The following is a 44,428-nucleotide window of genomic DNA, read 5'->3' as shown; positions in this document are numbered from 1 at the left end:
GGAGGAGAGCCTGGAAATACCGCGCGGTGATCTGCCCGGTGAAGAAACAGCTGAAGTTCGCACTCGCTTCGGTGACCGCTCGGTAGCCCCCGATCTTTCCCATCCATCTTCTGTGCACGGCTGATGCGCGGGACCATGTCTATGGCGCTTATATTCGCGCCCGAATGCAGAGCCCGCTCTAGCAACTCGTTGTTGGCTACGGGATAGATGAAAGAGATCAGCGTCTTTTCAGGCGACAGCAGGGCGACCTCATTAGTCGGGGCGCACCTTAACGATCACGTCGGCGGCCGCGGCGAGGGCCTGTGGACTTGGAACGACCACGACTTCCGCATTTCGGTAGGCTTCGTTCGAGATTTCCGCCGTTAGGCCGGCACCAGTTTCCACTGCCGATCAGCAAAATATCGCCGGGGGCCAGCGCATGGAGCGTGCCGAGACCGTGGGATGCGGCTCGACCGGCGACAGCACGCGGACATCAATTTGACTTGTTTCACCCGGTATCAGTCATTCTTGCTCGTTTCCTTGTGCCACGTCTCTTCGAACAGACGGGACCGCGGCTCGACCAATGTCAGAACGAGATGTTAGGCGGGTTCGAAAGTGCTGACTTTCACAGCGGACAAAGATCGGGCTGAGTCTGGCCTGAGACGTCATCATTGATTTGGGACAAGGAAGCCGGCGCGGCCGGAGGTCATAAAGCATCCTGTTTTGAGAAGGGATGCGAAAATGTCCGATGATCTGATCGCCAAATACGGCGATGCGCGGGTTCCGCGTTATACGAGCTACCCGACGGCGGCGGCTTTTTCAGCTGCCGTGGGGCCGGATGAATATGTCGGCAACCTCGCCCATATCGCCGCGGCTGGCCCGGTTTCGGTTTATCTCCACGTCCCGTTCTGCCGTTCGATATGCTGGTACTGCGGCTGCCACACAACCGTCACTCGGCAAGACGCTCCGGTCGCCGACTATCTCGACGTGATGAAGGAGGAGATCGAGCTTGTCTCCTTTGCGGCCGGAAACGACGTGCCCGTCAAGTACGTGCATTTCGGCGGCGGCACGCCGTCGGTCATGAAGCCGCAGGAATTTTCGGCTCTAATGGCAAAGCTCAGGAGCGCCTTCACATTCGAAGCGAAAGCCGGCGTCGCAGTCGAGATCGACCCTCGCACATTGGTCGCCCCCATGATCGACGCGCTCGGCGAAAACGGTGTCGACCGCGCAAGCCTCGGCGTCCAGAGCTTCGATCCGATCGTGCAGGCCGGTATCAAGCGGCTGCAATCCTTTGAGCAGACGGAAAGGGCGGTCGCCGGGTTGCGCTCAGCAGGCGTCAGCAGCATCAACTTCGACCTGATTTATGGCCTTCCGAAACAGACCGTCCAATCTTGCATCGAAACGGTCCGGCTGGCTGCAGAACTGCGTCCCGAACGTTTCGCCGTTTTCGGTTACGCTCACATACCCGCTTTCAAGAAACATCAGCGCCTGATCGACGAAGCATCGCTGCCGGACGCAAAACAGCGGAACGAGCAGGCGGAAGTGATCGCCGAGGAGCTGCAGAACGCCGGATATCAGCGCATTGGGCTCGATCATTTTGCACTGCCGGACGATCAGTTGGCACTCGCCGCGCGCAACAGAGCGCTGAGGAGAAACTTCCAGGGCTATACCACGGATGATTGCGATAGCCTGATCGGCCTCGGCGCATCTGCGATCGGGCGGCTGCCGGCCGGCTATATGCAGAACCACGTGCCTCTCGGCCTCTATGCCGAGCGGATTGCCTTCGGGGTGCTGCCGACCGCCAAGGGATATCTTCTCAGCGAGGAGGACAAGCTTCGGGCGAGGGTCATCGAGAGGCTGATGTGCGATTTCGAAGCCGATCTCGGCCAGTTGAGCAGCGGGTCGGGTTTCGACACCGGCTTCCTTGTCGAGCGCAACGACCGTCTCGGCGAGCTCATGGCCGACGGCGTCGTGACGATCAGCGGTGAACGGATTGTCGTATGCGAGGAGGCGCGCTTTATGGTCCGTGCAGTCGCGGCGGCATTCGACGCCTATTTTGGCTCGCACGGGCACACGCACAGCAAGGCAGCCTAATGCATGTCGCCGGAAGTTTGCATCGGTTCCGGCGACACGAAACGCATCAAAGGCCGCGCGAGAAGACATCGAGTTCCCGTTTCTCGATCGAGGACCCTGCGGTTATCTTCCCAGGAGTCCCGTCGACAACCGCACGTCGACGAGGATCGACGTCGCAAGTTCGTGTGAAGCAGGGCGGGCGCACTCACAAATACGGTCATCGGGCGCCCTGTCGCAAGCAGATGGGCGCGCGCCCGTATCACCGCCTGGACGTCGAGGTCGTTACCGTCGAGCTTTTCGGCTCATTGAAATACAGCTCGATCTCGGCAGGCCGCGGTCTAGGATATCGTTGGCGACTGACGTCGAACCTTTCAGGTGGCGTCGGCAAGCGCCGGTCCGCAGAAAAGTGCCCATCGCGATTATGGCGGCCGCGCAGGTGCCTGAAGGAGCCTTGTCGCGAGGTGAGCTACCGAGCGCCACATGGTCGACGGCTCTCGCCCGCTCACGAAAGCGGTTGTTCGAGCACGTCGAAGGACGAGGGCAGGGGTCTCGTAATTGTAGCACGACTTGCCTGCCGCGGGATTTCGATCAAACGTTCGACGGCGCCTTCCGTGCAATTCCTAGACGACCGGAACGAAGCCGCGGGTTTCGGCTGGCATCTCCTTCGCGACTGCCCGCAAAAAACGACCTCGTTATATTCGTCGTCAGCGAGATTGCCGCCGGGCCAGTGATCTCGCCCACGCGTTTCTTCGCAGGTCTGCCGTGCAGATCATAGCTCTTTTCACAGGCCGCATTGACGTTCTCGACGATCCAGCCAAGTTTCGGCATTGGCTTTGCCGACAACCGTGTCCGACGCTAACCACTGCCTGGACGCCTTGCCTGACGCGCCTGGCTCTGCTCGATGCTCACGGGAGCATCAGTTGCTCCTGAGAGGCAGAACGCCCCCGCGAACGCCATCGTCATGGGCTGCGCGGCCATCCACCTGCCGTTTATCACTGGGTGATGTGTGTGAGGTCGGCATCGAGCCGCTTACGCACCATGTTCGGCACCTTTGCAGTCTTGATCGCTTCGAGATTGGCCGGGCTGTCGCCCACCTGGATCAGCGCAACCATGCCCATGCCGGAATGTGGGGTGCATTTCAGGACATAGACGCCTGGAACATCGAACTTCGCCCGATATTGCTCGTTCGGCTTTGACTTATATTCCGCAACGCCATCCGGAATGAGGCCTTTGAAGGTTTCGACGTTGTGGCCCTTGTCGGTGGGGATGAAGGTGACGGTGTCGCCGGGGGCGATCTTCAGGAAGCCGGGCTCGAACACCATCGCGCCTTCCGTGCCTTTGTTGAGCATCCGAACCTGATGGTCGGCCGCCATCAACGGCGCTGCCGAGACAATCAAGGCTGCTGCTGCAGCGATCGGACTGAATTTTAACCGCATTTGCAAGCTCCTGTTCTGCGAGACCCAATCAGCCTCATGAATGTTTTTAGCAGATGCCGGATTTGGGTTCTTTGATGCCCGTCAAATTCGGGAATAAAAGGCAGAAGATCCCAATTTTTGCCTGCTTGCCCAGCGCCCTTGCGAGGGACATGGCAGCCTGCAAGCGATGTAGGAATCACCGGAGGACAAGCACGCTCGGCGAACGTCGGAGCTGCTGAACCAGCTTGGGATTGCCGCGACTGAGCTCATATCGCGTCGAGAGTTCGCGAGGGCATTAATGTCGATCCCCCGGTGTCGCGTGTGTGGAAGTTGACCCTTTGACAGGAATCCTCCGAAAAATCATCAGTGTCGCCCGACAACTGTACCAGCGGGCAAGATTGACGTTCCGCAGGTCGTGCCTGCCCTCGGGAATAACGATGTTGCGCGACGCAAGTTTCGTAGCGGTGGTGGCCAGGGTCTCGATGGTCAGGCCGAGATGATCCACAATGTCTTAACGATTCATGGAAACGCTCAACGGACCTTGGCGGGCACTTGTTGCGCCGAGGTGCAAGCTTCACGATGAAGCTGCAGGGGCGCTCCTCGGCGTTCTTCTTCGGCAGCAGCACCATTTGTTCATGCGCAGCGACCGCCTCGCTGGCAGAGCAACGAGAGCCAGGTCGAGCTAGCGCATTAGACCGAGCGACTTCCCCGTGGAAACTCATGTGCGATATCCGGCGGACCTTGCATCTCGTGACGGCCTCAACCGTGAAAAGGAAATCGTTTTGCAGCGACGCGCCGTTGAGATCGTCGGCGAAGTGAAGAGCGATTATCACGCGATGATCTTCGCCGATGAAACGAAGCAGGCGCACGACACCTTCTTCCACCTGGACGAGAGGTTGGCTTATCACCCTCCCACCAAATCGGCTTACCGGCCGCGACGGCTTCCGCCTCCGAGCCTACGAAAAGCGACGAGAGGGATTGGCCGGCATGAAGAGCTTTTAACGTCTTCTCGACGAACGCGTGGTTGTTCTGCACAGCAGCTTCATAGCCCCTTGTGGCAGTGGGTGCGGTAGAAAGCAGCTGCGTCACATGGGAATAGCGGGCGGTGCCAAAAGGGGGAAGTTTGTAACAGAGTGTAACAACGTCCGTTCGTCCACCACTTCCAGTCCGCTTGTTGATGTAGATCAAGGAGCCGTTCCCGTCTTCGTGACAGACCTGCCTCGAAATCCGAGAAAGCCGGCCGCGAGGCGGTCGTCTGCGCACTGGGGACGACATCATGAATTACACGACAGAAACGATGGTGGTCGCGGTCGCAGCGTTTCTGGCGCTACTCGCAGCGGCATTCGCGCACGATCATCTCTTTGCAGTCCATATGGGTATACTTTGCCTCTGCCTGGTTGTGGGAACGCTGCTGCTTGTTAAAAACGCAGAGTTTTCGCCGACGGGCCAACAGCGCAAAACAGACCTTACGGGCTATTGCGACGAGGTAATCCGCTACGGCCTGATCGCCACGGTGTTCTGGGGCGTCGTCGGCTTCCTCGTCGGCGTGATCATCGCGCTGCAGCTCGCCTTTCCCGACCTCAACATCGCGCCCTATTTGAATTTCGGAAGATTGCGACCGGTTCACACATCGGCGGTGATCTTCGCCTTCGGCGGCAACGCGCTGATCATGACATCCTTCTATGTGGTGCAACGCACCTGTCGCGCGCGTCTCTTCGGAGGAACACTCGCCTGGTTCGTCTTCTGGGGCTACCAGCTGTTCATCGTGATGGCCGCGACCGGCTACGTGATCGGCATCAATCAGGCGCGCGAATATGCCGAGCCTGAATGGTACGTCGACCTGTGGCTTACCATCGTCTGGGTCGCCTATCTGGCCGTCTATCTCGGAACGATCCTGAAGCGCAGAGAGCCGCATATTTACGTGGCAAACTGGTTCTATCTCAGCTTCATAGTCACCATTGCGATGCTGCATGTGGTCAACAACCTCGCTGTTCCTGCTTCGTTCCTCGGCTCCAAGAGTTATTCTCTCTTCTCCGGCGTCCAGGATGCACTCACCCAATGGTGGTACGGCCACAACGCCGTCGGCTTCTTCCTCACCGCCGGCTTCCTGGGCATGATGTACTATTTCGTGCCGAAGCAGGCCAACCGCCCGGTTTATTCCTACCGGCTGTCGATCATCCACTTCTGGGCCCTGATCTTCATGTATATCTGGGCCGGCCCGCATCATCTGCATTACACGGCGCTGCCTGACTGGGCGCAGACGCTCGGAATGGTCTTCTCCGTCATGCTCTGGATGCCCTCCTGGGGCGGCATGATCAACGGTTTGATGACCCTTTCGGGCGCCTGGGACAAAATTCGCACCGACCCGATCATCCGGATGATGATCGTCGCCATCGCATTTTATGGGATGTCGACCTTCGAAGGCCCGATGATGTCGATCAAGGCGGTCAATTCGCTCAGCCACTATACCGAATGGACGATCGGTCACGTGCATTCCGGAGCACTTGGCTGGGTGGGTATGATCACCTTCGGGGCGATATACTACCTGACGCCGAAACTGTGGGGGCGCGAGCGCCTCTACAGCCTGCGGATGGTCAACTGGCACTTCTGGCTTGCGACGCTTGGGATTGTGATCTACGCCGCGGTGCTCTGGGTCGCGGGCATCCAGCAGGGGCTGATGTGGCGAGAATACAATTCCCAGGGCTTCCTCGTCTATTCCTTCGCTGAAACGGTCGCGGCGATGATCCCCTATTACGTGCTGCGTGCCGTCGGCGGAGCACTCTACCTGGCCGGTGGCCTCGTTATGGCCTGGAACGTGTTCATGACGCTCCGAGGCCACCTGCGCGACGAAGCCCCAATGCCGACCAGTTTGGTGCCCCAGGCACAGCCTGCCGAGTGAGGTGAGACATGGCATCGTTACTTGATAAACATAAGACCCTCGAGAAGAACGCGACGCTTCTTCTGGTCGGCTCGCTGCTGGTCGTCAGCATTGGCGGCATCGTTGAAATCGCCCCGCTGTTCTACCTGCAGAACACGATCGAAAAAGTGGCAGGGATGCGGCCCTACACGCCGCTAGAGCTCGCCGGACGGAACATCTACATCCGTGAAGGCTGCTATCTCTGCCACAGCCAGATGATCCGGCCGTTCCGTGATGAGGTCGAGCGTTACGGCCATTATTCGCTCGCAGCGGAATCGATGTACGACCACCCGTTTCAATGGGGATCCAAGCGGACAGGGCCAGATCTGGCCCGCGTCGGGGGGCGTTACTCGAACGAATGGCACGTCCAGCATCTCGCAAATCCGCGGGCCGTGGTGCCGGAATCAATCATGCCCAGCTACGCCTTCCTAGAAGAGAAGGAGGTGACGGTCAGGAGTGTCGGAGAGGACCTCAAGGCCAATGAGGACGTGGGCGTGCCTTACAGCGACGACATGCTGGCGAATGCCGAGGCCGACATGAGAGCCCAGGCCGATCCGAACGCGGACGCGGCGGCCCTACTCAAGCGCTACCCAAATGCGAATGTCGGCGATCTCGACGGCGATCCAACCCGGCTGACCGAGATGGACGCGCTAGTGTCCTACCTGCAGATGCTCGGAACGCTGGTTGATTTCTCGACCTATGACGACGCGACCGGCTACCGGTGAGGTGATCCATGGAAACTTACACTGCAATGAGACACTTCTCCGACAGCTGGGGCCTCCTGGCAATGGCGGCATTCTTCGTCGGCGCGGTCATGCTCACCCTTCGCCCAGGTAGCAAGCAGACGGCGAAAGATGCCGCCGATATTCCCTTGAAGGACGATTGAGATGTCGGAAAAGCATATCGATGAACTGAGCGGCGTCGAAACGACGGGTCATGAATGGGACGGCATCCAAGAGCTCAACAATCCCATGCCGCGCTGGTGGATCTGGACCTTCTACGTGACGATCCTCTGGGCGATCGGCTACGCCATCGCTTACCCGGCCATCCCGATGATCACTTCCGCCACTAACGGCTATCTCGGTTATTCAACGCGCGCCGAGCTGCAGCAGGACCTCAATCTCGCTAAATCATCGCAGACGAAGTTCCATAATCTGATAGCTGCCAAGACAGTGGAGGAGATCGACGCGGATCCTGCTCTTCGTGAATTCGCGATCGCTGGCGGCGCATCCGCTTTCAAGGTGAACTGCGCGCCCTGCCATGGATCGGGAGCGAGCGGCGGTCCGGGGTTTCCGAATCTCAACGACGACGACTGGCTGTGGGGCGGCGATCTGAATGCTATCCAGACCACGATCGCTCATGGCATCCGCTTCGACGGCGATACGGATAGCCATTCCTCCGAAATGCCGCCCTTTGCCGGTGTTCTGGAGCCCAACCAGATGAAGCAGGTCGCCGCCTATGTCTGGGGGCTGACCAATACGCCCTCGGATGTCGGTCTGGCGGCGGCCGGAAAACAGGTTTTCTTCGACAATTGCGCCCCATGTCACGGCGAGGACGCCAAAGGAAAGGCGGAAATGGGTGCGCCGGATCTCGCCGACGCAATCTGGCTGAAGTCGCGGGGTGAAGACGCCATTCTTCGTCAGGTTGTCTCTCCCAAACATGGCGTCATGCCTGCCTGGGCAGCGCGCCTGGGGGACACAACGGTCAACGAGCTTACCATTTTCGTTCATGCGCTCGGGGGCGGCACGTAAGGAGAAAAGACATGACAGCCCACGACCGCAATCCGATCCTCCGTCTCTACGGCACGCCGCGTGCTGTTATCCGATCGCGTGTCTCAGCGCGCGCCGAAAAGATGCCTGCGTCTTCGGAGCAGGACGACCCGGCAAAGATCGGCAATTCGATGGTGAGTTTGATCTGCCTCAAAGACCACATGCAGACGAGCCGATAGTTTCAGCTCCTGTGGAGGACGTCCCAGCGGTTTCTCCGCCGCTGTCCTCCGGCCACGCCCTTACTCTGGGGCGTGGCCTTTTCGCTTCTGCACGGTCGTTCTTGATCTGCATCAAGGAACGGATGCGCCACGGCTGGGAAAAGAGTGGTGAAAATCGGACAGGTCCCATGAATCTCTATACCCGCTCCAATCTAAATGACATTGACCGCGTTTGCGTCGAACCCGTCAACGCCCGGCGCAACCGCCAGCCTCTCTATGCGCCGCGCAAGAAGATCTTTCCGAAACGCGCCGAAGGGCCATTTCGCCGGTTCAAATGGGTCTTGATGCTGCTCACGCTTGGCACCTATTACCTCGCGCCGTGGATTCGCTGGGATCGCGGTCCCTATGCGCCCAATCAGGCAATCCTCGTCGACCTCGCCTCCCGGCGCTTCTTCTTTTTCTTCATCGAGATCTGGCCGCAGGAATTCTACTATGTGGCGGGCCTGCTCGTCATGGCGGGCATCGGCCTCTTTCTCCTCACCGCCGCTGTCGGCCGCGCCTGGTGTGGCTATGCCTGTCCGCAGACCGTCTGGGTCGATCTCTTTCTCGTCGTCGAACGCGCTGTCGAAGGCGACCGAAACGCTCGGATGAAGCTCGATGCCGACCCCTTCACTTTCGACAAGCTCAGGAAGCGGGTGATCAAGCACGCGATCTGGCTGCTGATCGCCGTCGCCACGGGCGGAGCGTGGATCTTCTATTTTGCCGACGCGCCGAGCCTGGCGGCTTCACTGTTTGACGGCAGCGCTCCTGCCGCTGCGTATGCCACGATCGCCACCCTGACCGCGACGACCTATGTGCTCGGCGGCCTCACGCGCGAACAGACATGCACCTATATGTGTCCGTGGCCGCGCATTCAAGGCGCGATGCTGGATGAGAATTCGCTTGTTGTCACCTACAACGACTGGCGGGGCGAGCAGCGGTCGCGCCATGCCAAGAAGGCTCAGGGGCTGCCCGTGGGCGATTGCGTGGACTGCAATGCCTGCGTCGCCGTCTGCCCGATGGGGATCGACATTCGCGACGGCCAGCAGATGGAATGCATCACATGCGCCCTCTGCATCGACGCCTGTGGCGGCGTCATGGACAAGCTCGGAAAGCCACACGGCCTGATCGCCTATGCGACGCTCAAGGAATATTCGAGCAATATGTCGCTTGCTACTGACGGAGGACGGACAGCCATCCAGCCCTCCAATGTCCGAAACGACGACGGAAGCTTCATTCCGGCTGTCCGGAATTTCGAATGGCGCATCATCTTCCGCCGAAGAATCGTCTTCTACGGTGTCGTCTGGGCATTGATCGGCATCGCCATGGTCGTCCATCTCGCCTTCCGCGCTCGGCTCGGGCTCAACGTCGTCCACGACCGGAACCCTCAATATGTTCTGGAAAGCGACGGCTCCATCCGAAACGGCTACACGCTGCGTGTCCTCAACATGGTGCCGAAGCCGCGGGACGTGACCATCACCCTCGTCGGGCTGGAGGGGGGCACAATGCGCATTCCCGAGTTCGGCAGGCAGGATGTCCGCAGCTTCACCGCTCACGTCGTACCCGACGCGGCCACGACGCTCAAGGTCTTCGTCACGCGCGCCCCCGACGGGGCAGAGATCAACGGATTCCTCTTCGTCATCGAAGATATAGGCCAAGACGCCGGTCAAGCGGACCGGGCGACCTATCGCGCGGCCTTCAACGCGCCGGGAGACGTGAAATGAAGACTTCTACTCGAGGCTTTACCGGCTTGCACGTGCTGCTTGCCACCTCGGCATTCTTCGCCGTGGTGATCGCCGTCAACGCCACCATGGCCTTCTATGCTGCATCCAGCTGGAGTGGCATCGTCGTGGAAAACACCTATGTGGCCAGCCAGGAATTCAACGCCAGGGCGGCAGCGATGAAGGCAATGGCCGCCTCCGGCGTCGAGGGCGCGCTCGTCGTTAAGGGCAGCCAAATCCGTTACGACATCCACGACAAGGCCGGCACGCCTGCGATGATCGATGATGTCACGCTGAACTTCAAACGGCCCGTCGGCGATCATGAGGATTTCCGCTTGACGCTCCGGAAGACGGGCGAAGGGCGGTTCGAAGCCGACCACCAGGTTGTCGCCGGCGACTGGATCGTCGAGGCCATATCGAGAATGAACGGGGCGGTCGTCATGCATGAGGCCAAACGCTTCGACACCGCGGAGTTCCGCCAATGACTTGCTGCTCGATGGATGCGGAAAGCGTTCTCGCCCTCAGCGCGACATCTGCCAGCGCCGGGGAGGTACGCCTTGCCAGCCACCCGCTCGGGGCTGGATTGCGCCAGGTCGACCTCAGCGTGCCCGACGTCCACTGTGGCGGCTGCATATTGACCATCGAAAAAGCACTGTCGGCGCTTGCGTTCGTCAGGAAAGCCCGGGTCAATCTCACCGCCAGACGTGTCAGCTGCGTCTATCAGGAGGAGATCGAGGCGAAAGCGACCGATCCCTCCGAAATCCTCGCCGCGATCACTTTGGCCGGATACCGCACCCATCTCATCACGTCGACAGCACTCGAAACCGACAGGAGCCGGAACCAGCTACTGCTGGCGATTGGAGTTTCCGGCTTTGCGGCCGCCAACATCATGATGCTCTCGGTGTCGGTATGGTCGGGCGCCGATGCGGCCACGCGCGACATGTTTCACTGGATCTCGGCGATGATCGCGGCGCCTGCGCTGGTTTATGCGGGACGCCTCTTCTTCAAATCGGCGTGGAACGCGGTGAAAAGCGGGCGCACCAACATGGATGTTCCGATCTCGCTTGCCGTGACGCTATCCTATGCAGTCTCCCTGTGGGAAACCGTGCACCATGGCGAGCATGTCTGGTTCGACGCATCGGTGTCCCTGCTGTTCTTCCTGCTGATCGGTAGAACGCTCGATCATGTCATGCGGGAAAAGGCGCGCGCTGCAATCAATGGGCTTGTCAGACTAACGCCGCGCGGTGCGCTGCTGATAATGGCGGACGGGTCGCAGCGCTATGTTGCGGTCGAAGAGATCGCAGTTGGAGACGAGATCTCGATTGCGGCCGGCGAACGCATCCCCGTCGACGGCATGATCGTCAGCGGCAAGAGCGACGTCGACCTCTCCATCGTCACCGGCGAAAGCAGCCCGGTCGCCGTCGCCGCAGGCAGCGCGGTGAATTCGGGTGCGATGAACCTGACCGGTTCGCTCGTCCTGCGGGCGACCAAAGTGGCAAGGGATTCGCTTCTTTCCGAGATCATCGGCTTGATGGAAGCGGCCGAGGGCGGCAGGGCTCGTTATCGCCGGGTCGCAGATCGCGCCGCAGCACTTTATTCTCCCGCCGTGCACCTGTTGGCGTTGGCCTCCTTTCTCGCCTGGGGCTTGCTTGGCGGCGATTGGAAACAGGCCATGCTGGTCGCGGTCGCGGTGCTGATCATCACATGCCCCTGCGCATTGGGCCTTGCTGTACCGGTGGTCCAGGTGGTCGCCGCCGGCGAACTTTTCCGCAGGGGCATCATGGTGAAGGACGGTTCGGCGCTCGAAAGACTAGCCGACGCGGACATCGTGGCCTTCGACAAGACCGGCACCCTGACGATGGGCCGGCCCCGCCTCGTCCGAGCCGACGCGATCGACGGGGGCAATAGCGCCATCGCCTGCGCAATGGCGGCGCATTCACGGCATCCGCTTTCCCAGGGTCTGGTGCGGGACATAGAGATCTCTTACCCCTTCGCCTTCGACAGGGTCACGGAAATCGCCGGCGGGGGGCTGGAAGCCTGGAAAGGAGCGGACTTCTATCGGCTCGGCAACCGGGCCTTTGCCTGCGGAACCGGGCTCACGCCCGCAGGCGATAGTCCGTTTTCGGAGGTGGTCCTGTCGAAAAACGGCGTCGATCTCGCCCGTTTCCTGTTTGACGACACGCTTCGTCCGGGCGCCGCCGAGGCTTTCCGCCAGCTCGCTGCAGCCGGTATCGAAACGTTGATAGTATCCGGCGACAGGCAGGTCGTCGTCGACAACACAGCGCGGGCTCTCGGTATCGGCAAAGCTCTGGGCGTCCTGGCGCCGAAACAGAAGGTCGAGGAACTCCAGAGGCTGGGCGCCGAGGGCTATCGCGTGCTCATGGTCGGCGACGGGATCAACGACGCACCGGCGCTGGCCGCCGCGCAGGTCTCGATGGCGCCCGCAACCGCATCTGACGTCGGCAGGCAAGCCGCTGACCTTATCTTCTTCAACGATCGTCTCGATGCCGTTCCTGAGGCAATCGCCGTTGCGCGAAGATCCGCCAGCCTCATTCGGCAGAACTTTGCTCTCGCCATCGGTTACAACGTGCTTGCGGTACCGATTGCAATCGCCGGCCTGGCAACGCCGCTGATAGCGGCGGTGGCCATGTCGACTTCGTCGATCATGGTCGTGACGAATGCGCTGCGATTAAATGCCTTCGGCAGGCGCCCCGACCTACGGAGCGAGCCTCGCCGGCGGAAGTGCGGAAGTTGAAACCACATGAACATGCTGATCTATCTGATGCCGATCGCACTGCTGATGGGGGGAATGGGTCTCCTGGCGTTCCTCTGGTCGCTGACGAGCCGCCAGTACGACGACCTTGAAGGAGCCGCTTGGCGAATCCTCGTCGAGGACGAAACTGATTGCAAAAGACCTTGAACCGCTCACGGCCGAAACGAAAGGAAGATCGATGCTATCGAGACATCCCATACTTTTGCGATCTGACCTGTTTCACGGCCTGGACAAAGCAAGGATAGAAGAACTGGCCGACACGGCTCAGTTCCAGATCTTCGCACCGGACGAGCGGATCATCGCCGAGGGCCAGCAGGCGTTGTTTGTCTATTGCGTGATGCGCGGCTTCGTGCGACTTTCGAAGTCGGAATCCGCGGGGCGCCAGGCAGATATCTGCATCTGCGAACCGGGCGAGACGTTCGGCGAATATCTCCTGTCGGGAGGCGGCTCCTACACCTACAGCGCATGGTCCGCCGACGGCGCAGAGGTCGCGTTGTTCGACCTTGTGGAGTTGCGGGTGCTCGCCGACCGCTATCCGATCATGCATCGCAACGTGATGCGCATCATAACCCAGCATCTGCTCGGTGCCATGGATTGCATAGCGGGAGACCGGCTGCACACGGCTGCACAGCGTGTTGCGAATTACCTCGTCAGCCGCTGCCCGGCCTCAGCATCGCAGGCCACCTTTCGCCTGCCTTACCGGAAGAGAATTCTGGCCGGCAAACTCGGGGTTGCGCCCGAAGCCCTTTCGCGGGCTTTCGCTGCCCTCGGTCCTGCAGGGGTCGAAGTCAGAGGCAGGGTCGTCGTGGTCGACAGCGTCGATCTGCTGCGGAAGGCGTGCTGACCTCGGGAGCAGGGCGATAACCGCACCGGAATTCGACCGCCGTCAATGTGGCGATCGCTTGCTCCGTTATGGCCAGGCGCAAAATGTACCAGGACGTCATGCTCATCGGGATTGTTCTTGTCATCTAGACTGTCTTCATCGCTTGCTTCAGGCCTTGTCCGCATCAACGGTGGCGCCGACGACACATGCGGATACTGTCGAGACTGGCAAACTTAATAGGGAAGTGCAGACGAACAGGCGCAACGAGCAACATGCGACGGAGAGCGTCCGGCGCTATTCTTCGAGGAGCAGGGACGTCGCGAGATAACCCATGCTGATGGTGCTTGCGAAGAGGTAGATGAACAGGCCCTGCGCGAGATAATTCTCAAGCGTGCCTGCCGCGGCAAATCCATTTTGCCAAACGAAGAAGCCCACGGCGGATCCAATTGCGAACCCCGTCGCCAAACGCGTGAGCATGAACCTGATCATGCGAGGCATGGCACCACCTCAGACTTAATCATTACAAATGGCCGGGCAACGGGAATGTTGGCTGGCCATTTGAGTTTTGTCAACGACTGGCGCAAGCCGTCATGCAAGCAGCGGCGGGAACCGGAGACTACAACCGTTTTCGCAGCCGGCGTTATCACGCCTGCGAATGCGTCGTGAGTTGAGCTGCGAGGTGCAAGGACGATGCGCGCTAAGGACCTAGCGCGGCGGCGGCTTCTGTGGTCGCGCGGTTTGCCAGACGTGTCGGGATGCGGGAATAAAGAACGGCACCGGCCACGCCCACGACAGCATAGAGCACGAACATCAGCTTGATGGCGATCTGTCGACCAAGCCCGACGAAGGCCCTCGCATCAGGCAGGGCGGCGGCAAAGGCGCCGACGAGGCTGTGGCGCGCGAATGTCCTCGTCCGATCGGAATCGCCGACGTGCGAGCTTGCCATGCCAATGATGCGGGTCGAGCGCGGCGGTGCCGTTTCCATTCACCGAAGGCGCCCAATAGCTACCCTTCACAACAATGATCCGGCAGGCCTTTGGACGCGCGAGACGCTAGGAGAGGATGCGCCCCCGCCTTGTCTCGTCGCGTGCTGCGCCCACATCGCGATCCAGTGAAGACCTCTCCTCAATCCTGCGGGGGCGCCGAGAATTTGTGCAGCGGAGTGCCGGTTCATAAAGCCAGCTCATGCTCGGACGACTCGTCAGTCAAGATCAAGCGAGTCGGATCTTTCAAGTCGAACTCAATAACACGTGGCACGAAGAGACGGGCATAGCGCGTGAAGGCGCTGGTCGGCGGAAAGCGAATTACCGTATCGCATCGGGCGAGAAGGTACATCTCTGTAAGAGCAGAGATACCGCCGTCCGCTCCCAGCGATGCACTATGTAATGGCCCGGCCTGGGCCGCCTGGAAGCATTTCGGGATAGTGATTAGATCGGGAAACACACCCAGTAAATGGTCCCGTACCTGCGCGCTGTCCGTACACAAGAAAACCATCACAGGGCGTCGATGCGGTAGCGCTTTGGCCTTCTCAATGGCAGTGCACACCTGGCGGAAGGCGAACTCCGGATCGGCCCAGTAGGGCGTATGGTCCATTATATCTTCGCCATTGCCGTGCCGTACGTGCACACCGATGATACTGCGCCCCTCGAAGTGCTCCTGATAGATGGTGTGAATACGAGCCTGAATTTCAGGTCTAAGGTTGAGGCTCTGAAATATCTGGCGTTCGGCAGCTTGGTCGCACCGCCACATTAAACAGGCATCACAAACTACCGTGTTGGCATCAGTATCGTCCTGGGCTTGAAGAAGCTCGGTCAGTTCATCACGTTCCCGGAAAATTTGTTCATCGGGGCGGTAAACGCTCTCGATTGAGGGCTTGTTCCACCATGATGGGAAGAACGGTCCCGGAAATGAGAACTGGTTGATCTGGTCATCGCAAATTACCCGTACGCCAGCAATATCTTGAATCGGCTCGAAGAACACCGTAAAAGCGTTCGTGAAGGGTTGATCGAGATAGCAGGAGCCACGCCAATCGATGGCCAGCGTCCGTCCCGTTCGCTGTGCATAGCGCCAAGCTGCCGCCAGCGACCACAAACAATCACCGAAGCCAGTCCGCCGTCGAGATACAACATACCGATCCCTCTTCAGGTCGCCAGCAAGCATGTTCTTTGCCTCGTTCTTGGAAAAGCGCATCGGCTTAGATTCTGCTGAAATTCTGCGTATCAATTCCCGGACCTGCATCAGCGATCGTGATTCTCGCCAATTTTCATGCATGACCCTTCGTCTCACAGATTTACGATTTTCTGCCAGACCGGAAGTTGGGCGCCATACGCCTTTTCAGTCCGGGCGTTGAAGCCGCCACATATCCCTCCGTCATCGTTCAGTCGTATATCTCGAACTCGACCCAACCCATCGGCATCGCACTTGGGTCGGAGCGAGAGGCCGGAGCTTCCGCGCAAACTGGCTATGACGTATGTTGCGGTACGTCATGTTGGCGCGCTTCGCCGATTCATCGAGGATGGCGCCGATCTAGCCAATTCCCGTCCTTTCCCGCTACCTGATCTCGTCATTTCATGCGTCTTCTGGAGCATCCTGGGGAATCCGTAAAATCGATTGTTTGGATAATCGCCATCCGTTTCATGGATAACTATGGCCGCCATTGCCATCGTCACAGCTGCCGCGATACTGGCGAAGTCTCACAACTGCTGCTCGCGGGACAAGCAGTCGATGATCGTGCCGCGGCCCAGGTTATTCAGACGAGCTCGATTACCTGCAGGAGGCCAATCGCGCCCGGGTGTTTTTCCAAATGGTGTCCCGCGCTATGACAACGGCTCGATCCTGATCATCTCAAATAGTCGCGTGGTCGTCACAGCATTACTGGACCGCCTGCTTTCACCTTTCGACGGTGGTCACCATCCGGGCGACAGTTATCGCTTAGCCAAAGCGACGCTCCGGCCATGCGGAAGATTGGGGCCAGCGCTCGGATCTAACGAAACCGCAAACCGATGGGGTCAGTTCTTCAATTCGGCAAGTGGGACTAGAGCAGATCCTGTGAACGATGAATCAAACGTGATGTGACGAGGGCGACCAAAGCTGATTCAACTTCTCCACGGTTAGGAGGTTGATGATGGCACGGGCACTGAGCGATGATCTTCGATCACGTGTATTGAAAGCGTCTGCTGCCGGTATGTCTGCGCGCCAGACTGCTGGTCGGTTCGGGGTTGGGGTTTCCACGGCGATCCGCTGGATTGCAAGAGCCGGAGATGGCGAGCCGACGTCACGGCCCCAGGGTTGGAGACGGCCCTCGGGTCTGGATGCACATGAGGCGTTTGTTATCGAAATGATCGATGATCGCAAGGACGTGACGCTCGATGAAATGGTCGGGCGCTGTCGACTGAGCAGCAGGTCACCATCAGCCGGAGCGCGCTTGGCGCATGGCTGCGTGGCCGCGGGTGGACGTTTAAAAAAAGTCCGCACACGCATTGGAGCAAGACCGGCCGGACGTCCTGACGCGTCGGCGAGCCTGGTTTGATAGCCAGGTCGATCTCGATCCGCAAAAGCTGATCTTCATAGACGAGACCGGTCTTTCAACGAAGATGGCACGTCTGCGTGGGCGTGCAATTCGAGGCGAGCGCTGTCGAGCTGGCGTGCCGCATGGCCATTGGAAAACAACGACATTCACCGGTGCTCTGCGCTTGACCGGCATGACCGCGCCGTTTGTCTACGATGGAGCGATGAACGGTAACGTCTTCCTGGCCTATGTCGAGCAGGTGTTGCTACCGACCCTTAAGCCCGGGGATATTGTCGTCATGGACAATCTGCCCGCACACAAAACAGCCGGTGTGCGCAATGCCATCGAACGCAGGGGCGCTCGGCTCATATTCCTGCCGCCCTACAGCCCCGACTTCAATCCCATCGAGAACGCCTTCTCAAAACTGAAGGCCATGTTACGGGCTCGGACGGAACGAAAGATCGATGCTCTATGGGACGCCGTAGGCGCATTGATGCTCCGCTTCACGCCGACAGAATGTGCAAACTACTTCAGGGCTGCTGAATATGACCCGGATTGAACAGGATCTGCTCTAGTTCCTCGAGTCGTTTGACAGCCATAGCCGTGTGTCAGTTAGAGAACAATTCTATTCGGCTGCTTTCAGGCTTCCGGAAGGTTTCAATCTGCTCCAGAGCTTTACCGAGGGTAGGTTAGAAAGCGGCCAATGCCGAGCCATGATAAGTTCTTCCAGGGAGCGGCGACGCAAGTCCCGCGCCAGCCACGACACCAGGCTCGGTCCGTTAGCAGGAACCCGTGGAGGCAAAATTTTATCTATGGCGTGGATGGGTATCATCCAAACAATCGATTTTACGAATTGAATGGCGTGATCCATTAAACGAGCATCTTGACGGAAATCAAGTCGTCGATGGCGCGCCAGTGGTGTAGAAGGGATCAAAAGTGTGGCTTTGGAATGTGATGCTTGCATAAGCGTTCGATCAGCCCATTGCATCACCTTGCGATCGCCGACAGCTCGGGGGTTCACCACCAATCGTCACTTTGATCGCAAGATCGGACGCTTTGGCAAAACCGGCAAAAATTATGAGGCCTTTGCATGCGCTTTTAACGTGCGTTGGGAACCGTTGCGGAAAAGGAATCGCAACACCGACCATGTCGAGGAATCATCTATCGCTCGAATTTGCATTCGCACTCGGTACAGTCCGCAACAAGCCGCGGTATTGACAGATTCAGCCGAGACGGTCTGGTGACCGCTATTTTGGGAAACGGCGTACCCTACACGCTGCCACGCGCGCGTTTCGACCTGCGTCCACGCGCGGCGTCATCATCCTACCATTTGGGCGGTCGGTCTCCGAATGGCCCACCAGGATAATTTACCGGAAAGGACGAGAGCAATGACGCACCTCGATTGCTCGTGCGAAGTGCACGGTGAGCGCGATGACGGCACTGGTCGTCACAGCGTTTATTTGACGTTCGACGACGGTCCGCATCCATTTTGTACACCGGAGATTCTCGATATTCTGGCTGAACATCGGGTGCCGGCAACATTCTTCGTCATCGGCGAGTTCCTGGCCGATCAGTCGAAATTGATCCAGCGAATGATTGCAGAGGGGCATGAAGTCGCCAACCACACAATGACGCATCCAGACCTGTCTGACTGCGAACCCGACGAGGTGCAACGTCAGATACTCGAGACAAACAGAGCCATAAAAATGGCGTCGCCTCAGGCGGTGGTGCGGCACATCCGGGCTCCTTACGGCATCTGGACCGAAGAAGTGCTCAAGGCTTCGGCGAATGCGGAACTCACTGCCGTGCACTGGTCGGTAGATCCGCGAGACTGGTCTCTTCCCGGGGCCGACGCCATTGTCAAGGATGTGCTGCAGTCTGTCCGGCCGGGGTCAATCGTGCTCTTGCACGACGGTTGTCCCTCCAGTGAAATGCAGCAAGCAACTGACCGCAGTCTGCGCCACCAGACTATCATGGCGTTATCTAGGATAATTCCAGCTTTGCATGATCGCGGCTTTGTATTCCGCTCGCTTCCTCGGGAGTTCTGAAGATCCGATGGATATGCTTGACACAACCAGCACTGTAGCCGTCTCGCTTTATGCACTTCTCTCGACTGCTTATAAAAGCATGCAGGCCGTTTATTCTCTGCCGACCGATGTTTCATTGGCGTCCCAGGGCTTGGGCGGCTTTGACGAGCTGCCCAGCGTAGATGTCATCGTGCCAAGCTTCAACGAGGATCCCCGCACGCTTTCGGAGTGCCTGGCTTCTATCGCGGGTCAGGAATACGGGGGAAGGCTGCAGGTTTACCTAGTTGATGACGGTTCCGAAAATCGCGAGGCTTTGCGACTTGTGCACGAGGCCTTCGCACGAGACCCCAGATTCAATATTCTCCTGCTTCCCCAGAATGTCGGTAAACGGAAGGCACAGATCGCCGCGATACGCCGCTCTGCTGGAGATATGGTGTTAAACGTCGACTCCGACACGATCCTCGCATCTGACGTCATCAGGAAGCTCGTGCCTAAAATGAAAGATCCGGCTGTCGGCGCGGCCATGGGACAGTTGACGGCCCGCAACCGAAACGACAGTTGGCTGACCCGTTTGATCGATATGGAGTACTGGCTGGCTTGCAACGAGGAGCGTGCGGCACAAGCTCGCTTCGGAGCCGTTATGTGCTGCTGCGGTCCATGTGCTATGTACCGTCGCTCTGCGCTCGCTTCGCTCCTTGAACAGTACGAGTCACAGTATTTTCGGGGAAAGCCAAGCGATTTCGGTGAGGATCGGCATCTCACCATTCTCATGCTGAAGGCAGGCTTTCGAACGGAGTACGTGCCGAGCGCCATCGCAGCGACAGTCGTTCCGAACAAGCTAGGACCGTATCTGCGCCAACAACTACGCTGGGCGCGGAGCACGTTCCGGGACACGTTGCTTGGGCTGCGCCTGCTGCCCAACCTCAATCGCTTCCTTACGCTCGACGTTGTCGGACAGAACCTCGGACCGCTGCTTCTGGCGCTATCAGTGCTGACGGGGCTCGCACAGCTTGCACTGACAGGCACCGTGCCTTGGTTGGCAGCCCTGATGATTGTGGTCATGACGATGATTCGCTGCAGCGTTGTCGCGCTTCGGGCCCGCCAACTACGGTTCCTCGGGTTCTCTCTGCATGCATTCATCAATATTTTTCTGCTACTTCCCTTGAAAGCCTACGCGCTGTGCACGCTGAGCAATAGCGACTGGCTGTCGCGCAGCTCTGCTGGCAACTCGAATCAACATCCGACGACTGATGCACGCACTACAGAAAGTTCTGGACATGCGACAGCGCCTCGAAGGCTCAACCCCGCCCGCGATCCTGCCAGGCGAATGACGTCTGACTGCATGTGCAGCGACGAGTAAGATTTATTTACCGAGGTGAACGAGTTGACACAGAGCGACAATTATCAATTGCTGAATCGGGAACTGGCTGCACCCGATCCATGGGGACTCGACGCCAATCCATTCGAGCGTGAGCGTCACACGCAAATGCTCCGCTTGGCGCTTGCCCAGGGATCCATCTCAAATGCGCTCGAAGTGGGATGCGCTGCCGGCGCATTTACGGTGCAGCTAGCCCCCCACTGCAAACGGCTCACCGTGATCGATGTTGTGCCTCACGCTATAGAAAGATCGCGTCGACGCATGAGGGATTCTCCGCACATCAGCTGGATAGTCTCTGATGTTCAACAGTTTTCACCTGACGAGAGGTTTGATTTGATCGTTGTGGCGGAAGTGCTCTACTACATTGGAGGAATGGCCGAGATGAGAGGGGCTGTTCAGAATTTAGTGCGGATGCTTGCGCCAGATGGATGTCTGGTTTTCGGATCGGCGCGCGACGCCAATTGTCGTCGCTGGGGCCACGTTGCTGGTGCTGAGACGGTCCTCGGCATGCTGAACGAAACTTTGCTCGAGGTAGAGCGGCTTGAGTGTCGGGGTGAGTCGGTCAACGAAGATTGCTTACTCGCCTGTTTCCGAAATCCGGCCTCCTAACGGCCCCAACCCTCGACGTTCAGACATGGAGACACTATGCGCGTCTGTGGTATTAAATTGACCCGTGTCGGAGCGGACGCGCTTGTCGAGGATGGGTGGCTCGCCTTCTGCGTCGAGCAGGAGAAGCGGGGCAACAACCCGCGATATGAAACTGTCGACAATTTCGACGCGATTGGCGCCGCTTTGTCGCAACACGGTCCGGATCCACGCGTTATTGATCAAATCATCATCGATGGCTGGGGTGCAATGCTGAAAGTTCTCTCGGATCCGTCGAGGGCTCCGGTCTCGTTCCAATGACAGGGCATTTCCTTACAAGACCTATCCTCGTGATACGTGCCGCACGGCCTCCGCAGCCCGTGGCTCCGATCTGCCTGGAGGACCGCGCGCCTTATATAGTCAGCCCTCGAACTCCGGACTGCGATATGTTGTTTAAGCATCAGACGCGGATGGGACGCCAGGAGAGAATTCCGGCTGTTGTCAATCTCGATGAATCTGCACGATTGCAGACCATTCCAGGCACTCTCTCCACGAAGTCGCCGAGGTACTCTTCGAATATAAAAAGCTCAGGGACATTCGGCTGCTCTGCAACACGATTGCCAATTACCACGGACGAGGCGTTTTCCCGGATGCTGCTGCAGCCCTTTAATGAGGACGCAATGAACACATACGGTGCGATAGACCAGGAGGAACCCAGCCAACGGAAGAAATGCCAGTCAACGGCGCCCGACGGTCAGATGAGGGTATGTCCATGCCCGCAATAGATTTTTCCGACGTAAGCAAGACATATGGCGACAAGGCCGTGGTCAACGCGCTATCGTTCCGTGTTTCCCCGGGGGAATGCTTCGGGCTGCTTGGACCGAACGGCGCGGGCAAGAGCACGATCGCACGTATGATCCTTGGCATGACATCCCCTGATGCGGGGAAGATTACTGTGCTCGGCGTGCCGGTACCTGCCCAGGCTCGTTTGGCGCGCAAGGGTATCGGCGTGGTGCCGCAATTCGACAACCTTGAGCCCGAATTCACTGTGCGCGAGAATCTGCTGGTCTACGGCCGCTACTTCGGCATGAATACACGCAGAGTTGAAGCGGTCATGCCGTCGCTCCTTGAGTTTGCACGCCTAGAGAGCAAGGTGAATGCGCGTGTGTCTGAACTTTCAGGCGGCATGAAGCGGCGCCTGACGCTAGCGCGTGCGTTGATCAATGACCCGCAGCTACTTGTCATGGACGAGCCGACCACCGGTCTCGACCCACACGCGCGCCACCTGATCTGGGAGCGCCTGCGTTCCCTGCTTACGCGCGGCAAAACGATCATCTTGACCACCCATTTCATGGAAGAGGCCGAACGGTTATGCGATCGACTCTGCGTACTCGAAAGAGGTCGCAGCATTGCCGAAGGGCGTCCGCATGACCTGATCGATGAACTGATCGGGTGCGAAGTCATTGAGATCTACGGCGGCGATCCGCATGAATTGGAGTCGCTGGTCGGGCCATATGCCGATCGCATCGAAATTAGCGGCGAGACCCTTTTTTGCTATGTGTCCGACCCGGAGCAGGTGCGTGTGCGGTTACGGGAGCGCGCGGGCTTGCGTATTCTGCAGCGTCCGCCGAATCTTGAGGATGTGTTTTTGCGGTTGACCGGGCGCGAGATGGAGAAGTGAACGATGGGTGAAGGTTGTGCCGCGGCTCTACCCGCCAACGCTTTTAACTGGATTGCGATATGGCGACGCAACTATCTGGCATGGAAGAAAGTAGCACTTGCGTCAATTGTTGGAAGTCTGGCCGATCCTATGATCTACCTGTTTGGCCTCGGCCTTGGTCTCGGAATTATTGTGGGTCGCGTTGACGGCACAACCTACGTTGCGTTCTTGGCGGGCGGCATGGTGGCGACAAGCGCGATGACGTCTGCGACGTTCGAGACGATTTACGCGGCTTTTACGCGAATGCACGCCCAACGCACCTGGGAAGCCATGCTCTACACACAAATGACACTCGGGGACATCATCCTGGGTGAGTTGGCATGGGCAGCGAGCAAGGCATTTCTTGCCGGTACGGGAATCATAATTGTCGCCACCGTGCTAGGCTATGCGACGTGGCCGTCAGTCCTCTATGTGTTGCCAGTTATCATGCTCACTGGATTTGCATTCGCGAGCCTGGCGATGGTAGTCACGGCGCTTGCGCCCAGTTACGAGTATTTCATTTTTTACCAGACGCTCGTCCTCACACCAATGCTGTTCTTGTGCGGCGCGGTGTTTCCAATCACGCAACTGCCCCCGACCTTTCAGCAGGTAGCGCAGTTCTTGCCTCTAGCGCATGCGATCGACCTCATACGCCCGGCAATGCTTGGGCGTCCCGCGAGCAGCATGGGCCTGCATATAGGCGCGCTTTGCATCTACGGGATTTTGCCGTTCTTCCTGTCGGCAGCGCTGTTGCGTCGGCGCCTGATGTCTTGACGCTACTCGCACCCACGCCAGGAGGGGTATTGCGATGCAGTGTCTGGAAAAGACCCGCAGAGCTCTGGAGATAGTCATCATAGTCTGGGAACAAATGAACCCGTGTCGGCGCCGGTGAGACGATGCAGGTTTTCGCTCTGCAACTGGCCGAACTCGGTAGCAAACACCCTTCAGGAAGATCCGGCGTGCATCAGGAGAAAAGCAAATGAAGGTCATCTCAATCGCCACGGCGCTCTTTGCTCTGGCGTGTCCCGCGAACGCGTTCGAAAACAAAGCGGTCGCGGCTACGCTTATCTTAAGGACCGATCGTACGATTGCCGGTCAGCCCATCATCGTTCCACGGAAGGACGTCGAGGTCATCGCTTCGATTTATGAGATTGCGCCCGGTGCGACGTTACCAATTCATCAGCATCGCTATCAGCGCTATGGCTATGTGCTTTCCGGGGAGATCACGGTCACCAATACAGAATCTGGGAAAGAAAGCATTTTCACGGCAGGGGATTTTATCGTCGAGTCCTGGGGGATATGGCATAAAGGGGCGAACAACGGCACCGAGCCGGTAAAGCTGCTCGTGATCGATCAGGTGGAAAAGGGCAGTGAGAATGTTCTGCAGCAAAAATAAAGACGTCGAGGTATCACCGGAGGGCAATCTGGCGCCACGGCTCGGATGTGGTGAACCCGTCCCATATTAGGGGTTGGTTTGCCGCTCCTTGCTAATGTCGATTGGAGCTGCGTGAACCTTCGACTTGCGTCGTCGACAAAACTGTCGAGGAGGTTGTTTCATTGGTGGTTGAACGGCGGGGGTAGGAGAGCATCTGTCCAGTTCCTCCATGCTTGGTCGTCAGTCAGCGCGGCTGTTGGGCCAGCGGCGACACGATCGATCATCCTTGAGACTGTAGCGGCGGCGTCTCAAAGAGGCTCCTCATTCCGACGCCATGAATCACGCCGAACGACAAAACCACGAAAGAATGCTAGGAAATCCTGAGACGTCTCATTACCTCATTCGGCGAGGGCATGCGGGATGCTTCCTGACATAGCACGTCCCGCATCCAGAGGCTTGCCTGATCACTATTGTGAAGGGCGGGCCATTGGAGGGCCTGTGTGAACGCGGGCAACGGTAGCGGAAGGTCAGCGATCCGCAGGGGTATTGTCTTTTCGAGCTGCTTGACTAGGCGTAAGGGCATTGTCGCTATGCGCTCGGTCCCTGAAAGCATGAACGGAATCATGCTGAAGCCCTGCACGACTACTTCGACATGTCTCTTAAGCCCGTGCTCAAGCAAACAACATTCCTCGATGGAAGCCGTCCGGGCGTTCCCAAACTTCACCACAACGTGTCCCATCGACATATACCTCTCGAGTGTAAGTTGCTCCGAGAGTAGTTTGTTCGAGCGGCAGCCCACGCACACGAGGGTCTCTTCAAATAGCGTCACCTTAGGATGTGCGCGCGACATCAGCAATTCCGGAAAGATGAGAAAATCGGCGTCGCCGCGCCGCAGGTAATCATCGTAGTTATCGGCGATAGGCAGCAACTCGAAGCAGACGGCGGGCGCTTCTCGGGCGACACGCCTCACGACCTTTTCAAAAAAAACGAGTGCGGTGTAATCGGAAAGGATGACTCTGAAGCAGCGATCCGATTGAGCCGGGCTAAACGGATCCCAGGATATGATCGAGACCTGGATGTGAAGCAGAGCCTCGCGGACCGAAGGCGCGAGCCGCTCCGCACGCGGGGTTGGAACGAGTTCGCGACCGACCATGGTAAAAAGGTCGTCATTGAAATAGGTGCGTAACCTGCCGACGGCCGCGCTCATGGCCGGCTGGCTCAGGTTGATGCTGCGCGCCGCCGCCGTGAGATTACGCTCGGTCATCAGGGCGTCGAGTGCGACGAGGAGATTCAGATCAAGGCCCTTGAACCGCATGTCTTCATCCGTAGCGAGGTGGGGAGAGAAAAGGTGAAAAGGCTCGGTCTCGCGGTGCGGCGCCGAGAGAGATCAAAAAGCAAAGGGTCGCCTAAAATTGGGAAAGTATTGACATTCCAGTTGCCGTGGCTTCAATGGTCTTACTGCTATCTTCAACCGACACGATTCAGTGGCGCCTGATCATTCTGGCGAGTAGCAGTGATTTCCGCGGATATAGGTTGCGGTCTGCGACGTCGATGACTTCGGCGTCTTGAATATGTACTTCGGGGGGTAAGACGCACTCGTAGCATTCACCTTCTTCGGCAGGCGCATCTTGGCAATTGCAGTCTTGAGTGTGCTCTGCTGAATGGGTTTTGTCAGCACCGGTCTGGTTTGCGCGGAGGTCACTTATCGACGGGCCGGATTCTTGGTCACGATCATCTGCTGCAAATGACGGCCCGGCCTGCAATGTCAATGCGAGCAACGCGGCGACGACGACGTGGTAGCCAATAACCTTCATGGGACGTTTCCTTTCGTTGGCTAAGGCCAGGCGACACCAAGTAGGATTGATGCCATTCCCGCCGCCGGTACTTCGGGGCTACGGGTGTTGTTGGATTGGTCGAGAGCCTTTCAACGGATCATACCCGGGGAGTGGAGATGGCCGTCTATGGAGCATCCGCGAAAATTGGTGAAATCTATTGTTTAAATGCGAGTCATCCATTTGATGCATGTAGACGACGTCTTGCCAGCCCGAACCACCAAGTGTCCGCCAAACCCATTGTTTTCGGCGGTGCTTTTTCACCCCATCGCGACTTCTATCCTCGGTGGTCTTGCGCATGTCCTTGCCGCCATCCCCCTTCATCCCGGATAGCAAAGGGCGCCGCATGCACCGGAGTGACACCGAGGAATCCCTTATGGACCTCCTAAAGATCTGCCGGTGTCATGCCCGGTTGATACTGTGATGATAACCCGCTTATCATCCCAGAGGACTCGGTTAAATTTCGCCTCATCGGACTCTTCGATGTATCCAAGCGGCAAAGGTCGAGGGAGGATTGGTTCACTTTGCTAACCGGCGGCGGAAATGAATTGCAAAAAAGGGAGATCGAAACGGCTATAGGCTCGTGTTTCTGAGCAAAACGTCACCCTCCACTCCTCGGGGATACTCAACTACTATCTGGAAGGAAGGTAAGAGCTCAAGAATGGCGCGCAGGGGAAGCTGGCCTTCATAGAGCTCCTGATCACTATACTCAGTATATATGTAGCGCGTTCTTCGCAGGCTCTGATTGCCCCCGGCGATAACGTCGGCCTCGGCTCCTTGCACATCCATCCAGATGAGATCGATGTTCTCTAGGTGTTTAGTCCCGGCATTTGATGGATCGGATCGATGATGAATCGATCTGGCTCGAAAGTCCATTGTTTGCAGATGAACTCGTAAGGCGTGAGGCCCTTTAGCGTCTTGAGCCTGCGCCCGAAATTGTAAGCGTCGATAAAGTCGGCCAGATGTTTTTTCAATTGCGCATGATCGTCGTAGTGGAAGCGCTTGACGGTCGCTTCCTTGATCGTTCGGTTCATCCGCTCGACCTGTCCGTTGGTCCAGGGGTGCTTCACCTTGGTCAGGCGATGCTCGATGCTGTGATCGTCGCAGACCCAGTCGAAGATGTGCTGGAAGGCATTTCGATCACAAGCTCGGTTGGTGAATTGAATGCCATTATCGGTCAAAACGGTGTGAATGGTGTAGGGCACTGCCGCGATCAGATTGCGCAAGAACTGGGCGGCATTCATCTTGCCGGCTTTGGTGTAGAGTTCTGTGAACGCGAACTTGGATGTTCGGTCAATTGCTACAAAGAGATAGAGCTTGCCCTCGGCCGTCTGCACCTCGGCAATATCGATGTGGAAATAGCCGATCGGATAGCTTTTGAACTTCTTCTTCGGCTCCTTGTCGCCTCCGACCTCCGGCAGACGTGAAATGCCGTGGCGCTGCAAACACCTGTGCAACGACGAATCGCGTCAGATGTGAGATGGTCGGCTGAAGAGCGTAGAGGCAATCATCGAGCGGCAGCAATGTATGCCGGCGGAAGGCGACGATGACGGCCTCTTCTTCGAGGGAAAGGGTCGTCGAGTGTGGGGCCTTCGGGCCTGTAGGAAGGTCGGCCAACGATGTCCGCTTCTTCCATTTAGCTACGGTCTTCTGGTTGATCCCGTATCGCTTCGAAAGCGTTCTCAGGCTCTCTTCACTATTTTGTATTGCTCGACGGATTGCCTCTGTCGTCGTGGCGCTCCCGTGTAGAACCTGGCCCATAGTGCTTCCCTCCATGCCAAGGAAAATAATGCACCATCAAATGCCGGGACTAAACACCTAGGCCAGCTTCGCTGCACCAGTCATCCAGCCTTCTCGTCTCAACGGAAATCGGACGGTCAAACCGAACCCACGCATACTCAGAAAGGTGGTTCTTGGGACGGCGTATCGAGCCCGAGAGATCCCCTCCCTTAGCGCTGCCATTTCCATTGCTGGGGTGAAACTCGATCATTCCGTTTCGGTCGCTGATCGCAACTTCGGATAGCCTCATCCGATCCCGATGAGAACCCATTCTCCTTAAAGCGTGCAACGGGTCTGGGGTCTGGCTCAAAGCAATAGAGCTGGGCGCCCGGAAGAAGGCGCAGAAAGCGTTGAGCATCGCTTCCGTCATTGCACCCGATGTCAAAGATTACAGGGTCAGGCTTATCCAGAAGCGAAACGATCTGTCGATGTACGTTTAAGTCACACACCGGATCCATCAGAGTCTCCTTAAGTTTTCGACGTGCCCCTGCTGCGAGGTCGGGCAGGATATCGCTGACATGGAGCCATGTCCATTTGGCACTTCCTTTCGACTTAGTTGTTGACGCTTCGCGGTGCGATTAGGTGGGCACGGGGCATTATCGGTCTCAGGCTTTGTTATTTCGCTAGATCGTTTGTCGTAACGGAGCGATCACAAGCTATGCTGAAAGCCTACTCGTTACCGAGGCTTCAGCGGGGACGGATTCCTGTGATCTGCGGCCGCGTACCGGGCTTAAGCATATGCACCGCTGCCCCCAAATCTGCCTCAGTTCATTGAGGAAGATTTCACGGCTACCTGAATCCGCCGCGATTCCATCCAAAATGTCGCCAACCAGGGCTTCTCCCTCAATCCTAATTAGCTGTTCAAACAATTCCGGTGAAATAGGCACGGCCGGCTGGTTGGAGGGACCTGTGCGGATCTCGCAAACAGTCTCTTGCCGATCCAGGGTGGAATATGTACGCACTTGATGGAGACTTGCGTAAGGCGGCAAGGAAACGGCTAGTTTATTCCACTCCTCCATCGTTGAGGTTCGCTTCTTGACGAGAAATGAACCAATCACAAGTGCATCCAGGTCAGTCGTCAAAAAAGTCGTTACGGCATCCCTAACCGAATCCACTACCGGCTCTGCATTGTTGTTAAACGACGTGTTGAGCAAGATCGGAACGCCGGTTCGCTTCCCGAAAGCATTGATTAGGTCCCAATATGCGGGATTTGTCTCGCGTGACACCGTTTGCAAACGAGCCGTACCATCTACGTGCGTTATGGCGCCTAGCGAACTACGCTTGGATTCGCGCACAGACACTACAAAATTCATAAAAGGAAATTCCCGCAAGGTACCCGGCAGATCAAAGAATTTCGCGGCGTCCTCCTCCAATACCGAGGGAGCAAATGGGCGGTAGCCTTCCCGCTTCTTGACCATCATATTAATTCGATCCTTGTTTGAGGCCGGCCTCGGGTCAGCAAGAATACTTCGGTTGCCCAGCGCCCGTGGACCGAATTCCGAACGTCCCTGCACCCAAGCGATCACGGCGCCATCCGCAATCCATTCTGCTGCTTTGCCTGTCACGTCATCACTGCGTTCAATGTCGAGATGCTGGCCCCAAGCAACAAGTTCCTCTTCCACGCTTCCTTCGCTCCCCAGGTGGGGTCCCCAATAGACGTTTTGCAAACGCTCACGAGGTGCCGGATGCCCCAGATCATGAGACGCCATCAATGCGGCGCCTAGTGCGCAGCCAGCGTCATGGGCAGCCGGTTGAACGAAGATGTCTTCAAACATCCCCGAGTACAGCAGCTTGCCATTCAAAGTGCAGTTGTGAGCCACTCCTCCGGCCAAACACAGTCGTTCTATGCCGGTAACCTTGGTGTAATACCGTAGGACGTGGAACACGATCCGTTCCAGTGCTTCCTGCAGTGAAGCACTCACATCTTTATGCTGCTGCGTGAACGGCATGCCTTTCTGGCGTATTTGGATGTTGCTGAGCAACGTGGGACCAACTCGGTCGAGATAGACCCGGTAACCACCGTCGTCTAGGAGTTCGTAGAATTGTTGGAAGATCGCGCGGTATGACGCGGGATTACCGTAGGGTGCGAGTCCCATGACCTTATATTCATCGAACGCGCCATAACCTAGGAAGCGGATCGTTTCCAAGTATAGCAGCCCTAGAGAATCGTTCTCCGGGAATGCCACGAGTGGCTCAATCTCCGTGCTGGAACCAACCGCCAAAAGCCCCGAAAGAAAGTCCCCACCGCCGTCAATTGAGAGGACCAGACTTCGCTCGAAGCCCGACATGAAAAACGAGCTCACGGCGTGCGACATATGGTGGCTCACGAAGGAGACACGTGAGGGATCAATTTCGGCACCAAATTCTTGCCCGAGTAATCCACACAACAACAGCCTCGCATCCGGTATTGGGGCGCTTGGGTGAGAGAGGCGCACGCGCTCGAGCACAGCGTTGCAATAGGCCTCGGTCGCATAATACGCGATGCGGTCTATGTCGTTAAGGTGAACACCTGCAGATGCGAGGCAATATTGAACAGAACGCGTTGGTAGCTTGTTGGAGTGCTTGATCCGGTTAAGGCGCTCCTCCTCGACCGCCGCTATCACTCGGCCGTCGCGAACGAGAACCGCAGCCCCATCGTGCATAAAGGTGTTCGGTAGATCGAACGAATTTTCGTAGACTCTGCTTAGACCGCCACTGAGCCCTAGACACAGCATGTTGCTCTCCAGTTCGTTTCGAAAGGTAGGTCGCTCTGGCCTGGCCACCGGCTTTCGTAGTTTCATAGGTGGTGCTTGACAGTGCAGCGAGAGCTCACGGGCCGAAGCCGAAATCAGATCGTGACCGGATCGGTGAGATTGCCGACAATCGGCGCTATCAGAAACCCAGACCGAAGCATTTGCGGCAGTAACGCCGCGTTACGTATCCACATTACCCAGTCCTTCATCTTTCCGCCCGACAGCCACAAGGGAAAATCAACGACGTTTGGTCGTCGCTGCAAAGGTCGTAGACCGTGTCCTTGCAACGGCTAGTGCGCCTGCGTTGGCTCCGAGGCATAGCAAACAGAGTTCCGCCGCCGGTCTCCATCACCCGCATATGCGCCAGTACCGAACTCAGCTCCCTGGCGGTGGGACCGCCATTGATAATCACGTTGAACGGCGGCCACGGTGTGAGAACCAATCTGCGCTCAATGTGCAAAACGCGTGTTCCTTAAGGGGAAGCAGTAGAAAGATGACCAGCGCGCGCGGTGAAACTCGACGAATAGGAGGCGGCATCGACCGGGGCAAAGTGCGTCCCTTGAGAGCCCGCTGAAACGTCGAGAAGCTACGACCAAGATTCTGGCCGATCACGTCGAGTGCAAGATAACGATCGAGACAGGCAGCAGACGGACTGCCCCAGGCCGTTTTCCCAGCACAGTCTGCACGGCACCCGAGGACCCATTTCAAGAACTCCGAATTATCGCTTTACAAAGCGCTTCTTCAGCGTCTTCTAATGGCAACCGTTTCGATTAGTAAAATCGATTGTTTGGATGGAATGCATCCATAAAAAAGATGGCGTGACTCAGCAGTGAAGCGGGTGGCGCCCCCATCCTTCTCTCAATGGCGGCCGTGTTAAGGCAGATCCGCCTGCGACATTCGACCGACGAACTCCTCGTGTCTAGTCGTATAAGCAACACTCCTTCGCTAACCTTGTTCAGCCGACAAAGCCAAGCCGCGTGTTCTCTCGGCACGTCGATGAGCGTGATAGCCGCGCCTGCTGCAAGGAAACGGCGTTCGGTCTTGGTGAGCACTGCCGCAGCGAGTGCCGCGAAACGTAGGCCAAGCGCTTCATCATTTTCCCGAGCGTAAGTGCGCAGCATCTGGTCGTTGAAGCGCGAGCCGAAGGAGAAGTTTGGGTTGGTGCGCCGCTCCTTCACCACTTCAGGGATCGGGCTCTGAGTATCGATATCGGTCAGGACTTCGATATAGTCGGAATTTGCGACTAAGAGGTTTGCGGCCGGCCTGACGCTGCCGTTTGCAATATAGAGGCGGTCTTCGCCGCTGACCCCAGTCCGATTTCCCTCCCAACAAATCGCTTTCGCCCAGATGTCGCCGGATGAGGCTTTCCCACTGTACCGCCTCGAATTGCATGGAGTGCGACGAGTTCAAGAGTTGCTTCGGACCAGAGGAAGTCTGACCGGCCCCGCATGGGCACTCCTTCGATCGACATTGAAGCCGTACGTTACATCGCGGCGGTGTTGCACGGAGGAGGGCAGACACTGCCAGGGCTGAAGCCGAGAAGCTTCGCCTGGCGCACGACGGATAGCTTATGCTCGCGGTCGATCATTTCTTTCCGCCCAGCAATCCCGCCTTGCCGAGCGCTCCGGCTAAAAAATCGTTCTCCAGTGTCAGCTCGCCGATCTTGGCGTGCAGTGTTTTGACATCCACGGTTGGACCCGCCGGTTCCGCCTTCGCTTCATCACCGAAAACGCCTGTCGCCCCCTCAAGGAGCTGGTCTTTCCACTGTTTGATCTGGTTGGCGTGCACGTCAAACTGCTGGGACAATTCCACCAGCGTCTGCTCGCCCCTGATGGCGGCAAGCGCCACCTTTGCCTTGAAAGCCGGGCTGTGGTTCCGGCGCGGTCGTCTCGTCATGGTCTCTCCTGTTCCCGGCATCTAAGCCGAAGTCAGGCAGAAATTCCACTTATCCTAGCTGTGCAGATTTCCCCGAGCCAGCTCTGGCTGTCCATTGCCTCCCTATGCTTTGTGACAGTGCGGCGCGCAATGCTGATGCCGGTTTCCTTCAGCCAAGCGACGATTTCATCATCGGAAAGTACTTCCGAGGCCTCTGCGGCGATACTTGCCTTGATGCGGTGGCGGATGCGCGAGCGCTTCCCCGGGGGCGACGATAAATCGGCAGAGGCGCGGTAACTTCAAAAAAATAACGCGGGGCTAAAAAATTGGCCGCAGGCTAGTCCGTGGGTATGGACTGGAAGTCCGGTAGGCGCTATTCGTGCCGTTCCAGCATAACATCAGCCACCCCGTGGATTCTCCAAGGCCTCTTATATTGAAAAAAGTGCAACGCAGTTTTGCCGTCGAGTACAAGAACGGCAGGCGAAAACTCGATACCAGATCGAACTCGATCTGGGGCAATGTGGATCTAAAGTCAGTCGCGCGCGATCTAGAGGAAGAGGCATTGCCTGCTCTGTCAGGTAGCTCTCAGAGTGACAAACCCGACAGCGAAATGTCTTTGCCGGAACAAGATCAGGCCGAGCAGTTGTTGACAGCGCCTCTCGGCCCGTCGACAACTGCATCAGATACACAGGAGATGAGCATGGCCGACGAGACTAATACGACAACCAATGTCGATGGACAGACCGTTGTCGAAACGCCTAATGCGCCGAAGAAACAGCGCAAACCGCGCGCCAAAAAAGCCGCGGCACTCGAGACCGCGTCCGCTGACGCTACGGCAGAGCCAGCAGCTGCTCTGGCCGGGGCCGGTGGTGTAAAGAGGAGAGGGCGCAAGACAAAGGCGATCGAAGCCACGGCGAGCGCCAAACGTGCACCTATGCGCCGCGCTCCAAAAGCTGTGCAGACAGCGCCGGCCGCCCCGATGACGGCGATCGATGAGATGGCAGACCTTTTGCAGTTGGAAGAAGAAAATCAGCGACTGCGCAAGCTTCTTGCTGAAAAACTTCGCGCTGAAAATGAAGATCTGCGCAAACGGCTCAAGCTCGATTAATATAAGCAGCCGGTCATTTAGCCGGCCGTATCTACACTCTTATCGAGACAAACAATTCGGCAACGGTAAATGCTGTTGCCGGACCTAAAACTCACTGCCTGCTTGCGGGATAAAACGCGAGGTCAGATAGATGGCGTCTCCCTGGAAACTTCTTGCCCGACTGATCTCACCGGGTCGCGAACAAAAGCGAGAAAACGGCTCGGACCAAAAGGTTACGCCGGACCCGTTGGCTATTGCCGGTCCGACCGAAACGCCTGCCGAGAAGAGCCTGATTAGCGCCGTTCGACCGGCAAGCGAGGGGCTTCCCCGTCACGGCCATTCTCCTGCAATTTCCACCGAGTTTGTTGTTTCCAAAGAAGTCGGAATCGGTATCGGCATGAACGAGACTGACGAGGCCATCTCTCGTCGCAGCCACGATCAGGTCGACGGCCAAGACGCCAAAATCGTTGAGGCGGCTGATCCACCTCCATTCGGCGAGCTTGGTACCGACATCGTCGCTGGGCATGATGCTACGAAGCTCGTGCGAACTCTCGAGGTCGCCCCGCGTAAGAAGGCATCAGCCGCGATTGCAAACGCGGCCCCGGCAATTCACACTGCGGACCAGATGAGCCTCGACGAAGACATCAGGGTGCTCAGGGGGCAGCTAGCCAGAAAGCTAAGGCTGCAAAACGCGCAGTTGAGAACAATGCTGGAGCGGTTTGAACGGTGACCTGTCGCAGTGCAACACGTTGAGCCCGGTTTATTGCAAGTGACGGCATTGAAAGCGTTCTCCTAGGCCACGTCGAAGGATCATTGTTCAGCGTCAGGCAACCTGTCGCCCTGGGCATGTTGATGGTTCTTGCCGCCGGTGCTTCGCGGAGCCAGCGGCAGCATCACCTGTGTACGGGTAGGACAAATAACTGGGTTCCAAGCACGGTCCCATTTCGTCGAGATCGACGACAAGCGTGTTTAGGCCATGTTCTAGGCATTTAACCGCGCTCGATCGCCACCGTGGACATCGAGCCTGCCGCAGGTTTCTTGATGCGCGTCTCCGCCGCTTGCGCAATCGAAGCCGCATTGGTGACGTCAAGCTGAACTGTCCGGGCGTCTGGTCCGGCGCTTTGAACGAAGGTGTCGCCTGCTTCAAGTTGGCGCGCGCAACCGAGCCGGTGAAGCCGTTCTGCGCCAGACCTTTCACGATCTGACGGCGGATTTCTTTGGCAGTGGCGAGAGCTGAACTGTGACGCGATCGAGACCGACACATGCCATGGACTTCGAATTCAGCGATCGATTTAAATCGAGCAATTGGGGGCTTGCCTCCTGCCTAACATCTCGACGAACTCGAGCTCGATTATGTGATCACTCTAAGGCCCTCCGTTTGCCAGTCTAGATGGGCTGGCGGCCAAGATAAGCATCGAACGCGGCAGCGACATGGCGAAGGGCAGAGCGACATTCGTGCCGCACACGGACTAAACCGTTGTCAAACTCAACGATCCCGTCCTCAGCCAGAATCTCTAGCTGCTTAGCTGAACTCACTAGATGGGTCTGATCAAATCCCTGGGCCGTACAGATTGCTGATATGTCCGCCTCCAAGTAGCACATGAGCTGTTCGATGATTGCAGCTCTTACGCGATCCTCGGTAGTTAAACGGTAGCCCCTTGAGATCGCCAAGCGGCCGGATGCTATGTGTCGGTTATAACAGCTTTGCGTGAGATCGTTTTGAACGTAACCGTCGCCGCAACGACCGATGGCGGACGCGCCCAAACCGATGACAGTTGGGCAGGTTTCGGCAGAGTAACCAAGCGAATTGCGGCGCAGACGACCAGCTCTCTGTGCTATTGCAAGCTCGTCATCCGGCAAAGCAAAATGGTCGAGACCGATTTGCAGATAGCCTGCTGCAACTAACGTATCGGCCATGGCTGAGGCCTGCTCAGCTCGCGCGGCTATATCGGGCAGTGCTGCGGTGTCAATCAAGCGCTGATTTTTTCGAAAAGATGGAACGTGGGAATAACCGAAAACCGCGAGGCGGTCGGGACGCATCGCAATAGCTAACATTGCGCTCTCTAGACAGGACTGGACGGTTTGGTTCGGCAAACCGAACATCAGGTCGAAATTGATACGCCTGACCCCATACAGGCGGAGGTTTTCGACGGCGGTCATCACTTGCGCCTCGCTCTGAATCCGGTTGATCGCTTTTTGTACGACGGGATCGAAGCTCTGCACACCGACGCTTGCGCGATTCACACCGGCTCTTTCTAGGGCTTCGGCCATATCGGTGGTGAACGTGCGCGGGTCGACCTCAATGGCAATGGTTGCACCTCGCTCAAGCGCAAAACGGCCGCGCAGGAGTTCCATTAGCGACAGGAAGTCTGCCGATGGCATAATGGTCGGGGATCCGCCGCCAAAGTGCACGTCACCCACGGAGAGTGCCTGCGGCACTTGCTCGGCGACCAGGCGGAGTTCCTCGCGCAGCATTGCTAGATAATCGGTTATCAAAGTATCCCGACGAGTGATGCTAGTCGGAAAACCACAATACCAGCACATCGAGCGGCAGAATGGAATGTGGAGATAGAGCGAGACAGCGTCATCAGTTCCCTGGCTTCTCAGCCATTGCTCATAAGTGTGGGCGCCGATTTCTGGAGAAAACTCCTGTATTGTTGGGTAGATAGTATACCAAGGCAACTGCGCCCCGCTATTTGTGTTCGGAACGAAAATCGACGACGGTGCGCGCACAGACTTTCGCCTGCAGTCCGTGTCACGTTCACATTCAATATTTGACACGTTTTTTCCCTCGAAAGCTGGGTCCTATTGGGCACGTGCCACGCCCGGAATGGACTTGATGTTCGATTTGACGTCGCATTCGGAAAGCGCCTTCGGCTCATCGCCAGGCTCGTCGCCGCTCGTTGCGACGCTGAGGTGCTTCTTGCGGCGCTTTGCCGCCTTGTCTGGATATTGCGCTAACACTTCCGCAATGAGCTTTTCATGCAAAACGCTGTCATTCTCGTAATCAAGGCTCATGGGCCCCTGCCCCTTTCAAGGTTCGGGTTATGTCGTCGTCGACGAAGCGTCTTTCGTGGAAGGACGCGCTGGCTCAAGGGCCAGCGCGTCCTGTCGACAGCGGCAGTTATTGAGCCGCAGCCACCGCTGACTCCTTGGCCTGTAGTTCGGCCAGCATCTGCTCGTCGCTCTTCATGATGCCGAAGTCGAGCAGCATGTCTTCGAGCTCTTCCATGGTAATCGGGGTCGGAATGGTCCCTTGGCCCGAATTGGCATGGATCTTCTCGGCTAGCGCCCGATATTCCCCGGCCTGCTTGGAGTCCGGCGCGTACTGGATCACCGTCATCTTCCTGAGCTCGGCGTGCTGGACGATGTTGTCACGCGGCACAAAGTGGATGAGCTTGGAATTGAGCCTGGCAGCCAGCGCCTCGGAGAGGTCGAGCTCGCGGTCCGTCTGGCGCTCGTTACAGATCAGGCCGCCGAGCCGCACGCCGCCGGAATGGGCATATTTCAGGATGCCCTTGGCGATGTTGTTGGCGGCATAGAGCGCCATCATCTCGCCGGACATCACGATGTAGATCTCCTGGGCCTTGTTCTCACGGATCGGCATCGCGAAACCACCGCACACCACATCGCCAAGCACGTCATAGGAGACGTAGTCGACATCGTCATAAGCGCCGTTCTCCTCGAGGAAATTGATCGAGGTGATGACGCCGCGCCCGGCGCAGCCGACGCCCGGTTCCGGACCGCCGGACTCCACGCACTTGATGCCTCTGTAGCCGGTCTTGAGCACGTCCTCGAGTTCGAGGTCTTCCACCGAACCTTCCTGCGCTGCCAGATGCAGAACCGTGTCCTGTGCTTTGGCGTTCAGGATCAGCCGGGTGGAGTCGGCTTTCGGGTCGCATCCGACGATCAGGATCTTCTGCCCGAGGTCGACAAGCGCTGCGAGCGTATTTTGGGAGGTGGTGGACTTGCCGATCCCCCCTTTGCCGTAAAATGCGATTTGACGCAAATCTGACATATCGCCTTCCTTCTTTCGTTCCATCCATCGCTGAGTAAAAGGCCGGCAGCTCGCGCCGCCTCCCATGGCAATCTTCAAAACCCGTGCCATGTGGGCAGCAGCATATAAAACAGTTGGTTTGCTGATCTTCAGCTATTTAATTCCAAACTTTCGAAGGCGGGTTCGACAAACTCTTGTCCCGAAGCCGCCAAACTGGACGAAGCGGCTGTGAGGTTTTGTCGGTTGGAAATCGCTAGCGTCAAAGATCAACAAATGTCGTCCGTATCCCTACATCCCAAGCGAAGGGACAGAAGTAGTGTGCAAGTCGTAGAGCCAAACAGATCGATACCATCTTGATGGCCGATCGGCTTCGCACCACGCGTCAGATTAAGGCCGGATGATCAGCAGAACGCAGATGAAGGCACAGTAGAGATTGTCGCGTACAACAAACTCGCTGTTATGCTGTCTCCATGAACACATAGGAGGAATGCCGCCAGCTTGGCAGCTGCAGTCTTGCGGCCGGATTGTTTCGCCATAGGCTGAGATTGACAACAGAGCCGGTTTCGATCGTCAGCGGGTCAGATTCTGAGGAAATGCTCGAAGGCTACAGCAAAGATCGTGAGCAAGGTATCAAGTAAAAGCGCTAGTCGCGGATGCTTTTTTCCAGGCGCACGCTCAGCTCCGACAAATTGTGGATCGCGTAGTCGAATACGGCGAAGAGCTTATGGCAATTTTAGTAGGTGCTATCAAAATCGCCCGATGATCACCATCCGACGACGACATCACCGCTCATCTTTAAGGAAGTGGCATTTGCGCGTGCCGCACAGTCGCAAATATCGGGAGCAAGGATCCCCGTTCTCGGTTCAACGTCGCCGGACAAGCCCGCTAGGTTGCATCTGGGGCCTTCACGTTTTCAAGATCTGGCGCCCGACGAACTCTGCCGCTCCAGAAAGACTTCCGCTTTCCTCAGGCAGAAAGCATTCATTAAAATCGCCGCATTCCTTGCAGCTGGGAGCGCTACAAAGGGAAAAGCCTTCAGCTTCGCAAATCTTGCGGTAAAAATACTTCTTCCACCTCATGTTGTTGGTGTTGCCTGCCGCCAGCGCCGGAAAATGCGCGAACAGCAATCTGCCAAGTTCGGTCTTGTCAGGCAAGCCGAGATCCCGCCAGAGGTGGTCTTCACGCATGGAACGTCGCGCAATGATCTTAGCGAAACGCACGCCCTCAGGGTCGCCTGGCCGGACATGCGCTAGGAGCATATCGCGCAACAGTTGCTCCTCCGCATCAGGCACGCAATCACTCGCCTCTTGCAGGGCAAAGGCGCGGATGAGCCTTGCCGGGAAACTGCGGGTTGGAATATCCCGCAGCTCCCTAAGCGAAAGGCCGGTTGCCTCGGTCGCGGTGACAATCCCCATCTCAATTTCTTCAAGTGCGCGCGAAAAAACGCGGAAGAGCACATAGTCATCAAAATATAACCTAAGACCCATCTGGCATGGTCGGCTGACATAGAGTGTTTGGCAATCGTCGCAGTGGTCGACGGCTATGCTGGTTTGACGTGCTGCGTCCGCTACCGTCGAGACCCCGATGTGATGCACATTTGGCATGCGCTTCGTCGCTTTCTCCAAAAATCGAATTCAGTTGGCTGCTTTGGCCCTCGGAAGGCGAACATTCAAAGATTGTGCCAGCTTGAGCAAGTGACACTTGAAGCCTCGATCGCCCGTGCAGCGGGGAGGCGATCCCGTCTCCAGTGGTCGCCAAACGGACAAACGCAGGCTTTCAATCTGCGGCGCCGATCGAGCAGTCTGAATGCAGCAATCCGAGCGAAGATCAAAGATCAACGCCTGCGCAAAGACGCGTTAGCCGATAGAGTTATCCATATGTCTCTTCTATAGTCCTCAGAGTAGTTGGAGATCGGGCCTGTTCGCCGCGCTCCGAAGGCCGCCGCCATAGCGAGCAACAAGGCGGCGCCAGTATCTCTCCGGGATACGCAATAAAATCTGCCGCTTCCTATCTATTGCATTTTTGTACGCTCTCCGCTGCGGTCGCGATCGGCTTCCTTGGTTAGACACCTCCGTCATGCACCAAGGTCGCCAATCAGGAAAAATAGATTGATTGGATGTCATCATTTTCGTTTTGAATAACGCTCAAAACGCGGCACCAAAAACGCCTGGGGACCGAGGGCGAATTCGCGACCGCGGCACTCAGCGCACTTGAGTAAGCCAACAGTGAGCGCGGCTGTTGCCCCGGTTGCGCTAGCCAAATGTCGTGATGCTCGGATGGAACTCGCCGATTGCAGATTTTCTTTCTGCTTTCAACGTCGTAAGGAGTGCATTGATAGAAGCTCCACTCGTCAGCTTCGAGTTCAGGCGCTCGCGTCTGCAGCGGTGGGAGATGGTTTCTAATTCTGCCGGGTATTCGTACAACGTAAAGATCTCGTCAAATCTGGAACACGCACTCGTTTGCATAATCTGCCCAAGGTCGGGATTCCGTTCCGCAAAAGTGGGACAAATGTCGAGCCATACGAGCGGCGACGCCGATGGCCGCCACGTTCGATTGCTGAACCCGCCCTGGTCGACTGCGCGGCCGCCGCGGTTTAACATCGTCGCGTACATTTTTGGCGCGAATTCTGTATAGGGGCGTGCCGGAATAAAAACATGACAATCAGAATATCACAATAAATACAACATGATGATCGCTATCGGAGCGCCGCGTCCGGAGCCAAGCTTGGTTTAAGCTGAACCGAATTGGCGCAGGACCATTTACACAGCACACTGAAATCTGCATATTGCCGCGCGTTGTCGCTATCCCGAGTTGATGGACAAGTCGCTTTCGCTCCAGCCAAAAGCAGCTGGGCACGGGCTCTTTTCAAGAAATTAGAAGGCAAGGATATGGAAAATTTTGTGTATCTGTTGGAGTCGGAAAGTGCGATCTTTCGCGCCGCTGAGCTCCCTGATCGCAACAGCATTGCATCGATCTCCGGTTTAATTGGCAGTGATCTTATTCAGATGATCCGCTTCGACGACATGCACTCGCTATTTGTTGGGGAAGAAGCTTTGCGAGCTGGGTTAACCGCCTTTACGATCTTTGACGGGTACCCGATCCCTCTTGCCGGGAAAATAGCGCTTTTGGGAGGCGATGGTAGTAAACCTTATCGTTCGCCGTCAATAATGATGACGGAAGCCGCGCGACGTTTTGAATGTTGCCGGCCGGTGCTTGATCCTGTGTTTGTTCCGATGGACCGAGTAGTGAACAAGGGCCTCATCGTTGCGGGCGCACTGGAAAGCTTGCAAGTGCGTATTGATCGCCGCTCCCCGGTGCTCCTATGAGCGCAATGACGAATGATAGGATCCGCGAGAATGAACTCTATCGCGCCGGTTCGCTCAGAGTCCGCGAGCGTGGCGCCATGGGCACGAGAAACGGAAAGCTGACGCCTCAAAATTGCGGCGTTTACTACGTTGCCGAAGGCCTCCCGTTCCACTGGACAAGGTCAACACTGAAGGGCGGAAGACATTCATTGCATTTGCCGAGTTGGAAGCCGCGAAGGAAGAAGTCGCCACTTTGGCGTATTCGCGCTTACCCGGCTTTTGGCAACCTATGGCACCAGCTGAATGCCGAAGTATTTGATCGCTGTCGACGGCGCAGCCCGCATTGATTGCAGACGCTGTTTCAACGCCTGCTCACGGCGAAGTCATGCACGTTCATAGGGTGGACGAATCGGGCGAAATCGTCGGCGTTGACGCAGTTGAATCATTGGACGAACGAACGGGGAGCAAGACCTTGCCCTTTAGAACCTTTTTTTGCATCCTGCTGCTGGTCACGTGCACCAGTGCTGTTTCGGCTTACGCTGCCTCGCTTTCCATCTTCAAAGCGTTCGCCGTAACCTTAGCGGCTTCGTTTTTCCTTCAGGTCATCTATTTCTTGAGCCTGCTATTTATGTCCTTCCGGCCCACGCGCGAGAGCGACAGGTCGATACATTCAGGAACTCGGCAGGCAGACCAGCCACAAAAACGTGATCGCGATGAAACTGAGCAGTCCAACGTCCCCCAGCTTGACCCAAGGCGTAAACGGCGCACCCCTTAAGGCAATTTCGGCGGAGGACGGATTATCAAATATACCGGGCATTACCACTTGGTGTATTCTGCGTGCTTCGCGGTTATACGATCCTATTTGCTGTATCAATACTTATGCCATCGGATACGACCAAGTCCAATACCGAAGAAAGGATCGCTTAACCGCCCGAATCATTTCAAAAAAATATTATAGATAGTGGAGGAAGCCCGTGGGCTTACGTGTAATCGCGTGTTCTGCCCCCCAGTTTTCTCACGGCGAGGCGGGCGAAATGGCATTATCAAGCGCCGATCCGGCAAGCCTCTACAATGCCTGCAGATATGCTGCGTCACTGGCATCCAAGGCGGAAGGTGCATGGGGCGAAAGCAATTGGCGCGGCACCAGGAGTGACAGGCGACAATCAACGCTTCTGCTATCTGACATGGACGATGTGCAGCGAAGGCTAACGCCGCTATTAGTCCGGGTCCGGCCCAATTTGGTTCTCATAGGAGCGATGTCGATATGCTTCCGTGGTGCGATTGAGACAGCGAAATACATCAGAGAGTTTCTAGGCGATGACGTTTGTATCGTTCTTGGCGGTCGCCACGCCACCGAAACAATATATCGGGATGACGAAAATCGTGTAAGACATCATCTAGCATCCCCTCTGCGACTAATTGCTGACGGAAAAGTTTCCAACTGTTTCGACATCGTGCTCTCCGGAGATGGTGAACACTTTATCGCGGAAATTGGGTGCGTCGTAGCTTCCTTGGAAGCAAGAGGTTTTTTGCCAAGGGAGGCGAAATTCTCATTGGGCCACCTGACGACCACCCCGGGGCACTGGATCGCCGGCACAATCATGGACGATCAGGTCCACACTGTGTGCTCTTCGGGCATGCCGCTCGATTATAATGGGATGCCATCCCCAGCCGAAATGTTCGGACTTACAACTAGCTTTGACGTGTTTGGTGGCGCGCCTACCGCGCACGTCTTCAGCGACATCGGGCGTGGATGTATCTATGATTGTATCTTCTGCAGTGAGAGGATCAGCGTTGTCGGGCCTCCTCGACAGTTCAAGACAAGCCCCCACCGGTTATGCGGCCAGCTCGCAGCAGCCCACCGCGTAGTCAAGGCAGATTACGGCGAAAACTTTCCTGTCTCGGCGTTCATTGAAGACTCAACTCTTCTTGGATGGAATTCGGCCCTCGTAGCTCAGTTTGAAAAGGTATTCGACCCACTCGAAAATCCTGTGCGGCTTGGCGGACAAGCGACCATTGACCAAATCATTAATAACCCAGCCCTTGCACGAAGACTAGGCCGCATGGGCCTGGAATATCTTTTCATCGGGGTCGAGACACCGCGCCCAGAACTTGTTGGAGGTCTTCACAAGAACATCGCCACCAAGAAGGGTTCGTGGATGGAACGCGCGGACAAAGCAGTTGAGATCTTGTCCGAAGCCGGAATCAAGGTTGGGGTATCCCTCCTATTTGGCATGGGCGAGGGAGCTGCTGAAAGGCAGCAATTGTTTTCGGCCTTAGAAAGCTGGCGGAAAACGGGCTCTCTGATCACAATCAGCATGAACTGGGCCGTCCAACACCCTTTGAGAAACACGGTTCAGGGGAATGAATATACCTATTTGGATTGGGCGGTGTCGCCCGGTCCCATGCTGTCGTTGTTAAGGAATTTTGGCGAAGCCTCTGAGATCTATCCAATTGCCGGCGGTACAAACCCAGACGAAGCCTCGGTAAAGGATATTCTTCAAGCCACCACGGAGATCATGGCTATGCCGCCTGCACACCCAATGCAAAAGCAAGAAGCGGAGCATATATATGCTGAACGGAGCGCCTAAAGGCGGAATAAATTACCCTAGCTCAGACCGAGTATGCGCCGGAACCCATCTCTTTATCGATATGTGGGACGCAGAAAATACGGGAAATGCTGAAGCGATTGAGGCGGCGGTAGCGCAAGCCGTTCATGACTGCCGCGCAACGATGTTGGAATCGAGTTATAGAAAATATAGCGAAGATGGGGGCGTCACGGGCTTCGCAATTCTCGCTGAATCGCACATTTGCGTAAATACCTGGCACGAAGAACGCATGGTCGCGATAGACGTATTTTTTTGTGGTTCGCTAGACCCGTACGCGAGTATCACCGCGTTGCGCGACGTATTTCGCCCATCTCGGATCGATATTAGCGAGCACAAGCGTCTTCTTGGAACAAGAATAACGCATCCTAATATTGTGGAAGCGCTTCAACCGAAAGTATTCTCCGATATCGAGGTGGAACATGTCTTAGAGCCCGATTTAAAAGAAGTTGAGCGATAACAGGCAGTTGTGATTCCTATTGGTGCTAAATCAAATGGGGTTTCGATGAGCTGGACTGCTATCGCTCGCCGTGAGCATAACCGAGACGTGCTTCGTTTTCCAAGTGATTTGAAGGACCGGGAATGGGCGTTGATCAAACCGCTGATCCCGCCAGCGCGTCGTGTCGGGCGGCGTCGGACGATGAATATGCGCTCGGTCGTGGAGGCGATCCTCTATATCGCCTCGAGCGGCTGCCAATGGCGCATGCTGCCGGGCGATTTTCCGCCGGTTTCGACAGTGCGCGGTTATTTTTATGCTTGGCGCGCGATCGGACTGTGGCAGAGCATCAACCAGCTTCTGGTGATGGCGGCGCGGGAAATCGAGGGACGGGAGGCGCAACCGACGGCAGGGATTATCGACAGCCAAAGCGTCAAGACCACGGAAAGCGGCGGAATATCCGGCTATGATGCAGGCAAGAAGATTAAGGGCCGCAAGCGTCAGATTGTCACCGATACGCTTGGATTTCTGATCTTCGTG

Annotated in this window: 35 protein-coding genes and 10 pseudogenes; 26 read left to right on the top strand and 19 right to left on the bottom strand. The window is 57.0% G+C overall.

All coding sequences use genetic code 11. The annotated features are described in order from the left end of the window. Positions 1 to 384, bottom strand: a pseudogene (locus RCCGE510_RS35880) (NAD(P)(+) transhydrogenase (Re/Si-specific) subunit alpha); the annotation flags it as partial. 336 nt (positions 385 to 720) lie between these two features. Between RCCGE510_RS35880 and hemN (RCCGE510_RS30945) the strand changes: the two are divergent. Continuing rightward, entirely contained in the window at positions 721 to 2,073 is a 1,353-nt protein-coding gene (gene hemN, locus RCCGE510_RS30945) for an oxygen-independent coproporphyrinogen III oxidase (RefSeq protein WP_007637033.1), read from the top strand. Between the two features lie 567 nt (positions 2,074 to 2,640). Here the strand turns inward: hemN (RCCGE510_RS30945) and RCCGE510_RS35875 are convergent. The 3 genes and pseudogenes from RCCGE510_RS35875 to RCCGE510_RS35870 form a co-directional block, all read right to left on the bottom strand. Next, entirely contained in the window at positions 2,641 to 2,880 is a 240-nt protein-coding gene (locus RCCGE510_RS35875) for a hypothetical protein (protein WP_007637031.1), read from the bottom strand. A gap of 164 nt (positions 2,881 to 3,044) precedes the next feature. Further along, positions 3,045 to 3,488, bottom strand: a complete 444-nt coding sequence (locus RCCGE510_RS30935) for a pseudoazurin (RefSeq protein WP_007637029.1) — start codon at positions 3,486 to 3,488, stop codon at positions 3,045 to 3,047. 245 nt (positions 3,489 to 3,733) lie between these two features. After that, positions 3,734 to 4,502 (bottom strand): annotated as a pseudogene (locus tag RCCGE510_RS35870) (Crp/Fnr family transcriptional regulator). A gap of 241 nt (positions 4,503 to 4,743) precedes the next feature. Here RCCGE510_RS35870 and ccoN point away from each other — a divergent pair. From ccoN to RCCGE510_RS30885, 10 genes and pseudogenes are all read left to right on the top strand, one after another. Next, the gene (gene ccoN, locus RCCGE510_RS30930; RefSeq protein WP_007637026.1) at positions 4,744 to 6,366 is read left to right on the top strand and encodes a cytochrome-c oxidase, cbb3-type subunit I; all 1,623 of its coding nucleotides are present in this window, start codon (positions 4,744 to 4,746) and stop codon (positions 6,364 to 6,366) included. Between the two features lie 8 nt (positions 6,367 to 6,374). Further along, entirely contained in the window at positions 6,375 to 7,109 is a 735-nt protein-coding gene (gene ccoO, locus RCCGE510_RS30925) for a cytochrome-c oxidase, cbb3-type subunit II (RefSeq protein ID WP_007637025.1), read from the top strand. 8 nt (positions 7,110 to 7,117) lie between these two features. Beyond that, on the top strand, positions 7,118 to 7,270 hold the full coding sequence (locus tag RCCGE510_RS30920) for a cbb3-type cytochrome c oxidase subunit 3 (RefSeq protein WP_004674411.1): 153 nt from the start codon (positions 7,118 to 7,120) through the stop codon (positions 7,268 to 7,270). Position 7,271: 1 nt separating this feature from the next. Continuing rightward, the gene (gene ccoP / locus RCCGE510_RS30915; protein WP_007637023.1) at positions 7,272 to 8,135 is read left to right on the top strand and encodes a cytochrome-c oxidase, cbb3-type subunit III; all 864 of its coding nucleotides are present in this window, start codon (positions 7,272 to 7,274) and stop codon (positions 8,133 to 8,135) included. A gap of 11 nt (positions 8,136 to 8,146) precedes the next feature. Further along, on the top strand, positions 8,147 to 8,332 hold the full coding sequence (locus RCCGE510_RS30910) for a hypothetical protein (RefSeq protein ID WP_007637021.1): 186 nt from the start codon (positions 8,147 to 8,149) through the stop codon (positions 8,330 to 8,332). A gap of 167 nt (positions 8,333 to 8,499) precedes the next feature. Further along, complete coding sequence (ccoG, locus tag RCCGE510_RS30905) at positions 8,500 to 10,074, top strand: cytochrome c oxidase accessory protein CcoG (protein ID WP_007637019.1); 1,575 nt, start codon at positions 8,500 to 8,502, stop codon at positions 10,072 to 10,074. Next, on the top strand, positions 10,071 to 10,556 hold the full coding sequence (locus RCCGE510_RS30900) for a FixH family protein (RefSeq protein WP_007637017.1): 486 nt from the start codon (positions 10,071 to 10,073) through the stop codon (positions 10,554 to 10,556). The genes ccoG and RCCGE510_RS30900 overlap by 4 nt, the downstream gene beginning before the upstream one ends. Next, positions 10,553 to 12,836 (top strand): annotated as a pseudogene (locus RCCGE510_RS30895) (cation-translocating P-type ATPase). Before RCCGE510_RS30900 ends, RCCGE510_RS30895 begins: the two are co-directional and overlap by 4 nt. After that, a complete protein-coding gene (gene ccoS, locus RCCGE510_RS30890; RefSeq protein ID WP_004674425.1) occupies positions 12,833 to 12,991 on the top strand; it encodes a cbb3-type cytochrome oxidase assembly protein CcoS in 159 nt (52 codons plus the stop codon). Before RCCGE510_RS30895 ends, ccoS begins: the two are co-directional and overlap by 4 nt. Positions 12,992 to 13,022: 31 nt before the next feature. Continuing rightward, entirely contained in the window at positions 13,023 to 13,688 is a 666-nt protein-coding gene (locus RCCGE510_RS30885) for a Crp/Fnr family transcriptional regulator (protein WP_007637012.1), read from the top strand. Between the two features lie 273 nt (positions 13,689 to 13,961). Here the strand turns inward: RCCGE510_RS30885 and RCCGE510_RS30880 are convergent, their stop codons facing one another. The 3 genes from RCCGE510_RS30880 to RCCGE510_RS30870 all read right to left on the bottom strand — a co-directional run bounded on the left by RCCGE510_RS30880 (position 13,962) and on the right by RCCGE510_RS30870 (position 15,827). Further along, positions 13,962 to 14,165 (bottom strand): hypothetical protein, encoded by a 204-nt coding sequence (locus RCCGE510_RS30880; protein WP_007637010.1) that lies wholly within the window; start codon positions 14,163 to 14,165, stop codon positions 13,962 to 13,964. 199 nt (positions 14,166 to 14,364) lie between these two features. After that, positions 14,365 to 14,652, bottom strand: coding sequence for a hypothetical protein (locus RCCGE510_RS30875; protein ID WP_007637008.1), 288 nt, complete (start codon positions 14,650 to 14,652; stop codon positions 14,365 to 14,367). Between the two features lie 185 nt (positions 14,653 to 14,837). After that, a complete protein-coding gene (locus RCCGE510_RS30870; RefSeq protein WP_037080522.1) occupies positions 14,838 to 15,827 on the bottom strand; it encodes a nodulation protein NodZ in 990 nt (329 codons plus the stop codon). Between the two features lie 964 nt (positions 15,828 to 16,791). On the opposite strand from RCCGE510_RS30870, the pseudogene RCCGE510_RS34280 reads away from it, so the two are divergent. The 9 genes and pseudogenes from RCCGE510_RS34280 to RCCGE510_RS30830 all read left to right on the top strand — a co-directional run bounded on the left by RCCGE510_RS34280 (position 16,792) and on the right by RCCGE510_RS30830 (position 24,260). After that, positions 16,792 to 17,734 (top strand): annotated as a pseudogene (locus RCCGE510_RS34280) (IS630 family transposase). Positions 17,735 to 18,563: 829 nt separating this feature from the next. Then, complete coding sequence (nodB, locus tag RCCGE510_RS30860; protein WP_007637001.1) at positions 18,564 to 19,223, top strand: chitooligosaccharide deacetylase NodB; 660 nt, start codon at positions 18,564 to 18,566, stop codon at positions 19,221 to 19,223. A gap of 7 nt (positions 19,224 to 19,230) precedes the next feature. Continuing rightward, positions 19,231 to 20,562, top strand: a complete 1,332-nt coding sequence (gene nodC, locus RCCGE510_RS30855) for a chitooligosaccharide synthase NodC (protein WP_007636999.1) — start codon at positions 19,231 to 19,233, stop codon at positions 20,560 to 20,562. 15 nt (positions 20,563 to 20,577) lie between these two features. Further along, the gene (gene nodS, locus RCCGE510_RS30850; RefSeq protein WP_037080497.1) at positions 20,578 to 21,189 is read left to right on the top strand and encodes a nodulation methyltransferase NodS; all 612 of its coding nucleotides are present in this window, start codon (positions 20,578 to 20,580) and stop codon (positions 21,187 to 21,189) included. A 36-nt stretch (positions 21,190 to 21,225) separates the two neighbouring features. Continuing rightward, positions 21,226 to 21,429: pseudogene (locus RCCGE510_RS30845) on the top strand (carbamoyltransferase N-terminal domain-containing protein); the annotation flags it as partial. Positions 21,430 to 21,539: 110 nt separating this feature from the next. Next, a pseudogene (locus RCCGE510_RS34275) lies at positions 21,540 to 21,832 on the top strand (carbamoyltransferase C-terminal domain-containing protein); the annotation flags it as partial. 63 nt (positions 21,833 to 21,895) lie between these two features. Then, positions 21,896 to 22,846, top strand: coding sequence for a nodulation factor ABC transporter ATP-binding protein NodI (gene nodI, locus RCCGE510_RS30840; protein ID WP_081525822.1), 951 nt, complete (start codon positions 21,896 to 21,898; stop codon positions 22,844 to 22,846). 3 nt (positions 22,847 to 22,849) lie between these two features. Then, complete coding sequence (locus RCCGE510_RS30835; RefSeq protein ID WP_007636989.1) at positions 22,850 to 23,638, top strand: ABC transporter permease; 789 nt, start codon at positions 22,850 to 22,852, stop codon at positions 23,636 to 23,638. A 205-nt stretch (positions 23,639 to 23,843) separates the two neighbouring features. After that, positions 23,844 to 24,260 (top strand): cupin domain-containing protein, encoded by a 417-nt coding sequence (locus tag RCCGE510_RS30830; protein ID WP_007636988.1) that lies wholly within the window; start codon positions 23,844 to 23,846, stop codon positions 24,258 to 24,260. A gap of 349 nt (positions 24,261 to 24,609) precedes the next feature. Here RCCGE510_RS30830 and nodD1 read toward each other — a convergent pair whose 3' ends face one another. The 8 genes and pseudogenes from nodD1 to RCCGE510_RS34265 all read right to left on the bottom strand — a co-directional run. Beyond that, positions 24,610 to 25,554: a transcriptional regulator NodD1 gene (gene nodD1, locus RCCGE510_RS30825; RefSeq protein ID WP_007636987.1), complete on the bottom strand. Its 945-nt coding sequence runs from the start codon at positions 25,552 to 25,554 to the stop codon at positions 24,610 to 24,612. Positions 25,555 to 25,720: 166 nt separating this feature from the next. Next, positions 25,721 to 26,053 (bottom strand): hypothetical protein, encoded by a 333-nt coding sequence (locus RCCGE510_RS30820; protein ID WP_007636986.1) that lies wholly within the window; start codon positions 26,051 to 26,053, stop codon positions 25,721 to 25,723. A 591-nt stretch (positions 26,054 to 26,644) separates the two neighbouring features. Next, positions 26,645 to 26,860 carry an FkbM family methyltransferase gene (locus tag RCCGE510_RS30815; protein WP_007636985.1) on the bottom strand — a complete coding sequence of 72 codons (216 nt, stop codon included), beginning with the start codon at positions 26,858 to 26,860 and terminating at the stop codon, positions 26,645 to 26,647. Between the two features lie 20 nt (positions 26,861 to 26,880). Further along, positions 26,881 to 27,832, bottom strand: a pseudogene (locus tag RCCGE510_RS30810) (IS481-like element ISRel12 family transposase). A 674-nt stretch (positions 27,833 to 28,506) separates the two neighbouring features. Then, complete coding sequence (locus RCCGE510_RS30800; RefSeq protein ID WP_007636983.1) at positions 28,507 to 30,564, bottom strand: carbamoyltransferase; 2,058 nt, start codon at positions 30,562 to 30,564, stop codon at positions 28,507 to 28,509. Positions 30,565 to 31,352: 788 nt separating this feature from the next. After that, the gene (locus RCCGE510_RS36110; RefSeq protein WP_007636981.1) at positions 31,353 to 31,763 is read right to left on the bottom strand and encodes a hypothetical protein; all 411 of its coding nucleotides are present in this window, start codon (positions 31,761 to 31,763) and stop codon (positions 31,353 to 31,355) included. A gap of 335 nt (positions 31,764 to 32,098) precedes the next feature. Further along, positions 32,099 to 32,478: pseudogene (locus RCCGE510_RS30790) on the bottom strand (transposase); the annotation flags it as partial. Positions 32,479 to 32,510: 32 nt separating this feature from the next. Next, a pseudogene (locus RCCGE510_RS34265) lies at positions 32,511 to 32,705 on the bottom strand (hypothetical protein); the annotation flags it as partial. A 185-nt stretch (positions 32,706 to 32,890) separates the two neighbouring features. Here RCCGE510_RS34265 and RCCGE510_RS34260 point away from each other — a divergent pair. Then, a complete protein-coding gene (locus tag RCCGE510_RS34260; protein WP_007636978.1) occupies positions 32,891 to 33,565 on the top strand; it encodes a hypothetical protein in 675 nt (224 codons plus the stop codon). Between the two features lie 130 nt (positions 33,566 to 33,695). Continuing rightward, positions 33,696 to 34,274: a hypothetical protein gene (locus tag RCCGE510_RS30780; protein WP_007636976.1), complete on the top strand. Its 579-nt coding sequence runs from the start codon at positions 33,696 to 33,698 to the stop codon at positions 34,272 to 34,274. 656 nt (positions 34,275 to 34,930) lie between these two features. On the opposite strand, the gene hemN (RCCGE510_RS30775) is transcribed toward RCCGE510_RS30780, so the two are convergent. The 4 genes and pseudogenes from hemN (RCCGE510_RS30775) to RCCGE510_RS30760 all read right to left on the bottom strand — a co-directional run bounded on the left by hemN (RCCGE510_RS30775) (position 34,931) and on the right by RCCGE510_RS30760 (position 39,145). Further along, positions 34,931 to 36,277, bottom strand: a complete 1,347-nt coding sequence (gene hemN, locus RCCGE510_RS30775) for an oxygen-independent coproporphyrinogen III oxidase (protein WP_081525821.1) — start codon at positions 36,275 to 36,277, stop codon at positions 34,931 to 34,933. Between the two features lie 87 nt (positions 36,278 to 36,364). Then, positions 36,365 to 36,562 (bottom strand): annotated as a pseudogene (locus RCCGE510_RS30770) (nitrogenase); the annotation flags it as partial. Positions 36,563 to 36,668: 106 nt separating this feature from the next. Then, positions 36,669 to 37,562, bottom strand: coding sequence for a nitrogenase iron protein (gene nifH / locus RCCGE510_RS30765; protein WP_007636849.1), 894 nt, complete (start codon positions 37,560 to 37,562; stop codon positions 36,669 to 36,671). An 884-nt stretch (positions 37,563 to 38,446) separates the two neighbouring features. Next, a complete protein-coding gene (locus RCCGE510_RS30760) occupies positions 38,447 to 39,145 on the bottom strand; it encodes a nitrogen fixation protein NifQ (RefSeq protein WP_007636970.1) in 699 nt (232 codons plus the stop codon). A gap of 1,284 nt (positions 39,146 to 40,429) precedes the next feature. Here RCCGE510_RS30760 and RCCGE510_RS30755 point away from each other — a divergent pair. The 4 genes from RCCGE510_RS30755 to RCCGE510_RS30735 all read left to right on the top strand — a co-directional run. Then, the gene (locus tag RCCGE510_RS30755; RefSeq protein ID WP_007636966.1) at positions 40,430 to 40,867 is read left to right on the top strand and encodes a hypothetical protein; all 438 of its coding nucleotides are present in this window, start codon (positions 40,430 to 40,432) and stop codon (positions 40,865 to 40,867) included. A 1,013-nt stretch (positions 40,868 to 41,880) separates the two neighbouring features. Beyond that, positions 41,881 to 43,437: a radical SAM protein gene (locus tag RCCGE510_RS32965; protein ID WP_240539728.1), complete on the top strand. Its 1,557-nt coding sequence runs from the start codon at positions 41,881 to 41,883 to the stop codon at positions 43,435 to 43,437. Beyond that, entirely contained in the window at positions 43,418 to 43,912 is a 495-nt protein-coding gene (speD, locus tag RCCGE510_RS32960) for an adenosylmethionine decarboxylase (RefSeq protein ID WP_007636960.1), read from the top strand. The genes RCCGE510_RS32965 and speD overlap by 20 nt, the downstream gene beginning before the upstream one ends. Positions 43,913 to 43,957: 45 nt before the next feature. After that, positions 43,958 to 44,428, top strand: a 471-nt coding sequence (locus RCCGE510_RS30735; RefSeq protein WP_037080504.1) for an IS5 family transposase, incomplete at its 3' end; no start/stop codon positions are given.

Origin of the sequence: Rhizobium sp. CCGE 510 (genome assembly GCF_000292525.1) — a bacterium.
GTDB lineage: Bacteria > Pseudomonadota > Alphaproteobacteria > Rhizobiales > Rhizobiaceae > Rhizobium.
This window is presented reverse-complemented; position numbering and strand designations above follow the sequence as displayed.

What these genes read in the sequence shown, in the direction of transcription:
- hemN (WP_007637033.1), top strand. Translation starts at nt 721, where the DNA reads ATGTCCGATGATCTGATCGCCAAATACGGCGATGCGCGGGTTCCGCGT.
- RCCGE510_RS35875 (WP_007637031.1), bottom strand. Translation starts at nt 2,880, where the DNA reads ATGCCGAAACTTGGCTGGATCGTCGAGAACGTCAATGCGGCCTGTGAA.
- RCCGE510_RS30935 (WP_007637029.1), bottom strand. Translation starts at nt 3,488, where the DNA reads ATGCGGTTAAAATTCAGTCCGATCGCTGCAGCAGCAGCCTTGATTGTC.
- ccoN (WP_007637026.1), top strand. Translation starts at nt 4,744, where the DNA reads ATGAATTACACGACAGAAACGATGGTGGTCGCGGTCGCAGCGTTTCTG.
- ccoO (WP_007637025.1), top strand. Translation starts at nt 6,375, where the DNA reads ATGGCATCGTTACTTGATAAACATAAGACCCTCGAGAAGAACGCGACG.
- RCCGE510_RS30920 (WP_004674411.1), top strand. Translation starts at nt 7,118, where the DNA reads ATGGAAACTTACACTGCAATGAGACACTTCTCCGACAGCTGGGGCCTC.
- ccoP (WP_007637023.1), top strand. Translation starts at nt 7,272, where the DNA reads ATGTCGGAAAAGCATATCGATGAACTGAGCGGCGTCGAAACGACGGGT.
- RCCGE510_RS30910 (WP_007637021.1), top strand. Translation starts at nt 8,147, where the DNA reads ATGACAGCCCACGACCGCAATCCGATCCTCCGTCTCTACGGCACGCCG.
- ccoG (WP_007637019.1), top strand. Translation starts at nt 8,500, where the DNA reads ATGAATCTCTATACCCGCTCCAATCTAAATGACATTGACCGCGTTTGC.
- RCCGE510_RS30900 (WP_007637017.1), top strand. Translation starts at nt 10,071, where the DNA reads ATGAAGACTTCTACTCGAGGCTTTACCGGCTTGCACGTGCTGCTTGCC.
- ccoS (WP_004674425.1), top strand. Translation starts at nt 12,833, where the DNA reads ATGAACATGCTGATCTATCTGATGCCGATCGCACTGCTGATGGGGGGA.
- RCCGE510_RS30885 (WP_007637012.1), top strand. Translation starts at nt 13,023, where the DNA reads ATGCTATCGAGACATCCCATACTTTTGCGATCTGACCTGTTTCACGGC.
- RCCGE510_RS30880 (WP_007637010.1), bottom strand. Translation starts at nt 14,165, where the DNA reads ATGCCTCGCATGATCAGGTTCATGCTCACGCGTTTGGCGACGGGGTTC.
- RCCGE510_RS30875 (WP_007637008.1), bottom strand. Translation starts at nt 14,652, where the DNA reads ATGGAAACGGCACCGCCGCGCTCGACCCGCATCATTGGCATGGCAAGC.
- RCCGE510_RS30870 (WP_037080522.1), bottom strand. Translation starts at nt 15,827, where the DNA reads ATGCTTGCTGGCGACCTGAAGAGGGATCGGTATGTTGTATCTCGACGG.
- nodB (WP_007637001.1), top strand. Translation starts at nt 18,564, where the DNA reads ATGACGCACCTCGATTGCTCGTGCGAAGTGCACGGTGAGCGCGATGAC.
- nodC (WP_007636999.1), top strand. Translation starts at nt 19,231, where the DNA reads ATGGATATGCTTGACACAACCAGCACTGTAGCCGTCTCGCTTTATGCA.
- nodI (WP_081525822.1), top strand. Translation starts at nt 21,896, where the DNA reads ATGCCAGTCAACGGCGCCCGACGGTCAGATGAGGGTATGTCCATGCCC.
- RCCGE510_RS30835 (WP_007636989.1), top strand. Translation starts at nt 22,850, where the DNA reads ATGGGTGAAGGTTGTGCCGCGGCTCTACCCGCCAACGCTTTTAACTGG.
- RCCGE510_RS30830 (WP_007636988.1), top strand. Translation starts at nt 23,844, where the DNA reads ATGAAGGTCATCTCAATCGCCACGGCGCTCTTTGCTCTGGCGTGTCCC.
- nodD1 (WP_007636987.1), bottom strand. Translation starts at nt 25,554, where the DNA reads ATGCGGTTCAAGGGCCTTGATCTGAATCTCCTCGTCGCACTCGACGCC.
- RCCGE510_RS30820 (WP_007636986.1), bottom strand. Translation starts at nt 26,053, where the DNA reads ATGAAGGTTATTGGCTACCACGTCGTCGTCGCCGCGTTGCTCGCATTG.
- RCCGE510_RS30815 (WP_007636985.1), bottom strand. Translation starts at nt 26,860, where the DNA reads ATGGATGTGCAAGGAGCCGAGGCCGACGTTATCGCCGGGGGCAATCAG.
- RCCGE510_RS30800 (WP_007636983.1), bottom strand. Translation starts at nt 30,564, where the DNA reads ATGCTGTGTCTAGGGCTCAGTGGCGGTCTAAGCAGAGTCTACGAAAAT.
- RCCGE510_RS30780 (WP_007636976.1), top strand. Translation starts at nt 33,696, where the DNA reads ATGGCGTCTCCCTGGAAACTTCTTGCCCGACTGATCTCACCGGGTCGC.
- nifH (WP_007636849.1), bottom strand. Translation starts at nt 37,562, where the DNA reads ATGTCAGATTTGCGTCAAATCGCATTTTACGGCAAAGGGGGGATCGGC.
- RCCGE510_RS30760 (WP_007636970.1), bottom strand. Translation starts at nt 39,145, where the DNA reads ATGCCAAATGTGCATCACATCGGGGTCTCGACGGTAGCGGACGCAGCA.
- RCCGE510_RS30755 (WP_007636966.1), top strand. Translation starts at nt 40,430, where the DNA reads ATGGAAAATTTTGTGTATCTGTTGGAGTCGGAAAGTGCGATCTTTCGC.
- RCCGE510_RS32965 (WP_240539728.1), top strand. Translation starts at nt 41,881, where the DNA reads ATGGCATTATCAAGCGCCGATCCGGCAAGCCTCTACAATGCCTGCAGA.
- speD (WP_007636960.1), top strand. Translation starts at nt 43,418, where the DNA reads ATGCTGAACGGAGCGCCTAAAGGCGGAATAAATTACCCTAGCTCAGAC.